Consider the following 54,278-nt stretch of genomic DNA (forward strand, 5'->3'; position numbering starts at 1 on the left):
AGGGAGTTGGCCAGTGCTCAGGCGACTATTGATAATCTCCAGCATGATGTTGCCACTGGCAGGCGTAGGTTGCAGTTCTACACATCGGGTATGCCGAAGCGAAGCACCTCCCCCGCCAGCATGGATGATGCAACCAGCCCCAGACTTACTAACTCCGCTGAACGGGATTATTTCACCCTTAGAGAGCGAATCGAAAAAATCACCAAACAACTGACGGGCCTGCAGGCGTATGTGCATGATCAGTGTCTGAAATAATCTGTGAAAACCGCATATTTCTATGCGGCAACATTTCACTGATCTTTTTTGGCTTTGAGGTTCGCCTCTCTGATTAATTGCTCTGCTTCATCCATTGATGAAGCTTCGAAATCAAATCCGCCAATTCGAATCCCTTCTTCATCATAGTAAATGACTTCGTAACGGGCATTTTTCATCAGTTCAATTACTTCAACGAGCCATTTCATTACTATTTCCTTTTTTAGATAAAGGGTAGTGATACATGTCAACTCTAGAGGCTTGCACTTTTCTCTGCTATCAGCGTCCTAAGCGTGTCAATTGCTGAATTACCAGCAGCCTGAACATTTTTGGCTCCCTCTTGGTCTTTGTGATTATTGACGGCGTGATTGGTTCTTAACTCGGCTTGCAGGATGTAGCCATTTAGCTCATCAACAGACTTGTCACGCAAAACAGCCAATAGCAAAAGCTTAAGAGATAGATTGTCAGTTAAAAGTTGATTCAGAATTGCGTTTAGATCACCAGATGTACTCATTAATTCCTCTCCTTAGTTATAAATACGGCACTCACCGACAAACAAGAGATGTTTTGTCGAGAGTACCTGATCGATTTGAGGATTACCTAAGCTCCTTTCACATTAACTCGCCTTCCATTGCATCTGGTAGGTCTGGTTCGAAGGTGGTGGCAGGTTTGACACTTTGGTCAATGACTGAAGGGCCATATTGTTCAGCTAAGAAACGCTCTCTATAGAGATAATATGCAGCTTCGCAGACATTTGAGGTGAAGTAGGCATTAAATCCGCCGCCAACAACGGCACCGGCTACAGGTATAATTTGCGCCAGTTTTGCTTTTGTGATCTTGACTCCCAGACTGCTGGCAATTTGCTGGATTATTTTTACGAATGCATGTTGCTCAAGCTGCTTCCAGGTTTGTTTTTTGGCGACTTGCTGTGAGATTTTTACAAGTTGAGCCATCGCCACATTTTTGGATGCATCTGCAGGCGATGAAGAAAGCGCAAGAATGTTAAAAGCAAAAAGTCTTTCCTCTTGCCTTTCAATATCAAATCCATAATAGGTTGCATATTCACCAATGGCTCGAAGGTTTAGAGCAATTAGCGTTGGGATATCAATTGCAATTCCAGCTATACCTGCAGCACCGGCGCCAGCACCTTCAGCAAGAGCTAAGCTTTTATACTTCGCAGCAAGCCAGCCGACAGTCTTGTCAGCATCTTCCAGCGATAATCCGGAGACGTCTTTTAGAGATTTGACGTGGACGTGTCCATCTGAGCGATATTCCTCAAGGATAGCTTCTGGCCTGACAGACCATTGTGCCGCCTCATTGCAGACACTAATAAGCCCTTTAACCGCTTTCTGGATTGCTTCACCCACTAGAGGCGTTGAAAGAACTGAATTGCCGGCGGCATTCAAAGGTTCATTAATTACCTTCAGAGCCTTATCAAACCATCCTATCTGAGGGTTTTTCCATTGATGAATCTCTTTAAGTGCCTTCTGATCATACGCCGTAATTTTCATAGCAATCCCTGAGTTGTCCGCATGTTTGTAAAGCAGAATGAATTAACGCCTTTAATGAATATTTATCGGAAGAGATTGCAGTTTATTTACTACTAAATTTAGTGGTAGCCCCCTCGTTCGATTCGAGTCAGTTTCTGCAAAGAGCGAGGCGATTATCTGAGGTTTGAATTGAAGACCTTAACTCCTAAACAAGAAATGTTTTGTCGTGAGTACCTAGTTGATCTAAACGCTTCACAGGCCGCCATTCGGGCAGGATACAGCCAGAAAACAGCAAGCCGCATGGGTTCTGAAAACCTCTCTAAACCTGATATTGCGAAGCGCATCATTGAACTTAAATCAGCGCGAAATGAAAGGGTAGAGATTAATGCAGATTACGTTCTGCAGCGGTTGGTTCAGATCGATGAAATGGACGTACTCGACATTCTGAAAGACGACGGTAGCCTTAAACTTGTTCATGAGTGGCCAAAAGTCTGGCGCACGACACTGAGTGGCCTGGATGTGCTGACGACCGTCACAAACTTCGACGAAACCACCACTGAAAACATACTCAAAAAAATTAAGTGGCCGGATAAAGTGAAGAACCTTGAACTGCTGGGTAAGCACATCTCAGTGCAGGCCTTCAGAGAGCAGGCCACGCATGCGCTAACGGGCAAGGATGGTGGTCCGGTTGATGTTAAGCTGCTCTCCCGCGAGGAATACCGGCAGGCACGCCGGGAAATGTTAGAGGATGACGACTGCTGACTTTAAGACCGCTGCACGCCGTATAGAGTGTGAAGAGGACGGGATGTACTTCGCCCGCTACTTCTTCAGGCAGCGCACCGGCAGCAGAATGATTGTGGCGCCACATCATCAGGTCATACAGCAGACGCTGGACCGCGTGATTGATGGTGACATCCAGCGACTAATCATCAACGTTCCACCGGGCTACACCAAGACCGAACTGGCCACCATCAACATGATGGGCCGGGGGCTGGCGCTGAACCGACGTGCCCGCTTTATGCACCTATCGTATTCCCACAATCTGGCGTTACTGAACTCTTCGACCACGCGCAGCATTGTTAAATCGTCTGCCTATCAGGCCATGTGGCCTATGGCACTTCGCGATGATGCGGACAGTAAAGCCATGTGGTGGACCGAATATGGCGGCGGGGTGTATGCCTCGTCGGCTGCGGGACAGGTGACCGGCTTTCGTGCCGGGCACATGGAGCCAGGCTGGCAGGGCGCGCTCATTATTGATGACGCAGTAAAGCCTGACGATGCCTACAGCGAAATCATCCGCGACGGGGTGAATACCCGCTTCAACGAAACCATCCGCTCCCGTTTGGCCATTGAGACCACGCCTATCGTGGTCATCATGCAGCGCATTCACTATCACGACCTGAGCGGTTATCTGCTGCGGGGTGGCAGCGGTGAAGAGTGGCATCACCTGAATCTGCCGGTGATTATCGATAACAGTCAGTCTTACAGCGCGCTTTACCCTGAGAACACCCACGCGATACCGATTGACCACGGGCTCCCTGACGGATGGCTATGGCCGTATAAGCATAACGAGTCGCACCGGGTTTCCCTGTTTTCACACCGCCGCACTGCCGAAGCGCAGTACATGCAGCGTCCGCGCCGGTTTAATGCAGAAGGCGCACTGTGGACAGAAACCATGGTGTCGGGTGCCCGAGCGCTGGAGATTGCGCTTCAGCCGTCCCGTACCGTTGTGGCTATCGACCCACAGGCCACCAACAGCGAAGAGAGTGACGAAACGGGCATTGTCGTGGCGAGCAGTTACGGGCGCGGTAATGACCGGCTGTTCTCCGCTGATGCTGATTATTCGGGCAAATACTCACCTAACGGCTGGGCGAAGCGTGCCATCCGGGCTTATGAGGAGCACCGGGCTGAAGCCATCGTTATCGAAACCAATCAGGGCGGTGACATGGCGGAATATACGCTGCGTAATGCGGGCTATCGCTGGCGCATCATTCGCGTCCATGCCAGCAAAGGCAAATTTGCCCGCGCTGAACCTATCTCGGCGCTATATGAACAGGGGCGGGTGGCGCACCGTGGCAATCTCTATCAACTGGAGAATCAGCTGCTGGAGTACGTACCTGCCACCGCTAAAAAATCACCAGATCGCCTCGATGCGCTGGTCTGGGCCATTACTGAGCTGTTCCAGCCAAAAGGCACAACAGTCCGTCCATTCACTGCATAACTGAATATCATCATGAACAACGACGTCCGGAAGCGATCGCCCAGAATTGAGTCGATGGCCGGATGCTGGCCGATGATCAGCGCACTGCTGGGTGGCACGGCGGCAATGCGTAAGGCAGGAAAAACGTATCTGCCACGGTGGCCCAACGAAGAAGATGCGTTCTATCAGAACCGCCTGAGTACGGCCACGCTGTTTCCGGCGTTCAGCCGAACCGTTGAAGTGCTCAGCGGCAAACCCTTCTCCCGCCCGGTGACCTGGGATGAGAAGGTTGTGCCTGCCCGCATCCGAGAAATGTTCGCCGATATCGACCTGCAGGGTACAAATCTGCACTCGTTTCTGGCTGACATCTGTGAAGAGGCGATGGCGTATGGCCTGTGTGGCATTCTGGTTGAGCACCCGCCCTCGGATAAACGCATTTCTCTGGCTGAGGAGCGTTACCGGGGGCTGCGTCCTTACTTCGTGAAGGTGACCGCCAACAGCCTGCTGGACTTCGACTCCGAACGAGTCAATGGTCAGGAGACGTTCACCATGCTGCGCTTTATCGAGACGGTGAGCGAGCGCGATCCGGACAATGAATTTGTTGTTAAAAGCATTGAACAGGTCAGGGTGCTGAACCCCGGCCGCTGGCGTGTTTACCGTGAAAAACCCAATACCACAACCGGTACTCTGGAGTGGCAGCTGCACGATGAGGGTAAAACCAGCCTGCAAAAAATCACCTTTGTCCCGGTTTATGGCGATAAGCGTGGTTTCATGCACGGCAGGCCGCCGCTGACTGAGCTTGCATGGCTCAATGTCGAGCACTGGCAGTCCCGCAGTGACCAGCAGACCATTTTGCACGTGGCGCGGGTGCCGGTCCTGTTTGGTAAAAAACTCGGCGATGGGCCGATATCTGTTGGGGCTGCGTCTGCCATCATGGCTGAAGAAGACGATGCAGACCTGCGCTATGTCGAGCACAGCGGTAAAGCCATCGAAGCCGGGCGCACTGACATTCTCGACCTTGAGGAGAAGATGCGTCAGATAGGGGCGGAATTGCTGGTGATTAAACCCGGCCACCGAACCGTGGTGCAGACGCTGGCAGATAACGAGGCGGGTACCAGTGCTTTGCAGCGTATGGTCTGTGACCTGACCGATGCCGCTCGTCTGGCGCTGCAGTACCTGGCGGAGTGGATGGGTGAGAAAGACGGTGGTCACGTCACGATATTCAGCGACTTTGGAGCCACCACTCTCGCTGAAGCTTCCGCAGACTTCCTGGTGGGCATGCATAAATCCCGGGCTTTGTCAGATGAAACGCTGTTCAACGAAATTCAGCGCCGTGGCCTCATCAACAGCGAACTCCGCTGGACTGAAGAACAGGTGCGTATCCGATCAATGCCACCTCCCATTAATGACAAGCCGGTACCAGACCCGGTTTAAACCTCTCAGGCCTGTGCAAACGCATGGGCCTTTTTTATTGCCGACCGCTGCGGATGCAGCTCGGCGCCACGAGCCGGATGGCTCTTACCCGGTTGGATGACCTGTATGAAACTTAAACTCGATGAGAACGGCAATGTTGTCGTGAACGATGGTAAACCTGTGTACATGCAGGATGACGGCAAAGAAATCGTATTCGATGCGCCGGGAACTCTGCAGACCATCTCGCGCCTGAATGGTGAGGCTAAGTCGCACCGCGAACGTGCGGAGACGGCGGAGACCGCGCTTAAGACGTTCGAAGGCATCACTGATCCGGCCGCTGCTCTGGCGGCGCTGGAGACCGTTAAAAACCTGGATGACAAAACGCTGGTTGATGCCGGTGAAGTCGAAAAGGTCCGCACTGAAGCCGTACGTGCGCTGGAAGAGAAGTATGCCCCCATCGTGAAAGAACGCGACGACCTGAGCCAGAAGCTCACGGCGGAGAAAATTGGCGGCAGTTTTGCCCGTTCAAAATTCATCGCTGAGAAGATGAGTATTCCGGCTGACCTGGTGGAAGCCCGTTTCGGCAGTAACTTCCAGGTGGTCGGTGACGCCGTCACGGCATTCGACCGTGAAGGCAACAAAATCTTCAGTGCGGTGAAACCCGGAGAAGCGGCGGGGTTTGATGAAGCGCTGAGCATTCTCGTTGAGCACTACCCGTATAAAGACCAGATCCTCAAGGGCACCGGCGCATCAGGCGGCGGCTCCTCCGGCGGAAATGGCAACAGCAGCTCAAACACACTTACCCGTGCACAGTTCGAATCACTCAGCCCTCACGAGCAAAGCGAACGCGCCTGTGCGGGTGTACAGATTACCGATTAACTGGATAACCCTGCATGTCTAATACCCTGACTCAACTCATTCCCGACCTGTACCAGTCGCTGGATATCGTCTCGCGCGAACTCTGCGGTTTCATTCCCTCTGTTACACTGGACGCCACGGCAGAGCGTGCAGCGCTGAATCAGCCGATTCGTATCCCTGTGACGCCGGCTTCAGACGCTGAAGATGTTAAGCCCGGTCAGCTGCCGCCGGATGACGGTGACCAGGATATCGGTAATGTGCCGCTGGCCATAACGAAATCGCGCATGGTGCCGTTCCGCTGGGAAGGCGAACAGCAGAAGGGCATTAAATCCGGCCCGGGTTATCACGGTATCCGCCGTGACCAGGTCACTCAGGCGATGCGCACACTGGTTAATGAAATCGAAGTCGACCTGGGACAGCTCTTTCGTCGCGCCTCACGTGCGGCGGGTGAGGCGGGTAAAACGCCTTTCAAAGACACGCTTACCGATACGGCACAGGTGCGTAAAATTCTCACCGATAACGGTGCACCGCTCAGTGACCTGCAATGTGTTATCGACACGACTGCAGGTGCAGCACTGCGCACCATGGCGCAGCTGACCAGAGCCAACGAAGCGGGCACCACATCGCTGCGTGCGCAGGGCACACTGCTCGAATTGCATGGCTTTACGTTGCGCGAGTCGGCGGGGGTGGCTTCACTGAATGGCCAGGCAGGTGCAGCCTCTAAACTGGCCGGAGATGAAAAAATTGCTGTCGGTTCCACATTTATCCCCTTAGCGATCACATCCCAGCAGGCTTCCCTGGGTGATGTTCTTGTTGCCGGCAATCATAAATATGTCATTGCTAAGGTGGACTCTGAAAAAGGGGTGCATATTTTTGCGCCTGGCGTACGTGAAGAGATACTGAAAGGAACCGAGCTTAAAGTCGTCGGTAAGTTCACGGCCAACTTTGCTTTCAGCCGTTCTGCGATCATCCTCGCTACACGTGCGCCCGCGCTGCCTGAAGAGGGGGATATGGCAGACGACCGTATCATGATCACCGACCCACGCACCAACATGTCATTCGAAGTCTCGATGTATAAGCAATACCGCCGTGTTCGTTATGAAATCGCTGCTGCGTGGGGATGTCAGAACATCAAACCAGAACACACCGCCGTTTTGCTGGGCTAGCCTTTAGCTGCCATTTCCGGTGACATCTCACTGAATGAGGTATCTCATGCTGACTCCCCAACAGCAGGCGGACGCACGCCGTTATATGGGCTATCCGATGCTGGGTGATACCACTCCCGACGATCGCTCAGATGTGGCGTACGCGCAGGTCACCTCCGGACGCTATCAGACGCTGGCGCATCGACTGAACACGCTGCGGGATGAGGAGGAACAGATAGTGGCAAGTTTCCTCATTACGCTGGCGGGGCTGGAGAGTGGCATTGCCCGCGCTGCGGAAAATCTCGATACGGACAAAGCAGCAGTATGGCAGCGCAACCGATCTGAAGTGGCCGATCGCACACGCCTCTACAACCAGTGGCGACGTCAGTTGTGCGGCTTGCTGGCCATCACTCCCGGTCCGTCGCTGGGCGATGGCTCAGCACGACTGGTCAGGAGCTGATATGGATGCGTTACAGCTTTCAGCAAGGGTAAGCATGGGTAATCGCAAGGCAGCAAAACGTCTTGGCAGTATCGCCCGGCATTACCGGGCAGTGAACCCGTTCAGCCCGCTCAAAACGGAACCATTGCAGGTGCTTGCAGCGTCCTTCACGACTGATTACGGCTACATGCGTGCTGCGCGTTTTGGTCAGGCCGCCCGCATTGGTATCTTTGACGCGGCGGGGTTCGAGGCAGGCGATATCCTGGTGTCCACAGAGGGGACCTTTTACGTGGCAGCCATGCCGCTGTTACAACCCATCCTGTGTGTCAAAGCCGAGCGGCTTGTCAGCATCAGGCGAACTATTCAGTCAGGTTCCGATACCGGGCTGCAGGATTACGGTGGCACGACTGCAGCAAATGAAGCGCTCATCATGTCCGGCTGGCCCGCCAGTATTCTGCTGAGCCGGGGCGGTGAGCACAGCCCGCTGAAGCTGCCGGGTGAAACGCGCAGCGCGTGGCATAACATTATGATGCCCGCGTTCAGAGGCGTCTTTGTTCATGCCGGGGATTTTATAACGGATGACGCCGGGCATCGTTTTGTCATCAGCGGCTCGGAGCTTACCGACATGGGCTGGCGTCTGACAGCGCTTCAGGTGACGGTGTAGCATGGCCAGTACCGATGATGTTGCCCGTTACCTGGCCCGTCGGGTAGCCGAGGTGGTGTATCCGGGTGGCAGCCGGTTACCCGGTATTGTTAACCCCTCAGTGAAAATCTATCCGGGCTGGCCGGTGCCGGGAACACTGCAGCAGGATATTGATAACGGTGGTGTGCACATCTCCGTCTGGCCGCTGCCGACAGAGCGTAAAATTAGCACGGCGCTTGGCAGGCCGTTCCGTTTGATGGCTAAGGGCAAACCGACACTGCAGTTCACAGTGAACGGCACCGCGATAAGTGTTACAGGTGTGGCGTCGGCACTTACAAACGTGCTGATAACCCTAAACAGGAAAACGTTCAGTTTCCATTTCCGGGCGGGAACCACGGCTGGACGGGCAATTCACGCGCTGTCTGTAGCACTGCCGAAGTCATTCACTGTGCTCAGCAGTGTATGTATCCCGCTGGCAGAGCATCTCAGTATTTCCGTTACCACCTCGGGCACGGCTGTAAAAGAGCTGCGCAGGCAGATAAAGGATTTTCATATTACTGTCTGGGCACCTGCGCCCGACCTCCGGGACCGCATCGGCAGTGCCATTGATACGGCGCTCTCTGAACAGTGTCACATTGACCTCAACGACGGCGCGCCCGCGCAGCTCCTTTATGCCCGGCAGTTTGATTCGGATGCTGCTGAAAACTGGCACGTGTACCGCCGTGACCTGATTTTCAGTGTTAATTACGCCACGACTCAGACCATCAGTGCGCCTGAGGTGACGGAGATCGCTGTCACCTTAAATAGCCACAACCTCAGGCATTGATGACTGCCTTTCACGCATCAGCTTCAACCCGCTACCCGCATTACTGATTTATTACGGAGTAATTCTCATGCCGATTTATCCTTCGGGCAGCCTTAACACGTCTGCACTGACGGCACCCGATTTGTACGTGCAGGTCGTGCCGCCCCGCACACAGTATATAAATGGCGTACCCACAGATGGACTGGGACTGGTGGGCGTGGCCAGCTGGGGACCGGTAAACAGCGCATTCCGCATCAGTTCCGATACTGACATGGCTTTCTTTCTGGGATCACCCAGGAATCGCCAGTACGATTTATCCACCGCTGCGGCGATCTCACTGCAGCTCGGCGCCTCGAATCTGAACTGTGTCCGCGTTACCAACGGACGGGATACGTCTGCCAGCGCCATGCTCTTTGATAACGGGAGCAAGGCTTCACTGCTGCTTACGGCACTGTACAGCGGCACGCGCGGTAATCAGATCAGCGCAGGCATCAGTAACGGTACCGCCGTCGGTTCACGAAAGCTCACCATCAGCCTGCCGGGTGTCAGTGCTGAGGTCTTCGATAACCTGAAAGGTGAAGGGGATGCGATGTGGAAAGCCATGGCAGAGGCGGTGAACCACGGGCAGATGAATATTCGCGGTCCCAGCCAGCTAGTCAGGGCAAAAGTCACCGAGTCAGAGGCGACGACGCCGTCACCGGCTACTGAGGTCACCCTGAGTGGCGGTACCGATGGCGTAACAGGAATTAATGACACAATTCTCCTTGGTCAGGACGGTATTGATACCCCTCGTAAAGGCATGTTTGCCTTGCGAGGTACGAACTCGCAGGTCATCAACCTGATTGATGTGACGGATAAAAATTGCTGGCCTACGATGGCTGCGTTTGCGGAGTCAGAAGGGGCATATATCATCACCCAGGGCGGTGTTTCCACCGACTACAAAACCCTGTCTGAAGCGCTTAACGGTTCTGGTGTGGATGACTGGCACCTGAAACTGATTGTTGGTGACTGGCCGTTCTGGAAGGATTGCGCCAACGGTATAAACCGCATGATTGCGCCAGCCACCTTCGAAGCGGCGAATATTGCATCCCGATCACCGCATATCTCTACCCTGAACAAGCGTATCCCTGGCATCATTGCCACGGATCGCCAACAGGCGGGGCGTCCCTATTCTGTACCGGAAATCGGCGCGATTAACTCAGCGCGTCTTGATGTCATCACCAATCCCTGTCCGGGCGGCCATTATTTTGGCATGCGCTCGGGGCGGAATACCTCATCCAACCCGAACCAGAATGATGACACTTACACCCGCATGACCAACTTCCTGTCGCTGACGATTGCGGCAAGCTTTGGGGGCGTGGTGGGTGACAACCAGACGGTGGATTTGCGCCGGGAAACGAAAAGCACGCTGGAGTCATTCCTGTCAAACCTGGAAGGGGTGAAGATGATCGGCGATCCGAACGGCGGGCCGGCTTTCTCAGTGCGCCTCGATGCGACCAACAACCCGGATTCCCGCGTTGCGCTGGGCTATATGACGGCCGATGTGCAGGTCAAATATCTGAATGTGGTGCGCTATTTCCTGGTGAATATGGAAGGGGGCGGCAGCGTGGCCATCTCCGTCTCAAACGACTCACACCGCTAATGCTGCTAATGCTGCTAATGCTGCTGCACTATTAATCCGGAGATAAACCATGCCAACCCTTGGCTATACCGTGGGCCGCGATATCGCTGTTGATATCAATACGCACACGGGCAAGCTGCGCATTCCCAAAATAATGAGCTTTGACTCCAAGCCGCAGGTTTCGACACAGAAGATTACCCCGCTAAACGGCATTACTGATGAATTACAAATCCCTGTTGGCTGGCATGGGACCATTACGGCTGAACGTATGGATGCCACGCTGGATGACTTCTGGGCGAAGTGGGAAGACAACTACTACAACGGTATTGATCAGCCGCGCGGCACCATTACCGAAACCATTACTGAAGCGAATGGCTCAGTGAGCGTGTATCGCTATGAAGGGGTGTCATTTCACCTCACCGATGCCGGCAACAAGCAGGGTGAGAAAACCGTCAACCAGACGCTGACGTTCACTGCCAGCCGTCGTAAAAAAGTTAACTGAGGTTACTGAGTGAAAGTCACAGTCCATGAAAAACCGAGATCTGATGAACCCTCGGTTGCTGTATCAAATCAGGTAACTGACACTCGCGGTCGCGTTATCCGCTATCGCGAGCTTGACCCGTTACAGGAATCACGTCTGATTCTGGCAATTGGCGCGCAGGCCGCAATGAACCCGGTTTATGTGAATGTGTATGCCATTCCTGCAGCGCGGGTCTCAGATATTGATGGGGATGAGTACGCCATTCCTCAGACGCAGGCTCAGGTAGATGCCATGATCAGCATTCTGGGGCGCGAGGGCATGGACGCGCTGGCCACCCAATTTTTCCCGACCGGAGACTGCAATCAAGGTGATGACATTCCCAGGGCAGCCACAAAAAACTCGCCCTGAACCCTGATTTTCGCAGTCGTTGCTGGCTGCTGAAGAACGGGGTTCCATTCTCAATGGTATTTGATGTGACAGAGATGGTGATGCACGAACGGCACGCGATGGCGATCGTCTTTTCGGAGCTGGAAGGGGCACAGTTCAACTGGCAGACATGGGCCTGGGAGAAACAGACGTGAAAGAGTTAGAAGGATTCCTCGGTGCGGCACTGCAATTTGCGGCGCTGGAAGTCGCGCTGCACAAGCGACTGGCTGACGGACTCGAAGACGTCGCAGAATCTATCGCACAGACCGCGAAAGATGAAATCGGTTTTTATCAGCCGGCGGTGGGTCCTTTTCAGGAATGGGCTCCGCTGGCTGAGAGTACCGAAGCGGACAAGGCGAGAAAAGGCTTTCCACTGGAAGCCCCGCTTCTGCGTACCGGTGAGTTCCGCGATACGTGGGAGCATGAGATCAGTGGTTTCGAGGCGGTGGTGGGTTCAAAAGATAAAAGAGCTCTCTGGTTTGAATTCGGTACCGTCAATATGCCTCCTCGTCCGGTGCTTGGCCCGGCAGTCATCCACAATGAGCGCACTATCCGCCGGATACTGGGGCGTGCTGCAGTTACGGGTATCACTGAAGGCACAGCCATCCACAGTGTTCTGGGATATGACCGCCAGATATAAATCCCGCAACGAAACTTCATCGCCAAACTTAAGTCAAATTAGCGGCCCAATCTCATTACGGCCAATAGTTGACCTTCTCACGGGGCCGGCCGATGAACTGTTTCGGGAGTAATTATGCTGAAAGCCCTGATTGTCCCAATGATGTTACTGCCTGTTTTACCTGCACCTGCGCAGATTGTTTCCATCGCATCAGGTCACACCCATCGCGTGCCTGCTCCGGAGCTGGTGGCATATACGCCCGAAAGGATTCCGGAGACGGAGGCATTAATTCGCAGCAACCTGCTTGATGATCCTCATTCACCGCGAGTCGGGGCGCTGCAACCGGCGCTGACGCTGGTATGTTTTACCGATTACAGTTGCAAAGCCTGTAAATTCCTGGATGAAAAACTGCATCGGCTGCTGGCGCTGCATCCTCAGCTGGCTGTGACTTACAAATTCAGTCCATCCATGTTTCAGCCACTTAACCCTTCGCGTATGGCTCTGACCTTATGGGAACAACAGCCCTCAAAATTTGAGGCCTTTCATCGCTATCTGATGCGTTATCAGGGCTTACTGGATGATTACAGTATCCGGAATGCAGTCCGCTCTGCAGGCTCAACCATTTATCAACTCAGCCCGGATGTCACGCATACCCTGGCGCTGAACAAAGCATTGATGAAAAAACTCAATATCACTCATACGCCCGCGACCCTTATCGGCGACACCGTTTTGACGGGTGATGTGCCTTTCAGTGAACTTGAAGAGGCGGTGAAGCGCGCACAGACGGAAACATGATGAGTGAATACGAACGAAAAGCATTTTTGCGGAAAACTTAATGCTGTCAGTGTCAGCTTATAGTCTCGGCATTTTTCGGGGCGAAAGAGTATGAACTCATTATCAGTATTATCTTTACTGGCGCTGACGATGGTTGGCGCTGGCATGGATGCGAATGACAGTGAAACCTACTACGGAGACAGCTGGGACAACACCATGGCTAAAATTCATGGAACATGCACACGTGTAACATGCCCGCCAGGTACACGCGTCGAAGTGGATGTGGTGCCAGGCGATACCGGTATCGCAGAAACCTGGGACAGAAAGGTCGTCGAACTGCTTAACCTGGTCGGAGTGACGTTCGTGGTGATGGGCACAGATGGACACTCTTCGTCTTCGTGGGTTCTGGCTCCCGGCGGTGTGGCCTACAGCATTCAGTGGATGTTCCTGAAAAAAGTGGACGATAAGAAAACCAAAGGCTAAAAATTAATACCTAGCACTGGTGGGTGGACGGGCTGGGCATAATACTGCGTCAAACATATTCAATAAGAGCATTGCCGCATTACAGGGATGTAAGAGCCGAAGTTAATTTAGCCGGTACACTGGATATGGCACGCTAAGCGGCAAGATAATATATTACGGTAAGGCTGTGCCAGACAGTATGCTAAACTGTTGACAATGATCTGTAGGGTTAAATATCAGCGAAGAGTTTTTGGTGTACAGTAAATTTTATTATCAGACACTTTATGAATTCGGTCTAATCGAAATAAATAGGCACTCCTTAAATATGGTTCCAAAGATTTCATTTTATTGTCAAGCCGCGATTTCAACAATCCTTTGGGCTGCTTGAGAAGCAGTATGAACTGTGATGAAATTGATATTCTCTCTAAACGCTAATTCAGTCATTTCATCTACATGCCCACGCATGCTTTCTACAGTCTTAGGTGGAATAGTAGGATCATCAAAAGAAGGTATGCCAACAATTACATCAAGAACTTGTGGCTTTAATACCATTTCAGAACGGATTAATGATTCCAAATCATACACTTTCGCCTTAATAGAACTTATTGACGCCGACAATCTACTTGGTACTAACAACCCAAAGTTTGAAGCGTACTTATCATTATAAAACCCAAACTTTGTATGTAGCTTAGTGCTTGAAAGTTGAATGCGGCTACCAAACGAGTCTGCTAATCTTGGGTTAAGGATTAGTGCTTCGTCATAAATTTTTCTTGCCCATTGTTCAGCTTGTTTCTGGTTTGGGCGATCATCTTCCTCTTCCCGTTCTGCTTCGAGAGTTAGTGTCCCTAGACTGGCGGTAAATCTCATCGCTTGTTTAGCGATTCCTAATAATGTGTCATCTAAGGCATCGGAAGTTCTTGTGACTAAAAATCCGGAAACTGGAGATGACCATTCTGATAGGTGAGTACGGATTTCAAGGTGAGATTGCAGAGATTTTTTGACCCATAAAATCATATCTCTTATAGCGTAAGATTTGGTGCCATAAATGGCCTCAAGAACCTCATCTCTAATAGATTGAATTATAGATATTTTTCCATCATCGCCCCTGACTACAATGATGACATTGATTTTTTCTCCAGACCCAATAATTGGTTCAAAAGAAATCGCCCACCATTTCCCTGAATAGGTGGGTTTGGCTGGGAAAATTGATAGGTCAATTGACATCGAACATGTCCACTTGTGAGATGCATAATCTTGATCTTACCAGAGTTTCAATGGCTGACAATCTATCAGTAAGAAAGGCCAAGATATCAGTCATAACTTCGTTAGGAACGTATCTTGATGACTGAGTACACTCCATTACTTGCTGAAGGTCCAAACTGCGATACACAGGTGTAATGGATTGGGTGGTGGTTCTAAAGTCTCGAAATTTATCCAACTCCGACTTTATTGCAAACAATACCCTCAGGATATTATTATCTTTTGCAGGACTACCAGACAGCAAACCTTGAGGTAAGGCTAGACCATGGTCAATGAATAAGAAATCATCGCCTCCATCATATAGGATATTCCCGACATTTCGGTCATGATTAGCTATCCACTCATCAAAGACTCCAACGTCTAAAGAGGCCTTGAATTTTTGTAATTTTTCATAAGATTCTTGGCAATCAGCATATCTTCTGAAACTGGGATAAGCCGCATCTTCAGAGCCAAACATTAATGCATGCTTTCCTCTTGGGATTATATCTAGGGTTTCACTGTCAGCAAGTATCAAGAATGGTTTTGGGATCGGTAAACCAATTTCTCTGCCAAGAATTGCACAAAACGCCTCGACGCAAATCTCACGGGGCTCAATTATTTTTGCAAACACGACTACAGTATCGTTGGCAGTTCTTACATGACCTTTCCAAGTCTGATTTACGTTTTTGTCACTGAAACGATTTGCTCCAGGTAAAAGCGTGGCAATCTCGATTTTTTCCATAATCGATCCGTTTATAAATTTTTCCATTAGATTACACGGATTAATCTCATTGCATATCCTGATGAATGATCAGTGCTTAACGATATGGTGCTGTTGGCCACTTTTTGTATGCAAAGACGTAAAGCATGAAGAAATGAATGCCCGGGCATGACAGCAGCAGCGCCATTTTCCACCCGAAGCCAGCCTTTTGAGCCATGCGAAAGCAGGGGATGAACATCAGAAACCAGATGATTAGTGACAGGGCTGCGAGAGGGTTAGGCTGTTCCATTGAAAGTTCTCCATGAGTTATTTGCCAATAGGTATCGGCAGACCGTTGTGATCATTTAGCAAAAGTGGTTGGTGTTTATGATTTCGTAGTAAAATCAACCCGCTGAAATCATTTGGTAGTTGGATGTCTATGGGTGTGAACTATTGGTTCATCGTGGTTGTTTCGTTTGTCATTGGTTCTTTAATGCTTGGTGAAGCCATTGTGTATATAAGGCGAGGAATTTACACAAAGACATTTAAAGGCGTCAGTCGTCGTGAATATATTCCTAGAGCTGACAGACCCTATGCGTTCTGGTTTAACTTGATTGCCCATATGATCGCCGGAACTGCAATGATTTATGCTGGATTCTGGTTTCTGAGCTTTAACCCTGAAGTAAGCCGTTGGTACGCAGAATTTCGTGCGCTCATTAATATTTGACCTTTATCCTTATCCAGCACTGAGCTTGGGTTTTCCGCAACACGATTGAAGGTGAGAAGTTTTACGCTTTATGGGGCAAAACGTAGCGTAAAAGTCTTAATATTCCTTATTTATGCTGATACACCATCCCATGGACATTTACATGGGAGAAGTAAAAATGACTAAACAGTTCTCCAATAAGCAATACATAGCCTGCTTTATTGCTGTGGGAGTATTCGTAGTAACAGCCGATGCACAGCATCTACCTGCAGCGATAGATTACGGACTTAATGCGGTACTGCTGGCAAAGGCAACCTAACTTATCCAACCCGCAAAGGCGGGTTTTTTATTGCCTGAAGACGGAGTGGAGATGGATTTAGAGGCCTATAAGGTTGCCGTCAGGCTCAGTCTGACTGAAAACATCTCCGCTGGTTTACTGGCTGTCTCCCGCAGGTTTGCAGACACCCACCAGCAGGCTGCATTGTTTCAGGTGCAGATGAAACAGATCGGGAGAATGACGATTGGTGGTGGAGGTCTGACAGCTGTTGGCCTGGGTATTACAAAAGGACTGGACGCAACCCTTAAGGCTGCACGAGACCTGGTGCGTGCTCAGACTGATTTCCGCACGCTTAATCTTTCCGCTCAGGATAATGCCGCTGTAACGGGGCAGGCGCAGTTGCTGGCACACCAGACGCTGGGTACCACGATTGCAGGTAATATTCGCCTGATTCAGGACCTGCATACAGCCTTTGGTGACCTGCACCATGCCGTTGAGACCGCGCCAGAATTTGCCCGCTATGAAGCGACAGTACGTATGGCGCTTGGTAAAGGCGCAACTGACGGACTGGTCAATGCCGCAGCGAAGGCTTTAGAGCACCGTGGCGGTGCGGTGATTAATGATCCCGCCCGATTCCTGAATGAGCTGTCAATGATGTCTCAGGTACAGCTAGCATCACGCGGACGTGTCAGCCCGAAAGACTTTCTTGCCGCCTCGCAGACGGGCAAAGCCGCTTATATGATGCTCGATCCGCAATATCTGTATGGTCAGTTTGCTGGCCTGATGAGCATGGACAAAGGGGGTAACAAATCCGGTACTGCGCTTATGACAGCATTCAGTTCGCTGATTGGTGGGCACATGGACCGGAAGGCAAAGGGTTTGCTCGCTGAAATAGGCATGCTGGAAGAGGGTGTCAGTCCTGTACGACTGAAGATGATGCGCGAAGCTATGCGCAACATGTCGGCTGAAGAGAGGGATTTATACCGGCAGAGTCTTGGCAGTGAGTCCGTTACCAGTAGCGGTCTGAAGCCGGAGTATGCGAGGTTGTTTTCCCGCCCCGATAAACTTGCTGCCGTGATGGCGGATAAAATCCGACAGCGTTACGGCAGCGGGCTTACCGATGATGAAGTCGGAAACATGCTCGGTGAATACCTGAACCGTAACGCCGGACAGTTTTATGGCCAGCACATTAAGAATGCCGCTAAGCTGAGAAAAGACGCTACGGTATTCCACCGTGCGCAGAGTTACAGTGCGGCTTACGGCACTTATCTGAATTCACCTGACGGGGCCGCTGTTGGGCTCACGGCAGCCTGGACCAACCTGAAAGCCATCCTGGGCATCCAGCTGCTGCCCACGGTAACCAGCCTGACGTTGGGACTTACACGATTTATCGACAAGCTCAGCCAGTTCGCCGAAGACAATCCATGGGCCACCCGGATTGCGGCTTACTCTGCGACTGCGCTCGCGGGTCTGACACTGCTGTCCGGTGGCATTCTGTTGTTAAGTGCCACCATTGCCGGAGCAAGGCTGGTGGGCAGTCTCGGCGTTGTAACTTCTGTTGCCGCCATGCTGGGTGGTCCGGTGACGCTGGCCATCGCAGCAGTTGCAGGTGCCAGCGTACTGATTTACAGCAACTGGGCACGCGTCCGTCCCGCTCTGACGGGAATGTGGAGAGAGTTCAGCGAAGTGGGCAGTACCACCTGGTCCGCAATAAAGGGAATGGGGCAGCATTTCATTGGCTGGTGGGAAGGCATTGAGAGCAGGGCGGATAAGTTCGGAGAAAGTATGCAGTCAGGCTTTAACCGGTTGTTTGACTACATCATCGGCCTGCTCAACAACCTGCCAGGCGTCAACATTCCGACAACGGCTCAACGCCAGCTGAAGAAGAGCGCGTACACGCTGTACGATGATATTGAGGCCATAACCCGTGGTACACGCGTTTCCGGAACTCATTCAGCATTAGCGATCGCCATGGCAACGCAGGGAAGAAATAAGGGTGGGACAGATTATGCTAAAGGTATGCAAAGCTTACATCGCGGTAATGACGTCCCGCCACTGCCAGACAGAATTCAGCAGATGATACAGGTTCACAGCAAGGTCTATCTGGATAAAAAATCAGTGGGCGAGGCCGTAACGCAACATCAGGTACGTGAGGCGACTCGTGCAACAGAAGGGAGCAGTAGATTCGATCCATCTATGCTAATGACTCATCCGGGCCAGGTCAGTAATGTATTTATGCCTTAACTGTAATTAAATTATCCTGGCACCGTACGAAACATAAGGAGAAAGGCCTTATGATACTTATTTAATGCCGAATCGTATTCAACATTAAAAGGTAATAAAAGAAGTTCATTGCCAAAATTGGTGGTGAAATTATCAACAATAAAGAAGCTCTCTAATTCCTTAATTGTATATGACTGTAGAATTAAAAGGCCCTAATAATAGGGAGTAGGACAGGTATTTATGCCAATCCATGGCACATATCTTATTAATGCGTCATGTAGATGCGTTTGGAGGGCGACGGCTTATACGTCCTCCTTTACGTCCAGCTTCGATTGCTCGTTCCGGGTTGTTTCTAAAGTTACCACCGCTGACACGTCCTCCTCGCTTACCGGCCTCACTCGCTCTATTAGGATCGTTAGCAAAATTACCTGCACCGCCTCTGAGTTTTACTTCTGCCATAGTCAGTCCTCAATTAATCTTGGATAAAGGTTAGTGTTAGGCCACTCACAAAAAAATATTAGGCAGCTTGTGTGTTTTTTCCACCCTCATGCAAGGGAATAGAATGATGCAGATCAAATAAGCAACCAAAATTTGACTTAAGGGGCGGGGTCAGGCTGAGTTTCGTATGCATCTTAAAATTCATCGTCATCATTATGCCCGCCATACTGTTCCTAATCATTTTTTATGCATCAATTGTAGCGATCGACGATTCATGCGGGCGACAAGCTAAAGCGGCAGTAACGTGAAACAAAACTTCAGTTATCTGATAGCCGTCAATTGCTAATAATCTTGTGAGAAGTAAAGCATCTGATTAAAGACAATGAGGGATGAGAAGGGCTGATAAAAATAAAAGCCCGGTAGTGGTGGCAACCGGGCTGGGCACAATCCTGTGCCAAATTTCCAACAAGAGCGGGTCTCATCACAGGGGGTGATAAAGACAATTATGATTGTAGATTATGTTGAGAGAAGTACATGTAAAGCGGAAAAGTTTCATCTTTTATCGGACAGGGGCCGTGATCATCTCAGTGTGGATGAACCATGAAACGAGGTGTGAATCCCTCTACATGGGATTCGAAAGGGCAGCGCATTGATACTCCTCAATATTTCCTTTTTTCTTATTGGAATTTATCTTATATTCATCCACTCTTAGTTAAGACTAACAACCAGAAATTAAGAGCCAATGGTGTCTAAATTAAGTAAACAACTCGAACAGAATTTTGATGATGCGTGTCAGATTATAGGGCAGGTAGCTATACAAAAAGCTGCCAGGGGAGAAGAGACCACCCGTCTATTGTTAGTTGAAGAGATTGAAAAGCTTGCAGCACGATACAAAATTCTTACCGGAGAGGAACATCAGGCTATGCGGATGGCAATTGAATCTCTGGAGAACAACTTATGATCACAAACTTATTCTGACATTGATTCAGGAACAGCAAAACGCGTACGCACTACATCAATAACCCCACAATGTACTTTATAAGCATTTGTGTTAAGTAATTTGGGGGCCTGACTCACTGAACCTTCATGCATCGCGCGCAGTATTGCATCCTCAATAATTTTAGCAGTTAACCCACCAGTTAGTTATCGAACCTTCAAGCGTCGCACGGATCTCAGAATCAGCAAGACCACAATTTACGGCGTGCTCAGCATCAATAAATGAAGCACTTTCTATTTTCGCAGACCAGTCTGTACCAGAATTTTTCGTCTCTGCGGTGAGGATATCAATGAAGCGTTTCATATCATTATCGAGACTTCTCACCCACTCTGCTATTCGGGCGTGGTCAGCAGCATGATTAGTGAAGCCCCACTGAAGAGGGTGGATCAAGAAGCGCGAACCTGGGTTTACCCGGCGGTCACTACCAGCCAGATAAATTACCGTTGCAATGGACTCAACGTTACTGAGATTGTGTGTATGCACCGGAACAGGTAGGGATTTTAAAAAGTGATAAGCCGTAAAACCGGCTAACAATTCACCGCCAGGGCTGGAGATGTGCAGGTTAATTTGCGTTGCACCACTCCCCAAAGCTTTCAGACACGCGTCCTGAAGACCTGACACAGTGGACATGTTAACCGGACACAAAAAATGGACAGTGTGACGCATGCAATCCCCTTAGCCCTCATTAGGCGTAAATCCCTGAACACCGATTTTTAATGCCTCTTACCGGAAAAGTCCAGTCATCATCGTATGAGTATTCAATATGAAAATTTATCTTTCACCGGTGGTGGAGATCCGACCGCCACACGTCTGATGTTAGGCGAATTCGAATTTATGGAATTCGAAGTGCCGGAACGTGTGGTTATTCCCGGTCGGCAGAAGACAGTTCAGCACCAACTAATTGGAGGGAGGCGCATCATTGATGTGCTGGGTACCGAATACGATCCGTTGACCTGGTCTGGCGTCATCACTGGCTTGCAGGCCAGTGAACGCGTTAGTGCTCTTGAACGGATGCGGGATGAAGGGCGACCAACAGTGCTCACTTTCGACGATTACCGCTTTACGGTAATTATTACCCGATTCACATCAGTGTATGAGTTTATCTGGCGCCGACCTTATTCAATTGAAGTGGCCGTTGTGAGCAATGACGGTGCACCGACAAAAGTTGATGCGCTAATTGGAGCGTTGCAAGGACTGATTGACAGTGACCTTGGACGTGCGCTGGGTCTGTCCAGTATGATCAGCATCGATGCTGTCACCAGGGCAGTAAAAGATTTCCATCAGGCGGTAAAACAGATTACGGACTTTGCCCATGCTACCGTCGCGCAGATTCAGTCTGTAATCAAACCCCTCATTGCCGCCCGTAATATTATCCAGCATGAGCTGGCATTACTGGAAGCCGCTGCCAGCGATATCACCTCACTCGGTGGCCTGGTTCCAGGTAATCCGGTATCAAAAACTGTGAATAACCTGCTTATCCATCTGGACTGCAGCACGCGTATTTTAGCGTTGTATCGGTTACAGGAAGTGCTGGAAAGACTGAATAAAAACGTCAGAACAGGTCAGTCTGCGGAGGGGGTTAAAGCCGTAACCCTTGCTGGAGGCAATCTGTATCAGGTGGCATCAGAACAGTACGGGGACGCATCTATGTGGACCAGAATTGCGGAAGCTAACGACCTGACCGATCCGCAACTGAGCGGTATCAACACTCTTCAAATACCCTCAGGAACGACGAGCTAACTATGGACGTCAACGATCCTCTTTTTTTATCCAGCGCCCGCCAAATCAGCGGGCGTTGTCTTTTAAATGGCACTGACGTGTCTTTCATATCGTTTAGTGTTGAGGCTCATGCCTTTCGCGGCGCCGGGACGTTTGATCTGACGCTGGCCATCACAGCTCTGCCAGCCGCCATGCAGATGTTGAACTGGTGGGCAGTGCAGACGACTATCCGGGTTGAACTGTTCATCTCGGTCAGCACGCGAGCAGGCATTGATGAGAAGAAGCACATCACTGGCAACATTGATACCTGGCACTTCGAACCCGCGCGCTTTGTGATATCGGCTGAAGGACGTGACTTTGCCGCAAAGCTTATTGATGCGAAGACCACAGGGGAAAGCTTTAAAAACCTGACCAGTTCACAGATAGCGACCATGCTGGCCAAACGGCACAGCCTGACGCCGGTTGTTACCGCAACCAGCAGGCGTGTTGGCGAATTTTACCAGATTGATACTGCACACCTGACAGGTGAGCAGACGGAGTGGGACCTCATCACAACGCTTGCGGCCATTGAGAATTTCTTGGTTTACGTGGATGGCGACAACCTGCACTTTGAGCCGAAACGGGATCCGGCTGAAGCTGAGAACTATGTCATTCGATGGCAGCCTCCCGGATTGCTGGCGTATCCACAGTGCAATACCTCCGACGACCTGTCGTTTTCACGCGCGCTGACCATTTCCCGGGGGATTACGGTTGAGGTGCTGAGCTGGAATGCAAAACTGAAAAATAAGCAGTTTGTAGTGTCCTTTCCGGCTTCGGCTAAAAGTATCGCACCAGGAAAAGCCACATCCCAAAAGCAGGTCTATCGGGTCATCCGCAACGGGTTGTCAGAAAAGGGTGCTCACGCGCTGGCGCAATCCATTTACCGGCAGGTGGTACAGCATGAGATGAAGTTCAGTGGATCAACGGCAGGCGACAATCTGCTTATGCCGGGTACACATGTACGTATTGAGGGAACACAGAGTCCTTTCGACCAGATTTACCACTGTGATCGTGTACGCCGGACGCTGAGCTGGGAAACGGGGTACACCATGGACATATCAGGGAAAAACCACAGCCCAGCGCTGGGAGTCTGGCTTTGAGAGCATTACTGAATATCATGGCGGCGACAGCACAACAGAGTGCCGCCGGTGAAAGTGGCACACGCCAGGGCATCATCACTGCCTATGATCCTGACAATTATGCCGTGAAGGTTCAGTTGCAACCTACGGGTGAAGAAACAGGCTGGATATCACTGAGTTCTCCCTGGGTAGGCAATGGCTGGGGCATGGCCGCTGGACCGATGATCGGTGCAGTGGTGGAGATTGAGTTTGATAGTGGTCTGACAGGCGTCGGCATGGCAGCAGGGCAATTTTATAACGATGAAGACCGTTGTCCTGGGCCGCCATCAGGCGAGTTCTGGCTGATGCATAAGAGTGGCTCCCTCCTGAAGTTCCTGAACAGCGGTGAAGTTAAGTTAAGTGCGAAAATCAAACTCACCTTTAACGCACCGGCGCATCACTTTACCGGCGGTGATGTGACGATCGAGAAAAACCTCAGGGTCGTTAAAGAGATCTTCGACAAAAACGGCAGGTTTGGATCGTTACATCGCATCCGCACTGTTTATGGCGGTCATACCCACCTTGAAAAAGGTCGGGGTAACCGTACTGACCCTCCCGAGCAGCAGATTAAATCAACGCGGGCGCCTTAGTGCATGTACGACATCTATCATTTCACAGGTGGCGACCTCGAGGAGGCGCCTACTGGAGACCTGCGCACAGTTAAAGGAAGCGAGCGCACTAAGCAACGAATTTTACGTCGCCTACTGACTAATCCGGGCGACTACGTTTTTCACCCCCAATATGGCGCCGGACTGGCAAAAAAAATTGGTGAGACGGTTAACCCTGGAGAGTGGAAAGCGCTCATCACCGGGCAGATGCTACTGGAGGAATCGGTGGCCAGTAATCCATCTCCGGTAATCAGGCTGACAACTATTGAAGGTGGGGTCAGTGTCTCAATTGCTTACACCGACGCCAAGACCAGGGTCAATGAATTTCTCCATTTCGACGTCACGAGGTAAAGCGATGGCTTCCCTTAACACCAGGTCATTCTCTGAACTCGTCAGTGAACAGGTCACGGCTATTCAGGCCCGAGCGGAAAAATTGCTGGATTTTTCGATCGGTAGCATCCTGCGATCGCTGGCGGAATCAAACGCTGGGGTGGCCATGTGGCTACAGCAGATGATAGTGAAGTTGCTGGTCACGACACGTGCAGCTACCTGCTCTGGCGAAGACCTGGACAGCTGGATGGCGGACTTCAGTTTTTTCCGCCTTCAGGCCGTTCAGGCCAGTGGGATAGTGACGTTTAGCCGGTTTACTCCAGGCAGCGAGGCATTGATTAAGGAAGGCGCGCAGGTGACAACATTTGACGGCTCTCAGACCTATTCAGTCATACCCAACACTTTGATTAAAGAGTGGGATGCAGCACGGGCTGCGTATGTCATCGCCCCCGGTGTCAGTTCACTAGCCGTCCCGGTGCGTGCGAATATTGCCGGGACTGAAGGTAACGCGCAGGCGAAGACAGTTACTGTCATAACGGGCTCGGTAATGTCGGTTGATGCCGTGACCAACAACGATGCTTTTACAAACGGTAAGGATGCTGAATCCGATGACAGCTACCGCGCGCGCTTTGTGCTGTGGATTGCTTCACTGTCCAGAGCCACGAAAGCGGCTATTGGTTTTGCGATCAGTAATCTGCAAAGCGGTATCAGTTATACGCTGACTGAAAATGTCACGCCGGAAGGAGAGTTTAAGCCCGGCTATTTTTTTGCTGTGGTGGATGATGGCACAGGGCTGCCCGCACCTGCATTACTGAAAAAAACCTATCAGGCTATCGAAAATACCCGGGGATTCACGGTGTCGTTCGGCGTGTTCCCCCCAGAAACCATCGAAGTCGATGTCGTTTTAATGGTAACTACTGAGGCCACTGCTAATCACGCGGAGATCGTCAATCAGGTGCGCGCTTCTCTTAATCAATACCTGTCGAGCCTGTCACTGGGCAAATTGCTTGCCTACACCCAGCTGGTAAGAGTGGCTTATGCCGCCAGCCCATGTGTAATCAACGTTACTTCTCTGACGGTAAACGGTGGCATGGCGGATTTTGCGGTTTCTGCCAGACAGATTATTCGTGCCGGGAAAATCGTGGTGAGCTGAATGGCCAAAGGTGATCAGAACGACTTTTACACCAGACTCAAGGTGTTGCTTCCTCCCGCATGGTTTGCAGAGGAAAGCACCATTCTGAATGGACCGCTTTCAGCATGCGCGGCGGCGTTATCCTGGTGCTACACCCTGTATCTTTACGCCAAAACACAGATCCGTATCTCTTCCGCCAGTGATGGCTGGCTGGATATAGCGGCGTATGATTTTTTCGGGAACTCTCTTACGCGGCCTGTGAATATGACTGATGACGTCTTTCGCACGGTGATTAAACGGGCACTGTTACGGGAGCGGGGAACACGACAGGCTATCCACGATGTTCTTGCAGAACTGACGGGTAATTCACCGACGATATTTGAGCCGCAGCGGGTGCAGGACACGGGAGCATATAGTCGGCCGACAATGGGTTATGGCGCGGCTGGTGGTTATGGTTCATCCCTTTTACCTTACCAGGCATTTGTTACTGTCCAGCGTTCAAAGAAGGCGGGCATTCCGTGGGTAGCGGGCTACCGGACTTCTACAGCGGCATACGGGCGATCATCTCAGGGGGAGTATGTTTCTCGTGAGATGGTTGCCTGCAGTATCACGGATGCACAGATTTACGCTGCTATTGAAGCAGTGAAGATGGAAGGCACTCTCGTATGGGTGCGACTGCAGTAAATAGTCAATTCAGATAAATGGCGTCATTAAGGACACTTAAGCAAATGCCATTTCTATGGGGAAATCATGGATCGTCTCATCGTTTATCCGGGCGCAATTCCGCTCGAAACTGACCTGCTTAACACCAACAAATTCGCCATGACAGGGATGGCCAAACTGGCATCAGTCATTATGGGAGATAATACCTATCTTCATGGACTCGTCTGTACACCAGATGTTGCCGAATCATTGGCAGTGAGCATAGGAGAAGGGCAGATTTACAGTCTGCACAACACAGACGGTACGCCGTATTCATCGCTGGCAGCAGACACGACACATACACTGCTGAAGCAGGGACTTAATCCTGATTCAGTTACATTCCACCTGTCTGCACCAGCGACGCCTGGCCACAGCATCAACTATCTGATTCAGGTAGCCTATAACGATGTGGATGGCGGCCAAACTGTTCTACCTTATTACAACGCTGCAGATCCTGCTATGGCATTTAGCGGCCCTGATAACACGGGCAATGCTCAGAGTACGGTGCGTTCAGGTGCATGTATTGTTCGTCTCAAAGCTGGAGTAGCTGCTGCATCTGGCTCTCAGATTACGCCTCTTCCCGATGCAGGCTATACATCTGCCTGGGTCATCACGATTAACTATGGCGATCGTCATGTTAATGCGGCGGATATCCGTCCCGCTGATGGCGCTCCCTTTCTACCCGTAAATGGTCTCATCGGTGCGATTCAGCAGGGCAGGCTAACTTACGGAATGGATTCGGGAACCGTAAATCACTATCAGGTCTCTTTTCAGCCAACAATAGGCCATATCAGCGACGGTATGCGATTACATTTTCGTGCGAAAAATACAAATTCGGGTCCGTCGGCACTGGCGGTAAGTCATTTTCCAGCGGCCAGCATCCTCACTGCTGAACACCAGGAATTGCCGCCTGGTCAGATTTCTCAGGGAAATACTACGGAAGTTGAATGGAATAGCGCAATCGGCGCCTGGATTCTCAGTTCACCTAAAAGCAGCTACACCAAAGATGAATCGGACCAAAAGTATTATTCCCGCGATGGAGGACATATTGGCGGCGATGTCGTTGTACAGGGCAATCTGACAATCGAAAAAAGTTTGAAGGTAGGGGAGGCCGAACTGACTGAGGAAGGTGATGTAGGAGGTAAACTTTGGGACGGAAGTCTGGAAAAATGGCTTAAACGACTGTTGCCTGTAACTGCAGGCGTTAAGAAAGCCTGGTACTATAAATCACCCAATAAGCGACTCATTATTCAGGGTGGGAGTTTTGAACGCTCCAGCAACAGCACCAACGTTAGTTTTCCCATCGCATTTCCTTCTGGCTGCCTCAACGTTCAGTTTTCATTGAACAGAACACATAAAAAGAGTGTCGTGAACCCGTATATCAGTGTGATTGATGCCACACACTTTGAGTTGAACGCCGGTTCTGGTGAAACCGGATTCTACTGGGTTGCGTTTGGTCACTGAAAGCAGAGTGTAATAATATGAATATTGGATTCAGTGCAACAACAAAAGCCTTTTATGACCTGGATGAGAAAGCGGTATACATTCAGAATGGTTCATGGAGTGATGATGTCATAAAAATATCAGAAGCGCTCTGGCTAAATTACCACGGGGAGCCTCCACACGGAAAAACTCGTGGTGCCGATAGGAATGGTATGCCTTGCTGGGCTGATGCTCCTGAACCTTCCGAACAGGAGCGTATAGCGGATGCAGTGAGTAAAAGAAATTCGATGTTAATGACGGCTGACACCGAAATTCGACAGCTGAAGATTGTTGAAGAATTTCATGCATTAACGGATGAAGAAACCCTAAAACTTTTATCATGGAAGAAGCATTTTGTTGATGTATACCGCATTGAACCGGGAAATGTTAGTTCCATTCGCTGGCCAGACGTCCCGGAATAAAAAATGTTTAAGCTGAGGCAAATCTAGCTGAGGGAGCTGATTTAATCAGCTCAATGCTTTAAGGCAGGAATTGTTTAAAAATGATACCCCATACTCAGTGATGCGGCGTTCAGGCTGTGGTAATCCTGATTTTTCTCTGCTAGCGCCCCTTCATATCCTGCTGCAAGCGTGAGCGTATCCGTCACATTCAGGATTACGCCAGCACCAAAGGCAACGTTGTTGTAAGAGTGGGAACCATTTCTTCCGATCTTATTCGTGACCGGGTCATGTATAAGGGGCTTATCCATTCTCAAATGATACAACCCAAAAGTGCCATAAACAGTCAAAAAATCGTTTATGCGGAAGGATGGGCCGAACATGGCAGAATAATACTTTGTATCCTGTGTGGCTTTTTTATCAGTCTTGACTCTGATGCGTTTGCCATTGATGTTCTTCTCATTGTGAAACTCATCCGTGTTATCCCATATATTTCTGAGAGCCGTCAAAGAGCCGACAATACCAAACACGCTCTCAGGCTCGTAAATCATCTTAAAGTTGGGTCCGTGGAGGCTGCCATAACCCTCAATTGATCCGTACTCATAACCAAATAACATCGTGGCGCGGTCTGGAATATACACTGCTTTTGCTGTCATGCAAAAAACACAGGCCAATGCGGCGATCATTTTAATCAAATTATTTTTCATTTCTGGTTCCTTTGAAATCCAACATGATATGAATGATAAAGGCCCCATTACGTGTATTGAGGGGGGGGTAACGTAATCAGAAGCGATAGCCGGCACTCAGCATGACGGTATTAATGGGATGTGATTTTTCATCGAACCTGACACTGGAACCTTCATATCCCATACTGAGATTTAGATGGTCTGTTACGTTAGCAGTCATGCCGATGCCGTAGGCGAATCTGTTAGTGTTTGAGCTAGTGGAGGAAGTTTTGCCACTAATTGAGTTAGCAACTGAGGCTTTATCGACTTTGCCATGCGATATACCAGCCAGTGCATAAATGCTAATGGATTTATTTAACCGAAGAGTTGGACCAAACATCGCCGAGTAATACTCAGCACTGTTGCCAGGTTTTGTTGATGATGATCCTTTATGTTTTCTAATGCCGCTAGTAATTACGTCCAGGTCTGACCGCAGAGCTGTCACTGAACCCATGATTCCTACTGGTAGATCGGGTTCATACTGTACCGTTAGATTTCCCCCATAGAGAGAACCGAAGTCACGAAGTTCTCCTTGCGAATAGCCCATGGAGATGGTCGTCCTGTTTGCATTAACATTGTAATCAACAGGTGAAGCAATAGCTGCCCCACTTGTAATTGAGGCCAAGATTAAAAAAGCGCAAAATATTTTACTGTGCATCTCAATTGCCCTGCGTTAGCTATTAGATTAAGGAGGTCGCCTTAATCAGTAAAGAGGTTACAGATATTTTTAGTCATAAAAATGAATATTTATGGTTTGCGAGAGTTCAAACACAACCTATATAGTAAGATGTTGTCAGTAGATTGATGTATATACATGACTTATTTTCTGCTTTTGTATTCGTTACTCGTGATGTCGTGTTTTATACGGGAGATTTCAAACACCTCTCATGTTGGTCGACGCGGATTTAATGGCCCACTTCGTCGTCACAATAACGGCCATTTTATTGAGATATAATCCTGATATTGTTCAGTCAATCGCCAAACATAATATTCTTAAATGCTAAATATCAGTTGTCTCTATCAGGATAAAGGGGGAAATATGAAAAGGGCTATAGCTTATCTACGTTTTTCATCTTTACAGCAGGTCCAGGGAGATTCAGTCAGAAGACAGAAGAAATTAATTGATGAATGGCTTAAACATAACGCTGACTACTACCTTGATCCGGTAACATTCGAGGACCTTGGGCTGAGCGCATACAGGGGACAGCATGCTATTTCAGGCGCATTTTCTGAATTTATGGAAGCGGTGCAACGGGAGTTAATTGAAGCGGGCAGTGTACTCCTTGTAGAAAGTCTGGATCGTCTATCAAGAGAAAAAATAGGTGATGCGTCCGACAGACTCCGTACAATCCTCAAAGCGGGGATCGATGTGGTCACACTCACTGATGGCACGCATTATACCCGCGATTCACTTGACGACCCTTACTCGATCATCAAAGCAATTCTGATAGCACAGCGCGCTAACGAAGAAAGCGAGATCAAATCTAAACGACAGCGAGCAGTCTGGGCCGAAAAGCGTAAACAGGCCGCTGAAAAGGGGGAAATAATGACCCGCCATTGCCCCTCTTGGTTGAAAGTAAACGCTGCTGGTAATGGTTTTGAGGTAATTGAAGACAAAGCAGACATTATCAGAACCATTTTCGAAATGAGACTCGATGGCCGCTCCTTTGAGAAAATCAGTCAGGCACTGAATGTTCAGGGTAAGAAAAATCTTCGTGGAAAAGTTTCACAATGGAATTCAGCTTCAATTGAAAGACTGGTTAAATCTAAAGCTGTGATTGGCGTTCTTTCTCCGTCATATCGCATAACAGTTCCCGATGTTGAGGACATTTCTAATTATTACCCTTCAATCATTAGTATCGATGATTTTGAGCGGGTAAGACGTATAAGTTACGAACCTGAAAGCAGAAGGAACACCAATTTTAATCCCCATCTAATAAATATTTTTAAAGGGCTGATGCACTGTAAAGAGTGTGGGCATGCCATTATACTGACGGGGATCAACACAAAGGGTTATGGCTACTATGTTTGCTCAATGCGGCGTCAGCACAGATGTAAAACTGAAGCGATCAGAAGAGATTTAACCGATCGCTACCTGATTACTGGAGTAATAAAAGGTGCTTCAGGAATGGACCTGCATTTATCAAGCGAAACTGCATTAACTTCAATGACAGCCAGGCAGCTGGAATTAACTGGTAAGCTTCAGAACGTGATTAAGGCCATAGAGCTTGCGCCAGATGTCAGAGAGCTGACAGTAAGAGCTGCTGAAATTTCTGCTGAGATAATCAAGTTAAAGAGTGACATGGCTGAAATACAGGATGAGCGCGACATGAAGGCTGCTTCTGCATTAAATGTACTCAACGTAGCCGACCGCAAGGAATTTCAATTAATAGCTCGCAGAATAATACTGGATATCAAAATTGATGGTAAATCAAAAACCTGTGATATCTATCTGCATAACGGGATGAAAGTTCTGAATTATCCCCTCACAAAGTCTACAGGCTGGTCATCTATACTTGATGCAATGGCATATTTAGAACAGACTGAAATTATTCTCTGATAAGCCACACCATTAGAATAACTTAAAAAATAATATCGAGAAAACTTAAGTATCTTAATAAAAATAATGGGCTAAATCATTTTTAATCTGTGAGTCATTAATTATGTAAAGTTTAGGTTCTAGGTTAAGTCACCATGAGAGTGGGGAAGGTTGAATAGTAACTTTTTTGGTTTCTTCAAAATGATAAGTAACGTCTTGATATCTAAACAATAAAAATTTAACGAAAAGCATCCAGAACTTAAGTTTTAAATGATTCATTACCCTTTAAATACAGTGAGTTATATCAATACTTAAATCCTTTAGAAGTGTGAGTAAACAAACAAATCACACGATGGCATAGTAATCCTCCTTAGTTATCAGTGGGTGAATAAGTGAGCTGATAATAGTGTCGAAAATCGAGACTTTCCAGTGAAAAATGCCTGAAGTGTGGCGGCACTTGTTATGACTTACCGGGCAGGGTGTTGGCATCCATGATGAGCCTCATCGTTGAAAATCGACGTGAGAGGTCTTCTGCAAAACTCCAGCAAAACTCTTCTGCAAAACTGGTTAAAAAATGAGTTTCCTTTGAGTTTGGGTGTTCTTATTAGATTGCAGATCAAAATAAAGTGGGGAAGGCCGCTTCGTGCTGTGAGTTCAACGGATGGCTCTGGCTGAGGAGTTAATAGATAAGGCTGTGCAGAGAAAAAGCAATGAGCATCATCCCGCCGACAATGTTGACGTATTTTTTCAGCATTAATGGGTTGGTTTTTTTGGCTGAGAATATGAGCATTTGAGTGATTGCAAAAAGCCAGAAGCTCATAACCACTATATGAACTGATGCCAGTATAAGGTAGTTGCTAACGCCACCCTTCGCGCCTGCGAACTGTGAAACGACTGTCAGATAAAAAAGGATGGCTTTAGGGTTCAAAACATTAGCCAGCCAAGCCTCTTTTAAAGTCACGGAATGCCTTGCGCCACTAACCCCGCCTGAATTTACCGTTATCCCACTGCGGATGAGCATCGCGCCTAACCAAAGCAGATAGACAGTTCCGGTTACTTTAAGCACAGCAAACGCTGCTGGCGATGAGATGAGCACTGCCGTAATACCAAGCCCTATAAAAAATGCATGGGTATATATGCCCAGAGCTGTTCCTGTGAGAGTTCTGAATAAACCTTTGTTACCTCCTGCCAGAGCACTGTTCATAACGAGAGTAAAGCTCGCTCCGGGGGACAGTGCAACAGGGAGTAATGCTGGCATAAAGCCAAAAATGTTCACATCCATAGATTCTGGATAGTAATTGGGACTCCCTGAAATTGCCAGTCCAGGCGTTTCGCATATAGGTAATGTTCAGCTAAGCAAAAACAGGGAATCGTCATGAATCAAAAGTCCGCTTCACGCCCTGAGACATACGACAAGCTTTTTATGGCTGCCAGCCAGTTCCTTTGATTTCCTGAAGATGTTTAAGCCGCCGTACTGCATGCCTGGTTAGAAAACGCAGCGTGTCCAAGGCGGCGCGGATTTAACTGTAATGGCTCTGATTTGCCTGAAAGGGGTAAGGCTTGGATGCGTCAAGGCTGTATCTGGGCAGGCGCTGCTGAAAATTGGTTCACTGGACAAGATATGCGGTCTGTCCAGGACGTGACTGAATTAACGCGCTGGGTCTCTGAGGCATAGATGGTGCGTGACTTTTTCTATGCCAGTTAAAGCAATAAAGCCAGCTCGTTCATAGAAGGTGAATGCCGATGGAGGAGCGTTTGTGTTGATAAAATCAAACCAGTGGCCAGAATCCATAAGTATTTCACTGAGCAGGGCGCTGCCAACCTGCCTTTTTCTCCATCCTGAGTCTACATAGAGATGTCGCAGACGTCCGATGCCAGTTTTTAGCGTAGATGGATCAACGTTGAGTCCACAGACGCCAACGATCAACCCATTTACAGAAGCCCCAATTAGTTTTTCTCCGGGTCTGTCAAAGCGGTTCAGTCCGCTAAGCCAGTTATCTTCCAGTCGTCGTAACATGTTAAATCCTTCAGCCATGCTCTGCGATTTTAACTCAGCAAATCCTGGGCTCTCCGGGGTAACGTTTGTGAGTTGGATATCCATGATTCTCCCACTGATTTCAATCTGCATATTCCGGACAGAATTAGGATTGTGTCCAGTATGACAATGGCACTCTCATACTTCTAATGCCATCAATGCCCGCTCTGTGCCAGAAGCGGAAGTGAGGTCTGATAAATATAATCAGCACAATACCTTTGAGAAGCAGATAGCCTCTTCTCTGCCTACGTATGGGCCATAATTCTCAATTTGGATGTATCCATTTCTCTCGTAAAAACTGATGGCCCGATGGTTGATATATCGTGTTTCCAGCTTTAGTTCACGATATCCCATTTGTTTTGCGGAAGTTTCCAGAAAAGTGAGTAAAGCAAGACCTACTCCTGGCTCGCTTCGGTCTGAAAACATTCTTTTAAGCTCAGCTATGTTTTGTGTTAATGGGCGGATTGCACCGCATCCTATCGCATCGCCATGTGCATTTTTTGCTAATACCCATAATGCTTTGTCATTGTTCATAGCTTCAACGGTGAAGTTGGTTTTGCCATTATCGCCAGTAATAGCGGCAAGTTCAGCTGACAGCATTTCGATTAAGCGATGGGATTCTGAAGAAAATGGATCTGATTTCTCTACGGTTATCATGGTTAGATCCTGTAAAAGGAGTTTAACCAGAATAAAGTACGCTGCCTGAAAAATCACCATTTCAGAACAGATAATGGGACAACACTGATCCCTGACTTTATCGGGGATGCAATGTCCGTGCTTCGCTCATAGTAGACGTGGCATACGCGTCCGCTTCGTGCCAAGAGCTGAAGTAGCTAACAACAATCTGTGTTGAGCAAAGGGGAGCGGCCATTATGCGAAAATTTCATACTCGCCAATAACCAATATTTCCCTGACCGGAAACAGCGAGTTTCTTCTTAGAAAAACCACTAAGGTGATGCTGATACTACTGGAGGCATCATGAAATATAGAATTTCTGGCTTAGAGCCGAGCATTTTACTCATCTTTTTGGGCGTAGTGATGGCTATCTGGGAAGATACGGAGCCGTAAGACAAATTGTCACTAGTTACCCCGGTTATCCCGACAGGATCTCATTATGCGATATACCTGTTGGCGAAACCGCTCTGCTTATCAACCACATTTATCAGCCAGCAGATACACCTTATCGCGGCTCTCATGCAATATATATTTGGGAGGGATGTACCGAGCAAGGAATTTATATCAACGAATTACCTGAAGTTATGAATGGCAGAGTCCTTTCATTACGAGCATATAACGAAAAGCACTTTCTAATTAAGGCAGATATTTGCGAAGGCCAATCTGTAGAAAATTTCATAGAGATTTTCTTTGCCGACCCGCAGATTAGCTATATCCAGATACACAATGCGAAACAGGGATGCTACGCGTGTTTGGCGGAGCGTTTTGAATGAAATTACAAAATAGAAGAGCCTACAGCGTTCAGTAAGGCACTTTTATGTTAGAAGAGAGCATCCGATAGGATCACTTGAGGATAAGCAGAATGCTTCTGGAAAAGCTCAGGTTGCTGGAATGCAGCCTTCACGATGACAGGCGAAACGACCGGGAGTGGCTTGAGCGGCTTCTCCACCCTGAATTCCTGGAAATCACAAGGTCAGGCGTGATGGTTGATCGTGCAGAGACGATCACGTCGCTATTAAACGAGAAAACTGCATCACCTATTATCAGCAGTAATTTCCGACTCACCGAAATGGGGGTAGGCTGCGCCATGCTTCACTACCGGACGTCTTATGATGACGGCAGTCGTCCTGCATTGCGTTCTTCCTGCTGGCTGTATTCGGATAAAGGACACTGGACTCTGGTTTTTCACCAGGGAACGCCAGCTGAAGACACTGCTTAGGTTCGCTGCTGAGATGTTCTGTTCAATGTGCCTGTATAACGGTTCAGATACAAAAAAGGCCGCCCGTGGGCGACCTTTCCTGGCACTTCCTTTTGCGACCATCCGTTATTTGTACAGCTCAGCGGTCATGTGAACGACGTTGCCGTTGCTGGCCTCAATGATTTTGTACTGCGCACCCTGCTGCTGGGCCTGCGCGGCAATTTTGGCCTCGGCACCGTCCATAGTCAGGGACGTTGCGGTAACGCTCTGCGCGAAGCTGGCTGCTGACATCAGTGAAAGAGCTGCAACGGCGGCGATAGACATAGCTTTGATAGTTTTCATGGTCTTTATCCTTGGTTTTTATGGTTGAAAGCGTGTTTGCTTTCGATGAGATAATGATAACCAAGGTTACTATTAGCATATTAACAATAAGTGCTGATATTGTGATCGCGCTAACTATCAAGGCAATAGGTGTACTCGATGAATGGTTCGGCGCTGGGTTATTATGTTTAATGCGGAGAACATCCCTGTAGCTATCATTTTGACGTCCGCTATTCGCTCACAGTGGACCTTCAGGTCTGTCAGATAACCGCTTCGTGCCAGAAGCGGACTGGCAAATACTCGCGAGCTGTCAGTAGGGTGAAGGAAGGTCAGAACGATCCCCTCGTGTTGTCGGATGCGAAATTACAATAAACTCTACGGGAGACCCAGTGTCATTTCTGGCTTGATGCTTTGAACCCGGTGGGATTTCCAGGCCCTGCAGAGCCTTAATATTATGAATTTCTCCTTCCAACTCCATGGAAAGAATGCCAGTAATAACAAAGAAAAACTGCCTTGAAACGGAGTGAAAGTGTCGTTTTTCAAAAGTGCCTGGCGGCATTTGTTCATGAATAACCAGCATGTCCGGGCGGTTTAACAAATACCAACCGTCGCAATCGTCGCCCCAGACATAATGCTCTGCATTATCCTTTGAAATCATTATCCTTCTCCTCTATACCTGTGTGCGTCTCTCTATACCTTAAGAAGGTTATACCGAGAGATTCTTTAGATTCACAATAGGTTATGCTTTTTGTTAATTCCTTTAAGTCCCGAACTGCATCATTCAACCTATCTGGCCGTCATGAATGAAATGGTATAGCAGTGTCCAGGCAGCACCGTAACGTCCGTTCTTCGCACATTGCAGACCGTGCAGCGCACAGGTCAGCTTCGCGTCAATAGCGGACATTTTGTAAGCTCTCCTGGATAAATTGAAAATATGATCATGTGTAAACTTGAGCTGAATTTTAACGCTCAAGAAAAAGCTTCAGCGGAGAACATCTAATTGTTTACTCATATGCGTATTGCCAAACCCGTCTCCAATCTTGAACGCTCTTTTCTGATGTACAGTCAGGGACTGGATTTACACAAAATAGCTGAATTCAATGATCATGACGGTTTCAATGGACTGATGTTAGGACGGAAGGGCTTAGACTGGCACATTGAATTCACCTTTTGCCTTAGTCATCCCATTCAACCTTTGCAAACTGAGGAGGATTTACTCGTTCTTTATTATTCAGATGAAAATGCGTGGATAGATGCCTGTGCAAGGATGATAGAAGCCGGATTCAACATGACGAATTCATTTAACCCTTACTGGGATATCAACGGAAGGACATTTGTTGACCCAGATGGATACAGAGTGGTTATCCAAAATAAGGCATGGGTATAATTTCAATTATTATTGCCAGTTCACTGGCCGTCTTGCTGCAAACCTGACGGTCTGCTCGTCGCTCACAGCGGACGGTGTTCAAATTAGTTGTCCGCTAAGTGCCATGAGCGGAAATCGATGAAAATTCTGTGAATTAAACGTCACGAGATTTCTCTAATTTGATGTCTGTGCCATTGAGATCTGTTTCATTACCCCAACCGAGTTGCATATAAAATTTCGCCGCGCGACTATTCTTATCGGTTTCCAACCAGGCAATTTCATGATGTTGGAATAACTCCTACTCGGCGAGCATAACAAGCCTGCGACCTATTCCTTTGCCTTCATATTCAGGCAGAACAAAGGCCGCAAACAGACAGCCTTCATCCGGAAATATCATGGAGAAGCCAATGATTTTATTATTTTCAGTCGCAACCCATGCGCAAAGACTTTTTTCAACCATATCGCCTACGACGCTTTCGGTAATACCCATCTGCCGCATCTCTTCACGGCTCAGGTGATTCTCGATTACCGATGTTCTGACGTCGAACATACCCTCGATATCAGAAAGTCGAGCTGTTCTTATGTAGATACTCATTAGTCTTACTCCATGTATGACGAAATAATTTTGATAATAATATCAAAAAAACCAACGGAAAATAAAATTTAAGGCGGCTAATTAAGTCAGCTTTTCGCTCACAGCAGACGTCGTTTTCCTCGGGTTTGGCCGCTTTGTGATGTGAGTTCAACCGATGGATGCAACACACTTATTGAACCGCTCAGTTTTTAATGTAGAGAACGGCCTCCTAAAGTTAACCCAGCATATGATAAAAATAATATTCACTCATTTACAGTATTAGCGCCTCTCTCTGGTCGCTGACGCATAGCGCCCGGCGGATAGCCATTGATGCGCTTAAAAGCTCTGCTAAACGCTGCCTGTGAGGCATAACCGAGGCGTAGAGCAACGGTATCGATTGAGATCTTATCGTGCATAATCCAGTGACCTGCGATGCGCATTCGCACTTCCCTTACATAGCGCAGAGGAGGTATGCCGATGATTGATTTGAAGCGTTCAGCAAAAACAGAACGCGACACATGCGACTGGGCCGCAAGCTCAGCAACAGACCACTCGCGACTCGTATCGCGATGAATGGACAGAATAGCCTGGGCAAGTCGTGGATCACGTAACGCAGCGATCAGGCCAGCGGCGTTCTCGCTGCCGTTTTCGATCCATCCACGCACAATCATGGCAGCCGCCACTTCTGCAAGGCGTGCCAGGATGCCCGCGAAGCCAGCGCGTCCGGAACAGATTTCAGCTTTCATCGCGCCCAGAATGGGAACCAGCCCCGGATAAATCTGTTCATTTGCCTCAACCACTATCGCTTGCGGCATCAGTTTACCAAGGCCCTGCATTCCACCGAGATCGAACTCCATACAGCCATAAAACAGAACCGTGCTGGGTGTTGGATGCGAACTCGGGCAAGTATTGATTCCGCTGACGGCCTCGCCTAAAGGAGCAGAGCCGAACGTATCGATATGTTGAAATGAGCAGCTGACATCCGATAAAAGCTGATGTTCCTCACCCTGCGGCATGAACACCATGCTGCCGGCGTTCAGTTCGTGCAACTTACCATCGCTGGTGCGAAGCAGAGCAGTACCCACGGCGATGTAATGAAAATAGGCGTGTCCCGGCCTGTTGCTAAAACCGACGCCAAACTCAGAACCCGTCTGCAAACGGCGATACTGCACACCACGTAGCCGCATTTCCAACAGCAATTCACTGATGAGCTCGGATGACAGGGCAAAATGTTTGTTCACATGCATATTCGGAGTTTCGGGTAAAAAATCAGGGTAAGGCATCATAGATCGTCCAGTTGCTCGACTCTAGACTTGGAGCTGTGATTTTTTACTCCAGAAAGAGTGTGTTATGAGAAACGAAGCAACTGAAGCTGTATCCGCGAGTTTAACCTGTTCTGAACCCAAAGAATCCGCATGGATGGCTGTGATATCACTGACTATGGGCGTATTTGGCTTACTGACAGCAGAATATCTTCCTGCCAGCCTGCTGACACCCATGGCCGCCGATCTCGGTGTGACGGAAGCGCTCGCTGGTCAGGCTGTGACGGTAACGGCTGTGGTGGCCCTGTTTGCGGGTCTGATGGTTCCCCGCCTGACGCGTAATTATGATCGCCGAACTGTTTTGCTGGGTTTTACCGTGCTGATGATTGCCTCTAACCTGCTTGTCGCACTTTCATCCAGTCTGGCTGTTCTGTTAATCATGCGCATTTTGCTGGGTATCGCGCTGGGAGGCTTCTGGAGCATGGCAGCTGCTGTAGCTATGCGGCTGGTTCAAGCTCAAAGCGTCCCGCGTGCTCTCTCCATTATTTTTAGCGGTATCGCTGTCGGAACCGTAGTTTCGATCCCACTGGGAAGCTATTTAGGTGGGCTTTATGGCTGGCGTAGCGCTTTTATCGCTGCAACCGCAGTAGGTGTGCTAACACTGCTCTTTCAGCTATTTACCCTTCCCGGAATGGCTCCGCGTAAAATGATGGTAACGGCATCTGTCATGGATTTACTCCGCCGCCCAGGCATTGCGATGGGAATGACGGGGTGTGTAATTGCCCATACGGGTCAGTATGCGCTGTTTACCTATATTCGGCCGGCTCTTGAAAATATTGTTCAACTTGATGTGGATCGTTTGTCTTTGATATTGCTTGGATTTGGCGTCGCTAATTTTATCGGAACGCTGCTGGCCGGGTGTCTGATGGAGAAAAGCCTGCGTCTTACCCTGATACTGATGCCAGCGCTTGTTGGTGTGGCGGCACTAAGTATGATTTTGCTGCCGCTGGAGGAAACAGGATTGATGTTGTTCGTCGCGTTGTGGGGGATGGCATTTGGTGGCGTACCCGTTGCGTGGTCAAACTGGGTAGCGCGTTCCGTTCCCGATCAGGCTGAAACCGCTGGCGGCATGGTAGTCGCAGCCGTTCAGTCCTCGATTGCTGCGGGCGCAGCGTTGGGAGGATTACTCTTTGGTATCAGCGGCGTAACAGGTGTTTTCATCACCGCGGGTTGCATAATGTTTTTTGCAACGCTAGTTATAGGACTAAAGGTGAGGGACACGCTGACCTGAACATTTCCCTACAACAACGCGTCAAATGAAGGCCAGCTGCATCCTTTATTGATTTAAGAATGACGTTACCGCGCGGGAAAACCGTTCTGGCTGATCAAGCATGACAAAGTGAAAGCTGTCATCGATGCGCGTGAAATGGATATCGGATGCAGATGCATAGGCTTGACGGTACATGGCATCCACGCTGGCTGCAGAAACGCCGAATAAAGCGTCATACGCGTACACGATCTCCATCGGCGCTTTAATGCGTGTGAGCTCGGGACGCAGATCGGTAATCATTAATTCATACACGGCATCCACCACAGTTTTGCGATCAGAATTGAGCCCCGCAGTCACCAAAGCCGGTCTCACCGCCTCAGTCTTCGCTAAGCGGATGATGGATGTTTTCTGAAACTCCTTGAATTGCTGCGGCGACTGTCCCAGCAGCCAATCCCGCGTCGCTGTTGCATGCCGCGCAGCAGTCTCGGTGGTCGCCGCAGGATCAATCATCAACGTATAGAATGGCAAGGCATCGACGATCATCAAACGACTGACATGGTCGGGATGACGGGCCCCGATCATCAGTGCAATCTCACCCCCAAGCGAATGGCCAATGATCGCCGGTGCTGTGATGTGCTGCGTTTGAATGTAATCCGCGATGGCATCAACTGCCGGAGCGATGACCTTTCCCTCTGGATTGGAAAGTGCAGGTGTGCTTGCAAAGCCAGCAAGTTCAACAAGATGAACTCGGTGGCTTTTACGTAAAGTTGCTGCTAAATCAGTCCAAACTTCGCGAGACGACGCCAGCCCCGGAATCAATATGACATCCGGTCCTGAGCCTTGCGTCTCTACAGAGATGCGTTGCGAGTTCGAATGCACTGCAGGTATCGGCTGAGTTTCTGATGCTGAAACTAAAACGGACATCAACAGAAGCGCCCCTCCGAGCGTGGCACGTATATTTGCGCTAGGCATGAATTTAGTCCTTTATATTTTATCCCTGATAAACCGGGTTTGGCTGACATAAGAGTATGTCATAAAAGGTAAAATTATTAAGGGATGGATACAAAGGTTTTTAATGTGCCGGTTACAGTATCGTGTCAAAAATGTGGGTAACTGACAGTATTCTGAGTTGAATAAAAGGTAATAATTCACCCGCCATAAGCAATATGGCCTGTACCCGATTAGATAAACGTTTTATTTTTGTCGGTTTCAAAACCCATATATATCGCATTGAGTCGCTTCCTGAACAACACGGGATCGTGATCCAGACATATTCGCGCGAGTGAGTTTTTAGTGCGCTCTGATACGATTTTTCTGTCGCTGATGATTTGCAATATGTAGGTTTTCAATTGAGATATGATGGCACTTCTCAGAACGGTTTTGTCCCTCAATGAGGATACTGTTAGCTCTGACATCGGATTCAGGGGGCAGCGGATCAACCAGCCGGCATTTTCTGGATTGATTTCTGGCAGTGCCCGGACATTCGTCGTTATAACCGGGCAGCCGCATGCCTGCATCTCCAGAACGGAAAAGCCGTACGTCTCCTGCCAGGTTGGTAGTAGCCCGACATCAGAGGTCTTAATTAACGCCAGCACCGCGTCGTTGGTCAACGACGTGTGGTGACGGAATATCGGGCAATCACGCAGCTTATCTTCCACGCATTTTCTAAAAACGTCGTCGTCCTGGAATGCCTGGTGAGCCACGTTATGCGTTCTACCAAGATCACCAACCAGATTAACGCGCACGTCGTTCACACTTATCAGGTTTTCCCTTAATAGCTGGGTAAAGGCCAGCACAACTTCTGCACCTCCCTTGCGATAGAACTCATTACCCACGAAGGTGAAAGTCACCGGTCCTTCCTGAACCACCACGCTTTTTTTATGCAGTATCGGCTGCGGAGGATGGAGTACGTGCAGTTTGGGCCCAATTATGGCCTGCTCTTCAGGAAAATGTTCCAGCAGCCGCAGCTGGATCTGCCGTGTGGCTTCTGAGATGGCGATAATGCCCTTACAGCGCGGAGAGCAGACGTACCTGAGTTCCCGCGCCAGTTCGGGGTTGGCAAATTTTTGTACTCCGCCAACGGGCAGAACACGGGGCAGTTCGGTTTCAAAGGTCGCCACCCAGTCACCTGACCCCGCAGAGACTTCATTAAAAAGGTGGATAATGTCCGCATCAACGGAAGAGATCAGGGGCAATGGACGGAAAATAAAGAGCTTATTTTTATGTAATAAGCGCTGCCTTATGACGTTAATCCAGGTCCAGATGTTTCTGGGACGGTAATCAATATAGCTATGTGAAGGGTCTGTAATGATGTTTCTCTTTTCCGGGTAGCCATTACCACCCACGATAATCTTCATGCTTCCCCCTGCTGGCGAGTGCAAAAAATTAACAGGATTAATTGAAATATTTTTGCAATTAAAAAGGGTAAATAGGTATTTGCGATCTATATGTAGTTATGGTGTTTAAGAAAAAGTCTGAATGCGTCATGGTTACACAGGTTGTTGATACCAAAGAAAAATCAGACCTATTCTTCTGCTTCCCGACACGCTTAATTATGCACGGACATGCAGACAAAAGACGTGTATTTGCAGATGTTTAATGGCTTTCCAGAATACTTCGGGAGAGAGAGTACCAATGCTAATTAAAAAGGTTATGTGGCTGATAATCGATGAAACAGGATATCTGCTTTGCATTAAGCAAGAATCCAATCTGTTTTATCAGGTAATAGCAAAATATTATGAGAAGAGTGCAATAAGCCTGAAAGCTGGGAAAGCCTCTAATTAAATATTGTCCCGATCCTTTTGATCTACACAACAAAAAGAGTCTGCGGATGCTTAGGGCTCTTATCCCCTAAATTCTCAGCGTATCAATCACCGCGCGCAAAGCGGGCGACACATTGCGATGTGGATAATAGAGAAATGAACCTTCCAGACGTTGGCTGTAACCGAAGATGCAGAGGCCGGTGGTGGCCTGATGGTTGCTGTCATCCAGCTCTCCATTGCGCTGGGTTCAACAGTAGGAGGTCTGATATTCGACAGCCTGGGATGGCAAAGTGCTTTCGGCTTGAGTGGTTTATTACTTCTTGGTGCGGTGGCAATGACGTTTGTGATATTCCGTCAAGATTGCAACACGCGCTAGCGCAATTAAATTCTTTCAAGCGTGCTCTTTGCCATAGCATTCGGCGTAAAGTCGAATATACGATTTTCGCTCATAGGGGACATTCGTCAGTCAAATTGCCAGTAAGGTTTGGGGCCATAAACCTCCAGAAAGTAATCAATAACCGCTCTGACATTCAGCGGTGGATGACGGGCATTAGGATAAATAGCGGCAATATGTTGCGGCTCTGTTTTTATGGCAGCTTCAAGATTGGGCATAATTCTGACTAGCTCCCCTTTATGAATGCTGTCTCCAATCAGCCAGTCCGGGAAGAGCACCATCCCCATTCCACCTAACGCGGCGGTAAGAAGCGTCTCTGCATTGTTAGAAATCAGCAATGCAGATACCGGGTAGTGAACCCAGCTGTCATTCTGTTCTCTGAATAACCATCGGTTAGGGCCGGATGAGCCCGCATAAACCAGACATTTATGCTGCGCTAAATCTGAAGGGATAACTGGCTTTCCCCACTTTTGAACGTATTTAGGAGACGCAACAAGATGGTAGCGCTGGGTGCATAATACGCGAGCGTGAAATGATGAGTCGGTAAGTGTCCCAATGCGAAAAATAATGTCGGAAGCATCGCGGTGGGGATCGATGTAGTCATCTGTCTGAGCCAACTCGATCAACAGCTTAGGGTAGCGCTCGCATAGGCCTGTCAGCCAGGGCGCAATGTGCCGCTGTCCAAAAAAAACTGGCGCATTAATTCTTATTAACCCTGAAGGCTCAAGCGATCTGTCCTGCAGTTCTTTTCTTGCTTCGCTGAGCTGCTCACACATTATTCGGGCATATTCTACGAACAATCGTCCAGCTTCGGTTGGAATGACAGCGCGGGTATTACGATAGAACAGCTGCTGTCCGAGAGTATCTTCCAGCTGCAGAATCACTCGCGACACCATCGACGCTGATACTCCTTCTCGCCTGGCAACCTCTGAAAAACTTTGCGAGTCAAAAACACCAATAAAAAACAATAGACTACGAAAGTTTATTGAACTGGCATCATACATTATCTCGATTCCTGCAAAGGTGTTTCACGGATTATACTGTTTTTCATTACTTTGAGCGCCATTATCATCAGCCTCCTAAACCAAGTTGGAGACTGTTTTATGCAGCTTTTATTCATATTACTCGTCGTTGCTGGCGGGATGGGATTATCCGTTGAAGCAGGGTTATTAGGACCGCTGGGGAGTGAAGTTGGAGATTTGTGGGCCACATTCAGTATTTTTGGTGTCGGTGCCGCGCTGACATTCATGCTGATGCTTTTCTTCAGTCCGCGTAATAGCCCCTCTTTTTTCTCGCAACCTGCGTGGACGTTAGTCGGCGGCATCCTTGGACCGGTATATGTGGTGATTCTCACCATTGCTGTTCCCAGTATTGGTATTGCGATGACCATGATTGGCATTTTAGCCGGGCAGGTGTTTAAAAGTCTGGTGATTGACCACTACGGACTTTTTGGTACCGCTCACCGCAAAATTGACCAGAAACGAATCATTGCACTTATTTTTATTGTTGCTGCGCTGGCTCTTGTGGCAAAAGGCTGAGGTGAAATTATGAATATTTTGATGATCATTCTTGCAGTGGTTGGTGGAGCATTTCTGAGTATGCAGGCCGCAATTGGTGGAAAGTTGGGCAGCAATGTCGGCGTGTTCCGAAGCGCATTCCTGACGTTTTCTACCGGGGCATTGGTAACTGCTCTGTTGATCTTTTTCTTTGAACCAAAGCATGCACTTACGCTGCTTGACGTACCAAAATGGCAATTACTGGGCGCGCTCTGTGGTGTGCCTTACATCGTTATTATGGTTATTGCAGTCCAGCGGATCGGCTCAGCGGTAGCAACTGTTGCGGTTATCTTTGGGCAACTGGCAATGAGCATGCTGATCGATAACTTCGGTTGGTTGGGAAATGAAGCAATTCACTTCTCCTCAACACGACTGGGAGCAGTAATGTGCTTGGGGATTGCGCTGTTCTTTATCTACTCGAGCAGTAAAGCCAAAACAGCGCCGGTGGATAAGTCACTGAAGAAAGCCGCCGTACGCGACTGAGAAAACAGCAGCGAGTCAGGCACTATTGCACAACGTTTATTACCGGATTAGCGGTACAGGATCTATTGCTAATCCGGTTTATCAGACCAGATATATACTCATCGATATGGCGTAACACCTAACGTCAGGGCATTACGCCATATCATTTGCAAAACACGCTTACGCTTTTCTCTTACTCTCGTGGTTGTCTAATTGCCGGCTGAACTCTTGCGCTGAACAGCGTTGCTGTAATGCTTCCAGTAACAGTTGCTGTTGTGTTTTTGGGACGAGGCCTCCCAGCGGTGGATCGGTATCCAGATTGGTCGGGAAGGAGTAGCCTTCACCGCTCGCCGCCACAATTGCCTGTAACTCTTCATCGCTCAGATCTTTACTCAGCAGGGTTGGATAAATCGCTTCCATCACTTTAACGTGATTCACTTTCTCCATGGTTTTGCCAAAAGCGGATGAGACCTGCAGTAAATTGGCCGTACGCACGTGATCCTTCGTGACATTATTGCCGGCGGCATGGAACAGAGCCGGATTGAAGAACAGCCCATCACCTTTTTTCAGCGGCAACTGAATGGCATGCTGCTGGAAGAATTCAATAAAGCGCGGATCGCGCCACGCCAGATAACCCTCAGCATATTGCTGCGACCAGGGCAAAAGTTGCGTCGGACCTGATTCAATCGGCATATCACTGTGAGCCACCGCGCCCTGAAGCGTCAGATATTGCGACAGGATCTGCAACGGCAGCGGGAAGCGAGCAACCACGTCATTTACCTGAAAACCGAGATGGTAATCCCGATGCGGCTGCTGCGCTTTGCCGCCCGGACGCACCTGATTGACCTGCGCCGTAATTTCATATCCCGGCCCAACCCAGGCTTCACAAATCAGCGCCAGCAACGGATTGCTGTAGTAATCGATGAAGGCATCAGCATCCCGCTCCGCCACTTTTTGCAGCGCATTCCAGATACGCCCGTTACTGCCCGCTTTGGCAAAGTGATCGCCACCGCCGCCGTTTGCCGCTTCACTGGCGAGGATATCCTCAAAGACTTTACTGCTGCGATCAACGGCTGATACATCGCCATATAACCCCTGAACTACCAGAACGCCGGGGCCGCTGGACAATGCACGATGCAGTTCAGCCAGCATATTTTGACGGTCTGCTGTTGCAGCCGCCAGCAGGTCGTCGCGATGATAGATCAGCACATTTTTATCAGCCGAACGTGCCAGCGGGAAATTGTCTTTACGCAGGGTTTGCGCGCAAATCGTGGCGAAATCATCGAGAGAAATGTGGCTGTCATTAATGTAGATATTATTCATTTTTTTGCCTCACAGAGTCAGAGCATGTGATGGCTGGAAGCCACCGTTATCACCACAACCAACCACACTTTGATCAAAATCGATCACCGCACCCGTCATCATTCCTGACTCCTCAGAAAGGAGAAATGCTACGCCACGCGCGACTTCGGCGGGTTTCAGCAGGCGACCAAAAGGCTGCGCCTGCTCAGCGTTGCGAAGCCAGTTTTCATCAGCGTCATGATATTGCCGCTGGATGTCGTGTTCGTGCGGCGTATCCATCCAGCCAATATTCAGACCATTTACCCGGATGCGATTGCGCATGGTGCTGAAGGCCACGTTTTTAGTCAGCGTGACCAGCGCACCTTTGGATGCGGCATATGCCGTTAAGAAGCTCTGACCGCCATGAGAAGTCATGGTGATGATATTGACGATGCTGCCTCCAATGCCTTTGGCAATCATCAGTTTGATTGCTGCCTGCATCAGGAAAAAAGGCGCGCGAACGTTGACGGCCATAATTGCATCAAATAATTCCGGAGAAGTGTTGAGGATGGTGCCACGATCGGACATGCCTGCGCAGTTCACCAGCCCGTGCAGGGTTCCAAACGCCGTTTCTGCGGTCGCCACTACTTTTTCGCAGGCTTCTGGCGAGCTGATATCCGCTTCAACAAATATCACTTCACAACCGGTTTGGCTGAGGATATCCACCTGTTCTTGTCCGGCTTTAACGTTACGACCGCAAATCACAATGCCCCGGGCTCCGCGAATTGCCAGAAGACTGGCAACGGCTGCGCCTAATCCCTGTGTTCCGCCGGTCACGACGAACACTTTGTTTTTAAATCTGCTGCTTTCACTCAGGCTCATTCGTTGTCCTTTGTTATTTTGGGTGAGGTAAGGTCTGTCTGCTTGCTCACAATGACCTTAGCAATTACATTCGATTAACAATACGGCCACATAACCTCAAAAAGACCTCAACTTATGGCAAGGTCATTCTCCATTAAGCAAATCGCGGCACAGTCTGGTGTCAGCAAAGCCACGGTCGACAGAGCATTGCATCAACGCGGCAGTGTGAGCCCGCGCACTGGTCGACGCATTGCTCAGGCGATCCGCGACCTGGAATTACAGCAGCGCGCCAGCCTGGCAAGCGGTCGCACGCTACCGATCGATCTGGTGATGCACGCGCCAGAGCGATTCAGTTCGCTAGTGCTGGCGGCACTGCTTAGTCAAATCAACAGCTTCGCACCTTTCCGACTGACGCTGCGCTGCCATATTTTTGAAGAAATCTCGCCTGAAGAGCTGCAGCGTGAGCTGCGCCGCTGTGGCAATGACAGTTATGGCGTGCTGCTCAAAGCAAGCGATCACCCTTTGCTGCAGAGTACGATTGCGGAGCTGGCGGCGCTCAATGTTCCGGTGGTCACGCTCGTTACTGATTTACCTTCAAGCGAGCGCATCAGCTATGTCGGCATGGATAATGAAGGTGCCGGTCGAACGGCGGCCTGGCTGATGTCGCGGTGGCTGCCTGCTGCAGTGCAAACGGTCGCCGTAGTGATCAGCAGCACGGGTTTTCGTGGAGAAGAGCAGCGAATGGAGGGCTTCATTCAGGCGTTAAGTCAGCGAGCGCCATATTTGCAGATTAAAGCTGTCAGTGAAGGTTACGGTATCGATTCACTCACTTTTACGCAGATGTGCACAGCGCTGGAACAGGATCCCTCAATCCAATCTATTTACAGCGTGGGGGGCGGAAATAGTGCCATTTTGCAGGCTTTTTCAGCGATGCACCGCGAGGTAAACGTTTTCATTGGCCATGATCTGGATGAAGAAAATCGCCGGCTACTGGCTGCTGAAGAGATGGATGCGGTGATTGATCATGATCTTCATGAAGATGCGCGATCGGCGTTTAAAGCAATCCTGCGTTTTCACGGCTTTTTGCCCGAAGCCGAAGATGAAACGGCATCATCACGCGTTATTGTCGTCACGCCGTTCAATATTTGAGGCACTAGCGATTGCTAAGTGGCAATATCGACGCCAAACCGCTATTGCTCTGAGGATTCTGACATGACCACCTTTCATCAACTCAACGCCATCAGCCTGCGTGGCCAGCCCATCGCTATGGCCGATTTCGCCGGCAAGCTGGTTCTGGTGGTTAACACCGCCAGCCATTGTGGATTCACGCCACAATACGCCGGCCTTGAAGCGCTCTACAGGAAGTACGCCGCTCAAGGTCTGGTGATCCTGGGTTTCCCCTGCAACCAGTTCGGTAAGCAGGAACCCGGCAGCGCCGATGATATCGCGCAGACCTGCCAAATTAACTACGGCGTGAGCTTCCCGATGTTTGAGAAAGTGGAAGTTAACGGCGCCGCAACGCATCCGCTATTTCGCTATCTAAAAGACGAGTTGCCCGGCGTGCTCGGCGGGCGGATTAAATGGAACTTCACAAAGTTTCTCATCGGACGTGACGGCAAACCGCTCAAGCGTTTTGCGCCAATCACCACTCCGGAGAAAATGGAAGCCGCAATCCTTGCTGCACTTGAAATCTAATAGTCATTCCGTCTCTCGCCGTCCGAAATGTGCGAGCTATCACAATTAACAACATTTCTTTTTGAGCACTAAGCCTGTTTTTCACCTTAAACATCACCTGCATGTCACGGTTTGTGACATGATAAACGTCATAAATGACCTGCCAGGATGTTTAAATATATGTTTGACGCCAGAAAGCTATCCACTTTAAATGCCCTCGAAAGCAGCGTGCACAATTATATTATCAAAAATATTAACGCTGTTATTTATATGACCATAAGGGAGCTTGCCGATAATTCTGGTGTGTCTACCGCAACTGTTCTGAGATTCTGTAAAAAAATGGGTTTCAAGGGTTATTCAGAACTCAAAGCCAGTATGAAGTTGCACCTGAACAGAAATAGCACATTACTCATTCCTCATGGCGCTGAGGAAATATTGACCTTTTTTAAGAGCATCAGAAATGATGAGTTTGATGAGATGATTAATCAGGCGGCAGAATACATTCGTGATGCAGAACGGGTGTTCTTTGCCGGCGCAGGCAGCTCTGGCACGCTCGGCAGGTATGGTGCCCGTTTCTTCTCTAACATGGGCAAGTTCAGTAATCACATTGACGATCCCTATTATCCGGTGAGCTCGGACATGGTGCAGAGTTCAGTGGCCATCGTGCTTTCTGTCTCTGGCGAAACCCCAGAAATAGTGAAACTCGCCAGACAATTTGTAATTCACCATTGCAAAGTGATTGCGATAACCTGTAACCCGGATTCAACCCTGGCAAAACTCGCTGACTTTATTGTTCCCTATCATGTATCACGTATTTTGATTGATGAAGAATATGACATTACCACTCAGGTTCCGGTTATTTTTATTCTCGAATCAATAGGCAGGAAGCTGGTGGTGAATAATGTCAGTGAGATGTCACGCAGTGTGACATTTTTGTAATTATCGACCGGTTATAACATATTGTGACTTCGTGACATTGCCGAAGCGATTTTCTAACATTGCCGCGATTAGTTCGCCTCTGACGGACTGAATTCCCTCTGGCAATGGAAGAAAACCATGGCAATAAATTATGCGGATTCTGCAAAAGAGATCGTAAAGCTGATAGGTAGCGATAATAACGTGATAAGTGTCACGCATTGCGCTACGCGTCTGAGGTTTGTGCTTAAAGATTATGCTCTGGTCGAGGTTGAATCACTCAAGCGGGTTAAAGGGGTGATTACTGCGATGCAGGCCAGCGGCCAGATGCAGGTGGTTATTGGCAATCACGTCGGTGATGCTTACCGCGAAGTGCAGAATCTACTCAATATCGACGAAAGTGTTGCGGTAACACCGCCGAATGTCGGTATCGTAAGCCGCGTTATGGATATCATCTCCAGCATATTTGCGCCTTTCCTCTATCCGCTGGCAGCCTGCGGTGTGCTGCAGGGCATCATTTCGCTGCTGACCGCCATCGGCTGGATGGATCCGGCAAGCGGCACCTATCGCATTCTTAATTTTGTTTCGTGGACCGGCTTTACCTTCCTGCCCGTCATGGTGGCTTTTACCGCCGCAAAAAAATTCAACGTAAATCCGTTTACAGCGGTAATCGCCGCCTGTGCGTTGGTGTCGCCGGACTACCTGAATATGCTGACGGCCAACAAAATACTCACCGCCAACTCAGCCGATCCAGCTGTGCATGCTTTGATGCAGAGCGCAGTTGAAAACCCGGCTATTTCAAAGGTGTTGGTGGAGATTGCCGGCATTCCGCTAGATGCGGCGCCGCTGACCTTTATGGGCTTGCCGGTTCAGTATCTGAGTTACACCTCGTCGGTGATCCCGATTATTTTGATGGTCTGGGGCATGTCGTATGTTCAGCGCTTCTTTGAGCGCCTGCTGCCGATGGTGATACGCAACCTGTTCACGCCGATGTTTTGCCTCGCCATCATGGTTCCTCTCACGCTGCTGGCATTTGGTCCGGTCGGTAACATGATTGGTGGCGCTATCGGTGGCGTCTACAACACGCTCTATCACCTCAGTCCTTCTGTTGCCGGATTTGTGGTCGGTGCCTTGTGGATGCCGCTGGTTACGTTAGGCGTGCATTGGGGCATTACGCCCGTGGCCGTCGGCAATTATGCAACCTTGGGCTACGACACCTTTACCGGATTACAAGCCTCTGCGGTATTTGGCATGGCGGGCGCGGTGCTTGGCGTCTACCTGAAGGCGAAAGATGCTGAGCTCAAGCGTATGGCGCTCTCTGCAGGTGTGACGGCGTTGTTCGGCATCACTGAACCTGCCATTTACGGTGTTGCATTACGCCTCAAACGGCCAATGATCTGTGGCTGCCTCGCGGGCGCAGCTGGCGGCATGATCGCCGGTGCATTCAACGCGGTTTCCTGGAGTTACTGCATTCCAGGCATTGCCGTCCTGCCGGTGTTCTTTAAAGAAGGGCACATGACGCAATTCCTCGGCTTCCTGATATCCATTTTCGTTGCATTCGTTTTGGGCATGGTCTTCTCCTGGGTCGCGGGATTCAAAGAAGACAGCCAGCCTGACGTTCGCCCTGTGCCGCAGCCTGGCACCATCTGATCAAGAGATACTTATTATGAATAATCAATTCCCGGAAAATTTCATGTGGGGCGGCGCGGTTGCCGCTCACCAGGTTGAGGGAGCGTGGGACAAGGGCGGAAAAGGCCCGAGCATTGTCGATGTGCTGACCAGCGGGGCGCACGGCGTTGATCGCGTTATCACCTCGGGCATTCAGGATGACTGCTTTTATGCCAATCATGAGGCATCTGACTTTTACCATCGTTATCCTGAAGACATCGCGCTGCTGGCCGAAATGGGCTTCCGCTGCTTCCGTACATCGATCGCCTGGTCGCGTATTTTTCCGCGCGGCGATGAAGCCGAGCCGAACCAAGAGGGGCTGCGTTTTTACGATGCGTTGTTCGATGAGCTGTTGAAATACGGGATTGAACCGGTTATTACGCTGTCCCATTTTGAAATGCCCAATTTCCTGGTCACCGAATATGGCGGCTGGAAAAGTAGAAAAGTTTTGGACTTCTTTGTCCGCTTCAGCACGGTGGTGATTGAACGCTTCCAGCACAAAGTAAAATACTGGATGACCTTCAATGAAATTAATAATCAGCGCAACTGGAAAACCCCACTTTTCGGTTATTGCTGTTCCGGCGTTATTTTCACCCACGAGCCTAATCCTGAAGAGTGCATGTATCAGGTTCTGCATCATCAATTTGTTGCCAGTGCTCAAGTGGTGAAGTTAGGACACGACATTAATCCTGAACTGAAAATTGGCTGCATGATCGCCATGGTGCCGCTGTATCCGTTTTCCTGTCATCCGGATGATGTGATGTATGCCCAGGAAGCGATGAGGGAACGATTCCTTTTTAGTGATGTTCACATGCGCGGTCATTATCCGGCTTATATCCTCAATGAATGGCAGCGCAAGGGATACCACATTGCGATGGAGCCCGGTGATGCGCAGATCCTGCGTGAAGGATGTGCCGATTATATCGGGCTGAGCTATTACATGAGTAATGCAGTCAGTAAAGAAAATGCCGGCAGCGGGACCGCACTTTCAGGATTCGAAGGAAGCGTGCCGAATCCACACGTTAAGGCCTCCGATTGGGGCTGGCAGATCGATCCGGTAGGCCTGCGTTATGTGCTGAATATTCTCTATGAGCGTTACGAAAAGCCGCTTTTCGTGGTTGAAAACGGTTTTGGTGCCATCGACAAATTGGATGAAAAGGGCGAGGTCAATGATGACTACCGCATCGACTATCTGCGCGCGCATATTGAACAGATGAAGAAAGCCGTGACCGAGGACGGTGTCGATCTTATGGGATATACCCCTTGGGGATGTATTGACTGTGTATCCTTTACCACCGGCCAATACAGCAAGCGTTATGGCTTTATCTACGTAAATAAAAACGATGATGGTAGCGGAGATTTTGCCCGCTCGAAGAAGAAGAGTTTTGACTGGTATCGCCGGGTCATCGCCAGCAACGGCGAAGAACTCTAACCAAATTAGGTGCGACAAGGATGTCGCACCTACAAAATTTTTAAGGCTTCTCTTTCTCGTCTTCAGCCGGAATCAGCGGTTCATCAATGGCGATGGATGAATTAGATTTCAGCAGCTGAATATCCAGAATCACGTAGGTCATGGTGGTGATGAATAACGAAATCACGCTGCCAATCACGCCGCTGGTGGTGAAGGTGAAATAGTTATACATCACCACCCAGGTCACACAAATAAACAGCGCCAGCGCAACGTTAATTGCCGACTGCGAATAATCTGTGGTGCGTGAACCCATTTCATTAATTTGCCGAGTGAAATTCGTGCCGCTGTATTTCTCCAGTACAAAAATTCCCTGTTCCCAATTACGCAAACGACGTGCGCCGCTGCGGGTGAGAAATACGTAGAGCAGCGAGACAAATAAACCGGAGAAGGCGATCAGTACCGGCACCGCTTCCAGCGCGTAAGCGAGGCTTTTATGGCTGGATGCCTGCGGCGTGAGATCCAATGTTAATGACGCACCCAGCGCGGCATATAAAAACACAAACAGCAGCAGAAACAGCGCGTTGCGTCGCCAGTCGAGATCGGCTTCGTGATCCTTCTGCTGACGTGCGCTGTGCAGCGCCTGCTGTAATAACGTGGCATTGGTGGATGCGGTGTCAATACTCTCAATCTCTTCACCCAATAAGCGGTGAATAAACGGCTGATCGGCCGGTTCAATGGTGATGCGCATAGATTTCTCGGTAACTTAACGATCAAAGGCGTCAGTGTAACGTAAATCGTCTGGCACGCGCAGAATCTGCGAGTAAGCGCGCAATTTTCCATCTATGTTTCGGCTCGTATTACACATTATTTGTACAATTAGTGGGCGGTTATTACTGACCGCGTAAATCACGACGGAGTAACGAGCTATGTCGTATGTTGATGGTTTTGTCGTAGCGGTGCCGGAAGCCAATAAGGAGGATTATCGTGCCATGGCGGCCAAAGCCGCACCGCTGTTTAAAGAGTTTGGCGCCATGCGTATCGTCGAGTGCTGGGCAGACGATGTGCCTGAAGGCACGCAGACCGATTTCTATCGCGCGGTAAAAGCCGAAGAGGGTGAAACGGTGGTATTCAGCTGGATCGAATATCCCTCGCGAGAAGCGCGTGACGCCGCCAATGCCAAAATGATGTCCGATCCGCGCATGAAAGAGATGGGCGAGAATATGCCGTTCGATGGCAAACGCATGATCTATGGCGGATTCGCGATTTTGCTGGATGAGTAGTTGAGAGCATAGGCGTTGAGATGGTCGCCATGAATGGCGACCCTACGACTTGGTGCTGTATCACCGTCCGATATCATTTATGATCTTCAAAATCTGAACTGACCTCTAAGCGATTGGCGCTCGCGGATTATTCGGGTAACGTGGAATGCTTAACTTTGTTACCTACAAATAATTACCGCACGCTAAGTTGCAGGAGAGTCAGTCCATGGCCGTTAATTCCAACATCGTCGGCATTGTCAGCGATGAGTTCACTAATCCCAATACCGTAAAGCTGCTCAATGAAGTTACGCGCCAGCTGAATGAACGCGGCTTG

Annotated in this window: 64 protein-coding genes and 5 pseudogenes (2 of these 69 cut by a window edge); 44 read left to right on the forward strand and 25 right to left on the reverse strand. The window is 49.3% G+C overall.

What is annotated here, in order from left to right; translation table 11 throughout:
- Positions 1 to 255, forward strand: the 3' portion of a protein-coding gene (locus tag ACXIZX_RS20940) for a lysis protein (RefSeq protein WP_479404913.1). Its footprint begins 210 nt before the window's first position; 255 of the gene's 465 nt are visible here — the last part of the coding sequence; its start codon lies off the left edge, out of view; the stop codon is at positions 253 to 255.
- Positions 256 to 290: 35 nt separating this feature from the next.
- On the opposite strand, the gene ACXIZX_RS20945 is transcribed toward ACXIZX_RS20940, so the two are convergent.
- From ACXIZX_RS20945 to ACXIZX_RS20955, 3 genes are all read right to left on the reverse strand, one after another.
- Positions 291 to 461 (reverse strand): hypothetical protein, encoded by a 171-nt coding sequence (locus ACXIZX_RS20945; RefSeq protein ID WP_154183786.1) that lies wholly within the window; start codon positions 459 to 461, stop codon positions 291 to 293.
- Between the two features lie 44 nt (positions 462 to 505).
- Positions 506 to 766 (reverse strand): hypothetical protein, encoded by a 261-nt coding sequence (locus ACXIZX_RS20950; RefSeq protein WP_154183788.1) that lies wholly within the window; start codon positions 764 to 766, stop codon positions 506 to 508.
- 97 nt (positions 767 to 863) lie between these two features.
- Entirely contained in the window at positions 864 to 1,763 is a 900-nt protein-coding gene (locus ACXIZX_RS20955) for an EcsC family protein (protein ID WP_154183790.1), read from the reverse strand.
- Between the two features lie 168 nt (positions 1,764 to 1,931).
- Between ACXIZX_RS20955 and ACXIZX_RS20960 the strand changes: the two genes are divergently transcribed.
- The 14 genes from ACXIZX_RS20960 to ACXIZX_RS21025 all read left to right on the forward strand — a co-directional run bounded on the left by ACXIZX_RS20960 (position 1,932) and on the right by ACXIZX_RS21025 (position 13,649).
- Entirely contained in the window at positions 1,932 to 2,504 is a 573-nt protein-coding gene (locus tag ACXIZX_RS20960) for a terminase small subunit (protein ID WP_479404914.1), read from the forward strand.
- Positions 2,491 to 3,963, forward strand: coding sequence for a phage terminase large subunit family protein (locus ACXIZX_RS20965; protein ID WP_154183794.1), 1,473 nt, complete (start codon positions 2,491 to 2,493; stop codon positions 3,961 to 3,963). The genes ACXIZX_RS20960 and ACXIZX_RS20965 overlap by 14 nt, the downstream gene beginning before the upstream one ends.
- 12 nt (positions 3,964 to 3,975) lie before the next feature.
- Positions 3,976 to 5,376 carry a DUF4055 domain-containing protein gene (locus ACXIZX_RS20970; RefSeq protein ID WP_479404915.1) on the forward strand — a complete coding sequence of 467 codons (1,401 nt, stop codon included), beginning with the start codon at positions 3,976 to 3,978 and terminating at the stop codon, positions 5,374 to 5,376.
- Between the two features lie 105 nt (positions 5,377 to 5,481).
- Positions 5,482 to 6,234: a DUF6651 domain-containing protein gene (locus tag ACXIZX_RS20975; protein WP_154183796.1), complete on the forward strand. Its 753-nt coding sequence runs from the start codon at positions 5,482 to 5,484 to the stop codon at positions 6,232 to 6,234.
- Positions 6,235 to 6,248: 14 nt separating this feature from the next.
- Complete coding sequence (locus ACXIZX_RS20980; RefSeq protein WP_154183798.1) at positions 6,249 to 7,379, forward strand: P22 phage major capsid protein family protein; 1,131 nt, start codon at positions 6,249 to 6,251, stop codon at positions 7,377 to 7,379.
- 46 nt (positions 7,380 to 7,425) lie between these two features.
- Positions 7,426 to 7,818 (forward strand): hypothetical protein, encoded by a 393-nt coding sequence (locus ACXIZX_RS20985; protein WP_154183800.1) that lies wholly within the window; start codon positions 7,426 to 7,428, stop codon positions 7,816 to 7,818.
- 1 nt (position 7,819) lies between these two features.
- Complete coding sequence (locus ACXIZX_RS20990; protein WP_154183802.1) at positions 7,820 to 8,461, forward strand: hypothetical protein; 642 nt, start codon at positions 7,820 to 7,822, stop codon at positions 8,459 to 8,461.
- 1 nt (position 8,462) lies between these two features.
- A complete protein-coding gene (locus tag ACXIZX_RS20995) occupies positions 8,463 to 9,266 on the forward strand; it encodes a hypothetical protein (RefSeq protein WP_154183804.1) in 804 nt (267 codons plus the stop codon).
- A gap of 67 nt (positions 9,267 to 9,333) precedes the next feature.
- Positions 9,334 to 10,887, forward strand: a complete 1,554-nt coding sequence (locus tag ACXIZX_RS21000) for a phage tail protein (protein ID WP_479404916.1) — start codon at positions 9,334 to 9,336, stop codon at positions 10,885 to 10,887.
- 49 nt (positions 10,888 to 10,936) lie between these two features.
- Positions 10,937 to 11,368 carry a hypothetical protein gene (locus tag ACXIZX_RS21005; RefSeq protein WP_154183808.1) on the forward strand — a complete coding sequence of 144 codons (432 nt, stop codon included), beginning with the start codon at positions 10,937 to 10,939 and terminating at the stop codon, positions 11,366 to 11,368.
- Between the two features lie 9 nt (positions 11,369 to 11,377).
- Complete coding sequence (locus ACXIZX_RS21010; protein WP_101761613.1) at positions 11,378 to 11,755, forward strand: hypothetical protein; 378 nt, start codon at positions 11,378 to 11,380, stop codon at positions 11,753 to 11,755.
- A gap of 169 nt (positions 11,756 to 11,924) precedes the next feature.
- Complete coding sequence (locus ACXIZX_RS21015) at positions 11,925 to 12,413, forward strand: phage virion morphogenesis protein (RefSeq protein WP_479404917.1); 489 nt, start codon at positions 11,925 to 11,927, stop codon at positions 12,411 to 12,413.
- A 114-nt stretch (positions 12,414 to 12,527) separates the two neighbouring features.
- Entirely contained in the window at positions 12,528 to 13,187 is a 660-nt protein-coding gene (locus ACXIZX_RS21020; RefSeq protein ID WP_154183810.1) for a thioredoxin domain-containing protein, read from the forward strand.
- A gap of 90 nt (positions 13,188 to 13,277) precedes the next feature.
- Positions 13,278 to 13,649, forward strand: a complete 372-nt coding sequence (locus tag ACXIZX_RS21025) for a hypothetical protein (protein ID WP_154183812.1) — start codon at positions 13,278 to 13,280, stop codon at positions 13,647 to 13,649.
- Positions 13,650 to 13,979: 330 nt separating this feature from the next.
- On the opposite strand, the gene ACXIZX_RS21030 is transcribed toward ACXIZX_RS21025, so the two are convergent.
- The 3 genes from ACXIZX_RS21030 to ACXIZX_RS21040 form a co-directional block, all read right to left on the reverse strand.
- Positions 13,980 to 14,852 (reverse strand): hypothetical protein, encoded by an 873-nt coding sequence (locus ACXIZX_RS21030; RefSeq protein WP_154183814.1) that lies wholly within the window; start codon positions 14,850 to 14,852, stop codon positions 13,980 to 13,982.
- Positions 14,842 to 15,609, reverse strand: coding sequence for a HipA family kinase (locus tag ACXIZX_RS21035; protein WP_154183816.1), 768 nt, complete (start codon positions 15,607 to 15,609; stop codon positions 14,842 to 14,844). Before ACXIZX_RS21035 ends, ACXIZX_RS21030 begins: the two co-directional genes overlap by 11 nt.
- A 76-nt stretch (positions 15,610 to 15,685) precedes the next feature.
- Positions 15,686 to 15,877 (reverse strand): hypothetical protein, encoded by a 192-nt coding sequence (locus ACXIZX_RS21040; RefSeq protein WP_154183818.1) that lies wholly within the window; start codon positions 15,875 to 15,877, stop codon positions 15,686 to 15,688.
- 129 nt (positions 15,878 to 16,006) lie between these two features.
- Between ACXIZX_RS21040 and ACXIZX_RS21045 the strand changes: the two genes are divergently transcribed.
- The 3 genes from ACXIZX_RS21045 to ACXIZX_RS21055 all read left to right on the forward strand — a co-directional run bounded on the left by ACXIZX_RS21045 (position 16,007) and on the right by ACXIZX_RS21055 (position 18,794).
- A complete protein-coding gene (locus ACXIZX_RS21045) occupies positions 16,007 to 16,294 on the forward strand; it encodes a hypothetical protein (protein WP_154183820.1) in 288 nt (95 codons plus the stop codon).
- 142 nt (positions 16,295 to 16,436) lie between these two features.
- Positions 16,437 to 16,592 carry a hypothetical protein gene (locus tag ACXIZX_RS21050; protein WP_154183822.1) on the forward strand — a complete coding sequence of 52 codons (156 nt, stop codon included), beginning with the start codon at positions 16,437 to 16,439 and terminating at the stop codon, positions 16,590 to 16,592.
- A 51-nt stretch (positions 16,593 to 16,643) separates the two neighbouring features.
- A complete protein-coding gene (locus tag ACXIZX_RS21055) occupies positions 16,644 to 18,794 on the forward strand; it encodes a hypothetical protein (RefSeq protein WP_154183824.1) in 2,151 nt (716 codons plus the stop codon).
- A gap of 252 nt (positions 18,795 to 19,046) precedes the next feature.
- Here the strand turns inward: ACXIZX_RS21055 and ACXIZX_RS21060 are convergent, their stop codons facing one another.
- Complete coding sequence (locus ACXIZX_RS21060) at positions 19,047 to 19,232, reverse strand: con-10 family general stress protein (protein WP_154183826.1); 186 nt, start codon at positions 19,230 to 19,232, stop codon at positions 19,047 to 19,049.
- Positions 19,233 to 19,953: 721 nt separating this feature from the next.
- On the opposite strand from ACXIZX_RS21060, the gene ACXIZX_RS21065 reads away from it, so the two are divergent.
- Positions 19,954 to 20,172 (forward strand): DUF2767 family protein, encoded by a 219-nt coding sequence (locus ACXIZX_RS21065; RefSeq protein ID WP_154183828.1) that lies wholly within the window; start codon positions 19,954 to 19,956, stop codon positions 20,170 to 20,172.
- A 159-nt stretch (positions 20,173 to 20,331) separates the two neighbouring features.
- Here the strand turns inward: ACXIZX_RS21065 and ACXIZX_RS21070 are convergent, their stop codons facing one another.
- The gene (locus ACXIZX_RS21070; RefSeq protein WP_154183830.1) at positions 20,332 to 20,874 is read right to left on the reverse strand and encodes an ATP-dependent Clp protease proteolytic subunit; all 543 of its coding nucleotides are present in this window, start codon (positions 20,872 to 20,874) and stop codon (positions 20,332 to 20,334) included.
- Between the two features lie 84 nt (positions 20,875 to 20,958).
- Here ACXIZX_RS21070 and ACXIZX_RS21075 point away from each other — a divergent pair, with 84 nt between their 5' ends.
- From ACXIZX_RS21075 to ACXIZX_RS21110, 8 genes are all read left to right on the forward strand, one after another.
- The gene (locus ACXIZX_RS21075; RefSeq protein WP_479404918.1) at positions 20,959 to 21,948 is read left to right on the forward strand and encodes a hypothetical protein; all 990 of its coding nucleotides are present in this window, start codon (positions 20,959 to 20,961) and stop codon (positions 21,946 to 21,948) included.
- A gap of 2 nt (positions 21,949 to 21,950) precedes the next feature.
- On the forward strand, positions 21,951 to 23,066 hold the full coding sequence (locus ACXIZX_RS21080; RefSeq protein WP_154183833.1) for a type VI secretion system Vgr family protein: 1,116 nt from the start codon (positions 21,951 to 21,953) through the stop codon (positions 23,064 to 23,066).
- Positions 23,063 to 23,674, forward strand: a complete 612-nt coding sequence (locus tag ACXIZX_RS21085) for a phage baseplate assembly protein V (RefSeq protein ID WP_154183835.1) — start codon at positions 23,063 to 23,065, stop codon at positions 23,672 to 23,674. The genes ACXIZX_RS21080 and ACXIZX_RS21085 overlap by 4 nt, the downstream gene beginning before the upstream one ends.
- A 3-nt stretch (positions 23,675 to 23,677) precedes the next feature.
- Positions 23,678 to 24,043: a GPW/gp25 family protein gene (locus ACXIZX_RS21090; protein WP_154183837.1), complete on the forward strand. Its 366-nt coding sequence runs from the start codon at positions 23,678 to 23,680 to the stop codon at positions 24,041 to 24,043.
- Positions 24,012 to 25,175, forward strand: coding sequence for a baseplate J/gp47 family protein (locus ACXIZX_RS21095; protein ID WP_479404919.1), 1,164 nt, complete (start codon positions 24,012 to 24,014; stop codon positions 25,173 to 25,175). Before ACXIZX_RS21090 ends, ACXIZX_RS21095 begins: the two co-directional genes overlap by 32 nt.
- Positions 25,176 to 25,838, forward strand: a complete 663-nt coding sequence (locus ACXIZX_RS21100) for a hypothetical protein (protein ID WP_479404920.1) — start codon at positions 25,176 to 25,178, stop codon at positions 25,836 to 25,838. It begins immediately after the preceding gene.
- Between the two features lie 66 nt (positions 25,839 to 25,904).
- Positions 25,905 to 27,320 (forward strand): gp53-like domain-containing protein, encoded by a 1,416-nt coding sequence (locus ACXIZX_RS21105; RefSeq protein WP_154183841.1) that lies wholly within the window; start codon positions 25,905 to 25,907, stop codon positions 27,318 to 27,320.
- A 17-nt stretch (positions 27,321 to 27,337) separates the two neighbouring features.
- Positions 27,338 to 27,760 carry a tail fiber assembly protein gene (locus tag ACXIZX_RS21110; protein WP_479404921.1) on the forward strand — a complete coding sequence of 141 codons (423 nt, stop codon included), beginning with the start codon at positions 27,338 to 27,340 and terminating at the stop codon, positions 27,758 to 27,760.
- 74 nt (positions 27,761 to 27,834) lie between these two features.
- Here the strand turns inward: ACXIZX_RS21110 and ACXIZX_RS21115 are convergent, their stop codons facing one another.
- On the reverse strand, positions 27,835 to 28,443 hold the full coding sequence (locus ACXIZX_RS21115) for an Ail/Lom family outer membrane beta-barrel protein (protein WP_479404922.1): 609 nt from the start codon (positions 28,441 to 28,443) through the stop codon (positions 27,835 to 27,837).
- A gap of 76 nt (positions 28,444 to 28,519) precedes the next feature.
- Positions 28,520 to 29,119, reverse strand: a complete 600-nt coding sequence (locus ACXIZX_RS21120) for an Ail/Lom family outer membrane beta-barrel protein (protein WP_479404923.1) — start codon at positions 29,117 to 29,119, stop codon at positions 28,520 to 28,522.
- A 381-nt stretch (positions 29,120 to 29,500) separates the two neighbouring features.
- Between ACXIZX_RS21120 and ACXIZX_RS21125 the strand changes: the two genes are divergently transcribed.
- The gene (locus tag ACXIZX_RS21125; protein WP_479404924.1) at positions 29,501 to 31,021 is read left to right on the forward strand and encodes a recombinase family protein; all 1,521 of its coding nucleotides are present in this window, start codon (positions 29,501 to 29,503) and stop codon (positions 31,019 to 31,021) included.
- A 658-nt stretch (positions 31,022 to 31,679) separates the two neighbouring features.
- On the opposite strand, the gene ACXIZX_RS21130 is transcribed toward ACXIZX_RS21125, so the two are convergent.
- From ACXIZX_RS21130 to ACXIZX_RS21140, 3 genes are all read right to left on the reverse strand, one after another.
- Positions 31,680 to 32,282, reverse strand: coding sequence for a LysE family translocator (locus ACXIZX_RS21130; RefSeq protein WP_479404925.1), 603 nt, complete (start codon positions 32,280 to 32,282; stop codon positions 31,680 to 31,682).
- Positions 32,283 to 32,648: 366 nt separating this feature from the next.
- Positions 32,649 to 33,101: a GNAT family N-acetyltransferase gene (locus ACXIZX_RS21135; RefSeq protein WP_036647762.1), complete on the reverse strand. Its 453-nt coding sequence runs from the start codon at positions 33,099 to 33,101 to the stop codon at positions 32,649 to 32,651.
- Between the two features lie 138 nt (positions 33,102 to 33,239).
- Entirely contained in the window at positions 33,240 to 33,692 is a 453-nt protein-coding gene (locus ACXIZX_RS21140; RefSeq protein WP_008102119.1) for a GNAT family N-acetyltransferase, read from the reverse strand.
- A 321-nt stretch (positions 33,693 to 34,013) separates the two neighbouring features.
- Here ACXIZX_RS21140 and ACXIZX_RS21145 point away from each other — a divergent pair.
- Positions 34,014 to 34,483: pseudogene (locus tag ACXIZX_RS21145) on the forward strand (DUF1203 domain-containing protein).
- An 89-nt stretch (positions 34,484 to 34,572) separates the two neighbouring features.
- Entirely contained in the window at positions 34,573 to 34,929 is a 357-nt protein-coding gene (locus tag ACXIZX_RS21150) for a nuclear transport factor 2 family protein (protein ID WP_479404926.1), read from the forward strand.
- A 105-nt stretch (positions 34,930 to 35,034) separates the two neighbouring features.
- On the opposite strand, the gene ACXIZX_RS21155 is transcribed toward ACXIZX_RS21150, so the two are convergent.
- The 3 genes from ACXIZX_RS21155 to ACXIZX_RS21165 all read right to left on the reverse strand — a co-directional run bounded on the left by ACXIZX_RS21155 (position 35,035) and on the right by ACXIZX_RS21165 (position 36,133).
- Complete coding sequence (locus ACXIZX_RS21155; protein ID WP_008102115.1) at positions 35,035 to 35,250, reverse strand: YdgH/BhsA/McbA-like domain containing protein; 216 nt, start codon at positions 35,248 to 35,250, stop codon at positions 35,035 to 35,037.
- 289 nt (positions 35,251 to 35,539) lie between these two features.
- Positions 35,540 to 35,887, reverse strand: coding sequence for a cupin domain-containing protein (locus ACXIZX_RS21160; RefSeq protein ID WP_179452957.1), 348 nt, complete (start codon positions 35,885 to 35,887; stop codon positions 35,540 to 35,542).
- A gap of 123 nt (positions 35,888 to 36,010) precedes the next feature.
- Positions 36,011 to 36,133, reverse strand: a complete 123-nt coding sequence (locus ACXIZX_RS21165; protein WP_286176388.1) for a hypothetical protein — start codon at positions 36,131 to 36,133, stop codon at positions 36,011 to 36,013.
- Positions 36,134 to 36,241: 108 nt separating this feature from the next.
- Here ACXIZX_RS21165 and ACXIZX_RS21170 point away from each other — a divergent pair, with 108 nt between their 5' ends.
- Positions 36,242 to 36,616, forward strand: coding sequence for a VOC family protein (locus ACXIZX_RS21170; RefSeq protein ID WP_154182749.1), 375 nt, complete (start codon positions 36,242 to 36,244; stop codon positions 36,614 to 36,616).
- A gap of 277 nt (positions 36,617 to 36,893) precedes the next feature.
- Here ACXIZX_RS21170 and ACXIZX_RS21175 read toward each other — a convergent pair whose 3' ends face one another.
- Together ACXIZX_RS21175 and ACXIZX_RS21180 are read right to left on the reverse strand one after the other, a co-directional pair.
- The gene (locus ACXIZX_RS21175; RefSeq protein ID WP_479404927.1) at positions 36,894 to 37,190 is read right to left on the reverse strand and encodes an N-acetyltransferase family protein; all 297 of its coding nucleotides are present in this window, start codon (positions 37,188 to 37,190) and stop codon (positions 36,894 to 36,896) included.
- Positions 37,191 to 37,432: 242 nt separating this feature from the next.
- Positions 37,433 to 38,455, reverse strand: coding sequence for an AraC family transcriptional regulator (locus ACXIZX_RS21180; protein WP_479404928.1), 1,023 nt, complete (start codon positions 38,453 to 38,455; stop codon positions 37,433 to 37,435).
- Positions 38,456 to 38,519: 64 nt separating this feature from the next.
- On the opposite strand from ACXIZX_RS21180, the gene ACXIZX_RS21185 reads away from it, so the two are divergent.
- Positions 38,520 to 39,722: an MFS transporter gene (locus ACXIZX_RS21185; protein WP_479404929.1), complete on the forward strand. Its 1,203-nt coding sequence runs from the start codon at positions 38,520 to 38,522 to the stop codon at positions 39,720 to 39,722.
- A gap of 45 nt (positions 39,723 to 39,767) precedes the next feature.
- Here ACXIZX_RS21185 and ACXIZX_RS21190 read toward each other — a convergent pair whose 3' ends face one another.
- Together ACXIZX_RS21190 and ACXIZX_RS21195 are read right to left on the reverse strand one after the other, a co-directional pair.
- Positions 39,768 to 40,673, reverse strand: a complete 906-nt coding sequence (locus tag ACXIZX_RS21190) for an alpha/beta fold hydrolase (protein ID WP_479404930.1) — start codon at positions 40,671 to 40,673, stop codon at positions 39,768 to 39,770.
- A 209-nt stretch (positions 40,674 to 40,882) separates the two neighbouring features.
- On the reverse strand, positions 40,883 to 42,058 hold the full coding sequence (locus ACXIZX_RS21195) for a glycosyltransferase family 4 protein (RefSeq protein ID WP_479404931.1): 1,176 nt from the start codon (positions 42,056 to 42,058) through the stop codon (positions 40,883 to 40,885).
- A gap of 241 nt (positions 42,059 to 42,299) precedes the next feature.
- Between ACXIZX_RS21195 and ACXIZX_RS21200 the strand changes: the two are divergent.
- Positions 42,300 to 42,461 (forward strand): annotated as a pseudogene (locus ACXIZX_RS21200) (ATP-binding protein); the annotation flags it as partial.
- Between the two features lie 90 nt (positions 42,462 to 42,551).
- Here ACXIZX_RS21200 and ACXIZX_RS21205 read toward each other — a convergent pair.
- Positions 42,552 to 42,647, reverse strand: a pseudogene (locus ACXIZX_RS21205) (LysR family transcriptional regulator); the annotation flags it as partial.
- Here ACXIZX_RS21205 and ACXIZX_RS21210 point away from each other — a divergent pair.
- Positions 42,645 to 42,839, forward strand: a pseudogene (locus ACXIZX_RS21210) (MFS transporter); the annotation flags it as partial. The pseudogenes ACXIZX_RS21205 and ACXIZX_RS21210 overlap by 3 nt on opposite strands.
- Positions 42,840 to 42,925: 86 nt before the next feature.
- On the opposite strand, the gene ACXIZX_RS21215 reads toward ACXIZX_RS21210, so the two are convergent.
- Complete coding sequence (locus ACXIZX_RS21215) at positions 42,926 to 43,861, reverse strand: LysR family transcriptional regulator (RefSeq protein ID WP_179452962.1); 936 nt, start codon at positions 43,859 to 43,861, stop codon at positions 42,926 to 42,928.
- Positions 43,862 to 43,960: 99 nt separating this feature from the next.
- On the opposite strand from ACXIZX_RS21215, the gene ACXIZX_RS21220 reads away from it, so the two are divergent.
- Together ACXIZX_RS21220 and ACXIZX_RS21225 are read left to right on the forward strand one after the other, a co-directional pair.
- Positions 43,961 to 44,395: a DMT family transporter gene (locus ACXIZX_RS21220; RefSeq protein ID WP_154182761.1), complete on the forward strand. Its 435-nt coding sequence runs from the start codon at positions 43,961 to 43,963 to the stop codon at positions 44,393 to 44,395.
- A 9-nt stretch (positions 44,396 to 44,404) separates the two neighbouring features.
- Positions 44,405 to 44,896, forward strand: a complete 492-nt coding sequence (locus tag ACXIZX_RS21225) for a DMT family transporter (RefSeq protein WP_154182763.1) — start codon at positions 44,405 to 44,407, stop codon at positions 44,894 to 44,896.
- A 159-nt stretch (positions 44,897 to 45,055) separates the two neighbouring features.
- Here ACXIZX_RS21225 and ACXIZX_RS21230 read toward each other — a convergent pair whose 3' ends face one another.
- On the reverse strand, positions 45,056 to 46,198 hold the full coding sequence (locus tag ACXIZX_RS21230; protein ID WP_479404932.1) for a phytanoyl-CoA dioxygenase family protein: 1,143 nt from the start codon (positions 46,196 to 46,198) through the stop codon (positions 45,056 to 45,058).
- A gap of 9 nt (positions 46,199 to 46,207) precedes the next feature.
- Entirely contained in the window at positions 46,208 to 47,038 is an 831-nt protein-coding gene (locus ACXIZX_RS21235; RefSeq protein ID WP_479404933.1) for an SDR family oxidoreductase, read from the reverse strand.
- A gap of 114 nt (positions 47,039 to 47,152) precedes the next feature.
- Between ACXIZX_RS21235 and ACXIZX_RS21240 the strand changes: the two are divergent.
- From ACXIZX_RS21240 to ACXIZX_RS21265, 6 genes and pseudogenes are all read left to right on the forward strand, one after another.
- A pseudogene (locus ACXIZX_RS21240) lies at positions 47,153 to 47,281 on the forward strand (LacI family DNA-binding transcriptional regulator); the annotation flags it as partial.
- A 96-nt stretch (positions 47,282 to 47,377) separates the two neighbouring features.
- Positions 47,378 to 48,166, forward strand: coding sequence for a substrate-binding domain-containing protein (locus ACXIZX_RS21245; RefSeq protein WP_479405383.1), 789 nt, complete (start codon positions 47,378 to 47,380; stop codon positions 48,164 to 48,166).
- 63 nt (positions 48,167 to 48,229) lie between these two features.
- Entirely contained in the window at positions 48,230 to 48,712 is a 483-nt protein-coding gene (locus tag ACXIZX_RS21250; protein ID WP_479404934.1) for a glutathione peroxidase, read from the forward strand.
- 159 nt (positions 48,713 to 48,871) lie between these two features.
- A complete protein-coding gene (locus ACXIZX_RS21255) occupies positions 48,872 to 49,630 on the forward strand; it encodes a MurR/RpiR family transcriptional regulator (RefSeq protein ID WP_479404935.1) in 759 nt (252 codons plus the stop codon).
- A gap of 117 nt (positions 49,631 to 49,747) precedes the next feature.
- Positions 49,748 to 51,256, forward strand: coding sequence for a PTS transporter subunit EIIC (locus ACXIZX_RS21260; RefSeq protein WP_479404936.1), 1,509 nt, complete (start codon positions 49,748 to 49,750; stop codon positions 51,254 to 51,256).
- Between the two features lie 16 nt (positions 51,257 to 51,272).
- Positions 51,273 to 52,706 (forward strand): 6-phospho-beta-glucosidase, encoded by a 1,434-nt coding sequence (locus ACXIZX_RS21265; RefSeq protein ID WP_479404937.1) that lies wholly within the window; start codon positions 51,273 to 51,275, stop codon positions 52,704 to 52,706.
- 40 nt (positions 52,707 to 52,746) lie between these two features.
- Here the strand turns inward: ACXIZX_RS21265 and ACXIZX_RS21270 are convergent, their stop codons facing one another.
- Positions 52,747 to 53,433 carry a RipA family octameric membrane protein gene (locus tag ACXIZX_RS21270; protein WP_154182779.1) on the reverse strand — a complete coding sequence of 229 codons (687 nt, stop codon included), beginning with the start codon at positions 53,431 to 53,433 and terminating at the stop codon, positions 52,747 to 52,749.
- Positions 53,434 to 53,611: 178 nt separating this feature from the next.
- Between ACXIZX_RS21270 and ACXIZX_RS21275 the strand changes: the two genes are divergently transcribed.
- On the forward strand, positions 53,612 to 53,965 hold the full coding sequence (locus ACXIZX_RS21275; RefSeq protein ID WP_479404938.1) for a DUF1428 domain-containing protein: 354 nt from the start codon (positions 53,612 to 53,614) through the stop codon (positions 53,963 to 53,965).
- A 205-nt stretch (positions 53,966 to 54,170) separates the two neighbouring features.
- Positions 54,171 to 54,278, forward strand: the 5' portion of a protein-coding gene (locus ACXIZX_RS21280; protein WP_479404939.1) for a substrate-binding domain-containing protein. It continues 756 nt past the right edge of the window; 108 of the gene's 864 nt are visible here — the first part of the coding sequence; its start codon is at positions 54,171 to 54,173; its stop codon lies off the right edge, out of view.

This window comes from Candidatus Pantoea symbiotica (assembly GCF_056491525.1).

Bases quoted from the DNA above. Each gene is read 5' to 3' on its own strand.
- ACXIZX_RS20945 (WP_154183786.1), bottom strand. From the start codon at position 461: ATGAAATGGCTCGTTGAAGTAATTGAACTGATGAAAAATGCCCGTTAC.
- ACXIZX_RS20950 (WP_154183788.1), bottom strand. From the start codon at position 766: ATGAGTACATCTGGTGATCTAAACGCAATTCTGAATCAACTTTTAACT.
- ACXIZX_RS20955 (WP_154183790.1), bottom strand. From the start codon at position 1,763: ATGAAAATTACGGCGTATGATCAGAAGGCACTTAAAGAGATTCATCAA.
- ACXIZX_RS20965 (WP_154183794.1), top strand. From the start codon at position 2,491: ATGACGACTGCTGACTTTAAGACCGCTGCACGCCGTATAGAGTGTGAA.
- ACXIZX_RS20970 (WP_479404915.1), top strand. From the start codon at position 3,976: ATGAACAACGACGTCCGGAAGCGATCGCCCAGAATTGAGTCGATGGCC.
- ACXIZX_RS20975 (WP_154183796.1), top strand. From the start codon at position 5,482: ATGAAACTTAAACTCGATGAGAACGGCAATGTTGTCGTGAACGATGGT.
- ACXIZX_RS20980 (WP_154183798.1), top strand. From the start codon at position 6,249: ATGTCTAATACCCTGACTCAACTCATTCCCGACCTGTACCAGTCGCTG.
- ACXIZX_RS20985 (WP_154183800.1), top strand. From the start codon at position 7,426: ATGCTGACTCCCCAACAGCAGGCGGACGCACGCCGTTATATGGGCTAT.
- ACXIZX_RS20990 (WP_154183802.1), top strand. From the start codon at position 7,820: ATGGATGCGTTACAGCTTTCAGCAAGGGTAAGCATGGGTAATCGCAAG.
- ACXIZX_RS20995 (WP_154183804.1), top strand. From the start codon at position 8,463: ATGGCCAGTACCGATGATGTTGCCCGTTACCTGGCCCGTCGGGTAGCC.
- ACXIZX_RS21000 (WP_479404916.1), top strand. From the start codon at position 9,334: ATGCCGATTTATCCTTCGGGCAGCCTTAACACGTCTGCACTGACGGCA.
- ACXIZX_RS21005 (WP_154183808.1), top strand. From the start codon at position 10,937: ATGCCAACCCTTGGCTATACCGTGGGCCGCGATATCGCTGTTGATATC.
- ACXIZX_RS21020 (WP_154183810.1), top strand. From the start codon at position 12,528: ATGCTGAAAGCCCTGATTGTCCCAATGATGTTACTGCCTGTTTTACCT.
- ACXIZX_RS21025 (WP_154183812.1), top strand. From the start codon at position 13,278: ATGAACTCATTATCAGTATTATCTTTACTGGCGCTGACGATGGTTGGC.
- ACXIZX_RS21030 (WP_154183814.1), bottom strand. From the start codon at position 14,852: ATGTCAATTGACCTATCAATTTTCCCAGCCAAACCCACCTATTCAGGG.
- ACXIZX_RS21035 (WP_154183816.1), bottom strand. From the start codon at position 15,609: ATGGAAAAAATCGAGATTGCCACGCTTTTACCTGGAGCAAATCGTTTC.
- ACXIZX_RS21040 (WP_154183818.1), bottom strand. From the start codon at position 15,877: ATGGAACAGCCTAACCCTCTCGCAGCCCTGTCACTAATCATCTGGTTT.
- ACXIZX_RS21045 (WP_154183820.1), top strand. From the start codon at position 16,007: ATGGGTGTGAACTATTGGTTCATCGTGGTTGTTTCGTTTGTCATTGGT.
- ACXIZX_RS21050 (WP_154183822.1), top strand. From the start codon at position 16,437: ATGGGAGAAGTAAAAATGACTAAACAGTTCTCCAATAAGCAATACATA.
- ACXIZX_RS21055 (WP_154183824.1), top strand. From the start codon at position 16,644: ATGGATTTAGAGGCCTATAAGGTTGCCGTCAGGCTCAGTCTGACTGAA.
- ACXIZX_RS21060 (WP_154183826.1), bottom strand. From the start codon at position 19,232: ATGGCAGAAGTAAAACTCAGAGGCGGTGCAGGTAATTTTGCTAACGAT.
- ACXIZX_RS21065 (WP_154183828.1), top strand. From the start codon at position 19,954: ATGGTGTCTAAATTAAGTAAACAACTCGAACAGAATTTTGATGATGCG.
- ACXIZX_RS21070 (WP_154183830.1), bottom strand. From the start codon at position 20,874: ATGCGTCACACTGTCCATTTTTTGTGTCCGGTTAACATGTCCACTGTG.
- ACXIZX_RS21075 (WP_479404918.1), top strand. From the start codon at position 20,959: ATGAGTATTCAATATGAAAATTTATCTTTCACCGGTGGTGGAGATCCG.
- ACXIZX_RS21080 (WP_154183833.1), top strand. From the start codon at position 21,951: ATGGACGTCAACGATCCTCTTTTTTTATCCAGCGCCCGCCAAATCAGC.
- ACXIZX_RS21090 (WP_154183837.1), top strand. From the start codon at position 23,678: ATGTACGACATCTATCATTTCACAGGTGGCGACCTCGAGGAGGCGCCT.
- ACXIZX_RS21095 (WP_479404919.1), top strand. From the start codon at position 24,012: ATGAATTTCTCCATTTCGACGTCACGAGGTAAAGCGATGGCTTCCCTT.
- ACXIZX_RS21100 (WP_479404920.1), top strand. From the start codon at position 25,176: ATGGCCAAAGGTGATCAGAACGACTTTTACACCAGACTCAAGGTGTTG.
- ACXIZX_RS21105 (WP_154183841.1), top strand. From the start codon at position 25,905: ATGGATCGTCTCATCGTTTATCCGGGCGCAATTCCGCTCGAAACTGAC.
- ACXIZX_RS21110 (WP_479404921.1), top strand. From the start codon at position 27,338: ATGAATATTGGATTCAGTGCAACAACAAAAGCCTTTTATGACCTGGAT.
- ACXIZX_RS21115 (WP_479404922.1), bottom strand. From the start codon at position 28,443: ATGAAAAATAATTTGATTAAAATGATCGCCGCATTGGCCTGTGTTTTT.
- ACXIZX_RS21120 (WP_479404923.1), bottom strand. From the start codon at position 29,119: ATGCACAGTAAAATATTTTGCGCTTTTTTAATCTTGGCCTCAATTACA.
- ACXIZX_RS21125 (WP_479404924.1), top strand. From the start codon at position 29,501: ATGAAAAGGGCTATAGCTTATCTACGTTTTTCATCTTTACAGCAGGTC.
- ACXIZX_RS21130 (WP_479404925.1), bottom strand. From the start codon at position 32,282: ATGGATGTGAACATTTTTGGCTTTATGCCAGCATTACTCCCTGTTGCA.
- ACXIZX_RS21135 (WP_036647762.1), bottom strand. From the start codon at position 33,101: ATGGATATCCAACTCACAAACGTTACCCCGGAGAGCCCAGGATTTGCT.
- ACXIZX_RS21140 (WP_008102119.1), bottom strand. From the start codon at position 33,692: ATGATAACCGTAGAGAAATCAGATCCATTTTCTTCAGAATCCCATCGC.
- ACXIZX_RS21150 (WP_479404926.1), top strand. From the start codon at position 34,573: ATGCTTCTGGAAAAGCTCAGGTTGCTGGAATGCAGCCTTCACGATGAC.
- ACXIZX_RS21155 (WP_008102115.1), bottom strand. From the start codon at position 35,250: ATGAAAACTATCAAAGCTATGTCTATCGCCGCCGTTGCAGCTCTTTCA.
- ACXIZX_RS21160 (WP_179452957.1), bottom strand. From the start codon at position 35,887: ATGATTTCAAAGGATAATGCAGAGCATTATGTCTGGGGCGACGATTGC.
- ACXIZX_RS21165 (WP_286176388.1), bottom strand. From the start codon at position 36,133: ATGTCCGCTATTGACGCGAAGCTGACCTGTGCGCTGCACGGTCTGCAA.
- ACXIZX_RS21170 (WP_154182749.1), top strand. From the start codon at position 36,242: ATGCGTATTGCCAAACCCGTCTCCAATCTTGAACGCTCTTTTCTGATG.
- ACXIZX_RS21175 (WP_479404927.1), bottom strand. From the start codon at position 37,190: ATGAGTATCTACATAAGAACAGCTCGACTTTCTGATATCGAGGGTATG.
- ACXIZX_RS21180 (WP_479404928.1), bottom strand. From the start codon at position 38,455: ATGATGCCTTACCCTGATTTTTTACCCGAAACTCCGAATATGCATGTG.
- ACXIZX_RS21185 (WP_479404929.1), top strand. From the start codon at position 38,520: ATGAGAAACGAAGCAACTGAAGCTGTATCCGCGAGTTTAACCTGTTCT.
- ACXIZX_RS21190 (WP_479404930.1), bottom strand. From the start codon at position 40,673: ATGCCTAGCGCAAATATACGTGCCACGCTCGGAGGGGCGCTTCTGTTG.
- ACXIZX_RS21195 (WP_479404931.1), bottom strand. From the start codon at position 42,058: ATGAAGATTATCGTGGGTGGTAATGGCTACCCGGAAAAGAGAAACATC.
- ACXIZX_RS21215 (WP_179452962.1), bottom strand. From the start codon at position 43,861: ATGTATGATGCCAGTTCAATAAACTTTCGTAGTCTATTGTTTTTTATT.
- ACXIZX_RS21220 (WP_154182761.1), top strand. From the start codon at position 43,961: ATGCAGCTTTTATTCATATTACTCGTCGTTGCTGGCGGGATGGGATTA.
- ACXIZX_RS21225 (WP_154182763.1), top strand. From the start codon at position 44,405: ATGAATATTTTGATGATCATTCTTGCAGTGGTTGGTGGAGCATTTCTG.
- ACXIZX_RS21230 (WP_479404932.1), bottom strand. From the start codon at position 46,198: ATGAATAATATCTACATTAATGACAGCCACATTTCTCTCGATGATTTC.
- ACXIZX_RS21235 (WP_479404933.1), bottom strand. From the start codon at position 47,038: ATGAGCCTGAGTGAAAGCAGCAGATTTAAAAACAAAGTGTTCGTCGTG.
- ACXIZX_RS21250 (WP_479404934.1), top strand. From the start codon at position 48,230: ATGACCACCTTTCATCAACTCAACGCCATCAGCCTGCGTGGCCAGCCC.
- ACXIZX_RS21255 (WP_479404935.1), top strand. From the start codon at position 48,872: ATGTTTGACGCCAGAAAGCTATCCACTTTAAATGCCCTCGAAAGCAGC.
- ACXIZX_RS21260 (WP_479404936.1), top strand. From the start codon at position 49,748: ATGGCAATAAATTATGCGGATTCTGCAAAAGAGATCGTAAAGCTGATA.
- ACXIZX_RS21265 (WP_479404937.1), top strand. From the start codon at position 51,273: ATGAATAATCAATTCCCGGAAAATTTCATGTGGGGCGGCGCGGTTGCC.
- ACXIZX_RS21270 (WP_154182779.1), bottom strand. From the start codon at position 53,433: ATGCGCATCACCATTGAACCGGCCGATCAGCCGTTTATTCACCGCTTA.
- ACXIZX_RS21275 (WP_479404938.1), top strand. From the start codon at position 53,612: ATGTCGTATGTTGATGGTTTTGTCGTAGCGGTGCCGGAAGCCAATAAG.